The 56,482-nt window shown below is 71.0% G+C and carries 48 protein-coding genes and 1 other RNA gene; 23 read left to right on the top strand and 26 right to left on the bottom strand.

Annotated elements, in window-relative coordinates; genetic code table 11:
• Positions 1 to 67 precede the first annotated feature (67 nt).
• The 7 genes from BT98_RS0112985 to BT98_RS0112955 all read right to left on the bottom strand — a co-directional run bounded on the left by BT98_RS0112985 (position 68) and on the right by BT98_RS0112955 (position 9,472).
• Complete coding sequence (locus tag BT98_RS0112985; protein ID WP_019460197.1) at positions 68 to 1,582, bottom strand: MBOAT family O-acyltransferase; 1,515 nt, start codon at positions 1,580 to 1,582, stop codon at positions 68 to 70.
• Positions 1,583 to 1,588: 6 nt separating this feature from the next.
• Positions 1,589 to 2,626, bottom strand: coding sequence for a hypothetical protein (locus tag BT98_RS0112980; protein ID WP_019460198.1), 1,038 nt, complete (start codon positions 2,624 to 2,626; stop codon positions 1,589 to 1,591).
• A gap of 314 nt (positions 2,627 to 2,940) precedes the next feature.
• On the bottom strand, positions 2,941 to 3,930 hold the full coding sequence (locus BT98_RS28425) for a LysR family transcriptional regulator (RefSeq protein ID WP_019460199.1): 990 nt from the start codon (positions 3,928 to 3,930) through the stop codon (positions 2,941 to 2,943).
• A 149-nt stretch (positions 3,931 to 4,079) separates the two neighbouring features.
• Positions 4,080 to 5,780 (bottom strand): glucans biosynthesis glucosyltransferase MdoH, encoded by a 1,701-nt coding sequence (mdoH, locus tag BT98_RS0112970; protein WP_019460200.1) that lies wholly within the window; start codon positions 5,778 to 5,780, stop codon positions 4,080 to 4,082.
• A 455-nt stretch (positions 5,781 to 6,235) separates the two neighbouring features.
• Positions 6,236 to 6,985, bottom strand: coding sequence for a helix-turn-helix domain-containing protein (locus tag BT98_RS26155; RefSeq protein WP_019462297.1), 750 nt, complete (start codon positions 6,983 to 6,985; stop codon positions 6,236 to 6,238).
• A 250-nt stretch (positions 6,986 to 7,235) separates the two neighbouring features.
• Positions 7,236 to 8,189 carry a hypothetical protein gene (locus tag BT98_RS0112960; RefSeq protein WP_019462296.1) on the bottom strand — a complete coding sequence of 318 codons (954 nt, stop codon included), beginning with the start codon at positions 8,187 to 8,189 and terminating at the stop codon, positions 7,236 to 7,238.
• Positions 8,186 to 9,472: a hypothetical protein gene (locus tag BT98_RS0112955; RefSeq protein ID WP_147292452.1), complete on the bottom strand. Its 1,287-nt coding sequence runs from the start codon at positions 9,470 to 9,472 to the stop codon at positions 8,186 to 8,188. Before BT98_RS0112955 ends, BT98_RS0112960 begins: the two co-directional genes overlap by 4 nt.
• 146 nt (positions 9,473 to 9,618) lie before the next feature.
• Between BT98_RS0112955 and BT98_RS0112950 the strand changes: the two genes are divergently transcribed.
• Genes BT98_RS0112950 through BT98_RS0112940 form a run of 3 tightly spaced genes read left to right on the top strand, consistent with a single transcriptional unit; the run spans position 9,619 to position 12,615 of the window.
• Positions 9,619 to 10,602, top strand: coding sequence for a Bug family tripartite tricarboxylate transporter substrate binding protein (locus BT98_RS0112950; RefSeq protein WP_226945987.1), 984 nt, complete (start codon positions 9,619 to 9,621; stop codon positions 10,600 to 10,602).
• Positions 10,599 to 11,078: a tripartite tricarboxylate transporter TctB family protein gene (locus BT98_RS0112945; protein WP_019462293.1), complete on the top strand. Its 480-nt coding sequence runs from the start codon at positions 10,599 to 10,601 to the stop codon at positions 11,076 to 11,078. The genes BT98_RS0112950 and BT98_RS0112945 overlap by 4 nt, the downstream gene beginning before the upstream one ends.
• A gap of 4 nt (positions 11,079 to 11,082) precedes the next feature.
• Positions 11,083 to 12,615, top strand: a complete 1,533-nt coding sequence (locus tag BT98_RS0112940) for a tripartite tricarboxylate transporter permease (RefSeq protein ID WP_019462292.1) — start codon at positions 11,083 to 11,085, stop codon at positions 12,613 to 12,615.
• A gap of 99 nt (positions 12,616 to 12,714) precedes the next feature.
• Here the strand turns inward: BT98_RS0112940 and BT98_RS0112935 are convergent, their stop codons facing one another.
• From BT98_RS0112935 to BT98_RS0112925, 3 genes are all read right to left on the bottom strand, one after another.
• A complete protein-coding gene (locus BT98_RS0112935; RefSeq protein WP_019462291.1) occupies positions 12,715 to 14,001 on the bottom strand; it encodes an MFS transporter in 1,287 nt (428 codons plus the stop codon).
• 61 nt (positions 14,002 to 14,062) lie between these two features.
• Positions 14,063 to 14,428 carry a MarR family winged helix-turn-helix transcriptional regulator gene (locus BT98_RS0112930; RefSeq protein WP_019462290.1) on the bottom strand — a complete coding sequence of 122 codons (366 nt, stop codon included), beginning with the start codon at positions 14,426 to 14,428 and terminating at the stop codon, positions 14,063 to 14,065.
• A gap of 99 nt (positions 14,429 to 14,527) precedes the next feature.
• Complete coding sequence (locus BT98_RS0112925; RefSeq protein WP_019462289.1) at positions 14,528 to 15,232, bottom strand: GntR family transcriptional regulator; 705 nt, start codon at positions 15,230 to 15,232, stop codon at positions 14,528 to 14,530.
• A gap of 163 nt (positions 15,233 to 15,395) precedes the next feature.
• On the opposite strand from BT98_RS0112925, the gene BT98_RS0112920 reads away from it, so the two are divergent.
• The 6 genes from BT98_RS0112920 to BT98_RS0112895 all read left to right on the top strand — a co-directional run bounded on the left by BT98_RS0112920 (position 15,396) and on the right by BT98_RS0112895 (position 22,180).
• A complete protein-coding gene (locus BT98_RS0112920) occupies positions 15,396 to 16,418 on the top strand; it encodes a 4-hydroxythreonine-4-phosphate dehydrogenase PdxA (protein WP_099781861.1) in 1,023 nt (340 codons plus the stop codon).
• A 64-nt stretch (positions 16,419 to 16,482) separates the two neighbouring features.
• Positions 16,483 to 17,493: a Bug family tripartite tricarboxylate transporter substrate binding protein gene (locus BT98_RS0112915; protein WP_019462287.1), complete on the top strand. Its 1,011-nt coding sequence runs from the start codon at positions 16,483 to 16,485 to the stop codon at positions 17,491 to 17,493.
• A gap of 31 nt (positions 17,494 to 17,524) precedes the next feature.
• Positions 17,525 to 18,007 carry a tripartite tricarboxylate transporter TctB family protein gene (locus BT98_RS0112910; protein WP_019462286.1) on the top strand — a complete coding sequence of 161 codons (483 nt, stop codon included), beginning with the start codon at positions 17,525 to 17,527 and terminating at the stop codon, positions 18,005 to 18,007.
• A gap of 12 nt (positions 18,008 to 18,019) precedes the next feature.
• On the top strand, positions 18,020 to 19,552 hold the full coding sequence (locus BT98_RS0112905) for a tripartite tricarboxylate transporter permease (RefSeq protein WP_019462285.1): 1,533 nt from the start codon (positions 18,020 to 18,022) through the stop codon (positions 19,550 to 19,552).
• Between the two features lie 352 nt (positions 19,553 to 19,904).
• Positions 19,905 to 20,804, top strand: a complete 900-nt coding sequence (locus tag BT98_RS0112900) for an NAD(P)-dependent oxidoreductase (RefSeq protein ID WP_019462284.1) — start codon at positions 19,905 to 19,907, stop codon at positions 20,802 to 20,804.
• Positions 20,801 to 22,180 (top strand): NAD(P)H-dependent oxidoreductase, encoded by a 1,380-nt coding sequence (locus BT98_RS0112895; RefSeq protein ID WP_019462283.1) that lies wholly within the window; start codon positions 20,801 to 20,803, stop codon positions 22,178 to 22,180. Before BT98_RS0112900 ends, BT98_RS0112895 begins: the two co-directional genes overlap by 4 nt.
• A gap of 48 nt (positions 22,181 to 22,228) precedes the next feature.
• Here BT98_RS0112895 and BT98_RS0112890 read toward each other — a convergent pair whose 3' ends face one another.
• Positions 22,229 to 23,686, bottom strand: coding sequence for an alpha/beta hydrolase (locus BT98_RS0112890; protein WP_027297236.1), 1,458 nt, complete (start codon positions 23,684 to 23,686; stop codon positions 22,229 to 22,231).
• Between the two features lie 174 nt (positions 23,687 to 23,860).
• Here BT98_RS0112890 and BT98_RS0112885 point away from each other — a divergent pair, with 174 nt between their 5' ends.
• Entirely contained in the window at positions 23,861 to 24,919 is a 1,059-nt protein-coding gene (locus tag BT98_RS0112885) for an AI-2E family transporter (protein ID WP_019462281.1), read from the top strand.
• A 22-nt stretch (positions 24,920 to 24,941) separates the two neighbouring features.
• Positions 24,942 to 25,640: an alpha/beta fold hydrolase gene (locus BT98_RS0112880; protein ID WP_019462280.1), complete on the top strand. Its 699-nt coding sequence runs from the start codon at positions 24,942 to 24,944 to the stop codon at positions 25,638 to 25,640.
• Positions 25,641 to 25,836: 196 nt separating this feature from the next.
• Here BT98_RS0112880 and BT98_RS0112875 read toward each other — a convergent pair whose 3' ends face one another.
• Together BT98_RS0112875 and BT98_RS0112870 are read right to left on the bottom strand one after the other, a co-directional pair.
• Entirely contained in the window at positions 25,837 to 27,483 is a 1,647-nt protein-coding gene (locus BT98_RS0112875; RefSeq protein WP_019462279.1) for a stimulus-sensing domain-containing protein, read from the bottom strand.
• Between the two features lie 110 nt (positions 27,484 to 27,593).
• Complete coding sequence (locus BT98_RS0112870; protein WP_019462278.1) at positions 27,594 to 28,295, bottom strand: response regulator transcription factor; 702 nt, start codon at positions 28,293 to 28,295, stop codon at positions 27,594 to 27,596.
• A gap of 57 nt (positions 28,296 to 28,352) precedes the next feature.
• Between BT98_RS0112870 and BT98_RS24285 the strand changes: the two genes are divergently transcribed.
• The 5 genes from BT98_RS24285 (at position 28,353) to BT98_RS0112840 (ending at position 34,706) form a co-directional block, all read left to right on the top strand.
• Complete coding sequence (locus BT98_RS24285; protein ID WP_323670518.1) at positions 28,353 to 29,078, top strand: HugZ family pyridoxamine 5'-phosphate oxidase; 726 nt, start codon at positions 28,353 to 28,355, stop codon at positions 29,076 to 29,078.
• Between the two features lie 194 nt (positions 29,079 to 29,272).
• On the top strand, positions 29,273 to 30,871 hold the full coding sequence (gene pckA / locus BT98_RS0112860) for a phosphoenolpyruvate carboxykinase (ATP) (protein ID WP_019462276.1): 1,599 nt from the start codon (positions 29,273 to 29,275) through the stop codon (positions 30,869 to 30,871).
• 591 nt (positions 30,872 to 31,462) lie between these two features.
• On the top strand, positions 31,463 to 31,831 hold the full coding sequence (locus BT98_RS0112855; RefSeq protein WP_027297235.1) for a hypothetical protein: 369 nt from the start codon (positions 31,463 to 31,465) through the stop codon (positions 31,829 to 31,831).
• A 423-nt stretch (positions 31,832 to 32,254) separates the two neighbouring features.
• Entirely contained in the window at positions 32,255 to 33,166 is a 912-nt protein-coding gene (locus BT98_RS0112845) for a LysR family transcriptional regulator (RefSeq protein ID WP_027297234.1), read from the top strand.
• Between the two features lie 76 nt (positions 33,167 to 33,242).
• Positions 33,243 to 34,706 carry a DUF4403 family protein gene (locus BT98_RS0112840; RefSeq protein ID WP_081798588.1) on the top strand — a complete coding sequence of 488 codons (1,464 nt, stop codon included), beginning with the start codon at positions 33,243 to 33,245 and terminating at the stop codon, positions 34,704 to 34,706.
• Positions 34,707 to 35,081: 375 nt separating this feature from the next.
• Here BT98_RS0112840 and recR read toward each other — a convergent pair whose 3' ends face one another.
• Together recR and BT98_RS0112830 are read right to left on the bottom strand one after the other, a co-directional pair.
• Positions 35,082 to 35,681, bottom strand: coding sequence for a recombination mediator RecR (gene recR / locus BT98_RS0112835; RefSeq protein WP_019460725.1), 600 nt, complete (start codon positions 35,679 to 35,681; stop codon positions 35,082 to 35,084).
• A 258-nt stretch (positions 35,682 to 35,939) separates the two neighbouring features.
• A complete protein-coding gene (locus BT98_RS0112830; protein WP_019460724.1) occupies positions 35,940 to 36,284 on the bottom strand; it encodes a YbaB/EbfC family nucleoid-associated protein in 345 nt (114 codons plus the stop codon).
• Between the two features lie 215 nt (positions 36,285 to 36,499).
• Here BT98_RS0112830 and BT98_RS0112825 point away from each other — a divergent pair, with 215 nt between their 5' ends.
• Together BT98_RS0112825 and BT98_RS0112820 are read left to right on the top strand one after the other, a co-directional pair.
• A complete protein-coding gene (locus tag BT98_RS0112825; RefSeq protein ID WP_019460723.1) occupies positions 36,500 to 37,678 on the top strand; it encodes an aminotransferase class V-fold PLP-dependent enzyme in 1,179 nt (392 codons plus the stop codon).
• 168 nt (positions 37,679 to 37,846) lie between these two features.
• The gene (locus BT98_RS0112820; RefSeq protein ID WP_019460722.1) at positions 37,847 to 38,320 is read left to right on the top strand and encodes an AraC family ligand binding domain-containing protein; all 474 of its coding nucleotides are present in this window, start codon (positions 37,847 to 37,849) and stop codon (positions 38,318 to 38,320) included.
• 135 nt (positions 38,321 to 38,455) lie between these two features.
• Here the strand turns inward: BT98_RS0112820 and BT98_RS0112810 are convergent, their stop codons facing one another.
• On the bottom strand, positions 38,456 to 39,196 hold the full coding sequence (locus BT98_RS0112810) for an SDR family oxidoreductase (RefSeq protein WP_019460721.1): 741 nt from the start codon (positions 39,194 to 39,196) through the stop codon (positions 38,456 to 38,458).
• Positions 39,197 to 39,296: 100 nt separating this feature from the next.
• On the opposite strand from BT98_RS0112810, the gene BT98_RS0112805 reads away from it, so the two are divergent.
• Together BT98_RS0112805 and BT98_RS0112800 are read left to right on the top strand one after the other, a co-directional pair.
• Positions 39,297 to 40,196 carry a LysR family transcriptional regulator gene (locus tag BT98_RS0112805; RefSeq protein ID WP_019460720.1) on the top strand — a complete coding sequence of 300 codons (900 nt, stop codon included), beginning with the start codon at positions 39,297 to 39,299 and terminating at the stop codon, positions 40,194 to 40,196.
• Between the two features lie 26 nt (positions 40,197 to 40,222).
• Entirely contained in the window at positions 40,223 to 41,128 is a 906-nt protein-coding gene (locus BT98_RS0112800; protein ID WP_019460719.1) for a pirin family protein, read from the top strand.
• 166 nt (positions 41,129 to 41,294) lie between these two features.
• Here the strand turns inward: BT98_RS0112800 and BT98_RS0112795 are convergent, their stop codons facing one another.
• The 10 genes from BT98_RS0112795 to BT98_RS0112755 form a co-directional block, all read right to left on the bottom strand.
• On the bottom strand, positions 41,295 to 43,277 hold the full coding sequence (locus BT98_RS0112795; RefSeq protein ID WP_019460718.1) for a DNA polymerase III subunit gamma/tau: 1,983 nt from the start codon (positions 43,275 to 43,277) through the stop codon (positions 41,295 to 41,297).
• Between the two features lie 78 nt (positions 43,278 to 43,355).
• Positions 43,356 to 43,452: signal recognition particle sRNA small type (ffs, locus tag BT98_RS26625), an RNA gene on the bottom strand.
• A 72-nt stretch (positions 43,453 to 43,524) separates the two neighbouring features.
• The gene (locus BT98_RS0112790) at positions 43,525 to 44,439 is read right to left on the bottom strand and encodes a PfkB family carbohydrate kinase (protein WP_019460717.1); all 915 of its coding nucleotides are present in this window, start codon (positions 44,437 to 44,439) and stop codon (positions 43,525 to 43,527) included.
• Between the two features lie 32 nt (positions 44,440 to 44,471).
• Complete coding sequence (locus BT98_RS0112785) at positions 44,472 to 44,957, bottom strand: L-2-amino-thiazoline-4-carboxylic acid hydrolase (protein WP_019460716.1); 486 nt, start codon at positions 44,955 to 44,957, stop codon at positions 44,472 to 44,474.
• A gap of 85 nt (positions 44,958 to 45,042) precedes the next feature.
• Positions 45,043 to 46,518, bottom strand: coding sequence for an NAD(P)/FAD-dependent oxidoreductase (locus BT98_RS24280; protein ID WP_019460715.1), 1,476 nt, complete (start codon positions 46,516 to 46,518; stop codon positions 45,043 to 45,045).
• Complete coding sequence (locus BT98_RS24275; protein ID WP_019460714.1) at positions 46,515 to 48,155, bottom strand: ABC transporter ATP-binding protein; 1,641 nt, start codon at positions 48,153 to 48,155, stop codon at positions 46,515 to 46,517. Before BT98_RS24275 ends, BT98_RS24280 begins: the two co-directional genes overlap by 4 nt.
• Positions 48,155 to 48,988, bottom strand: coding sequence for an ABC transporter permease (locus BT98_RS0112770; protein ID WP_019460713.1), 834 nt, complete (start codon positions 48,986 to 48,988; stop codon positions 48,155 to 48,157). Before BT98_RS0112770 ends, BT98_RS24275 begins: the two co-directional genes overlap by 1 nt.
• An 8-nt stretch (positions 48,989 to 48,996) precedes the next feature.
• Positions 48,997 to 49,974 carry an ABC transporter permease gene (locus tag BT98_RS0112765; RefSeq protein ID WP_019460712.1) on the bottom strand — a complete coding sequence of 326 codons (978 nt, stop codon included), beginning with the start codon at positions 49,972 to 49,974 and terminating at the stop codon, positions 48,997 to 48,999.
• Positions 49,975 to 49,978: 4 nt separating this feature from the next.
• Positions 49,979 to 51,592, bottom strand: a complete 1,614-nt coding sequence (locus tag BT98_RS0112760) for an ABC transporter substrate-binding protein (RefSeq protein WP_019460711.1) — start codon at positions 51,590 to 51,592, stop codon at positions 49,979 to 49,981.
• Between the two features lie 179 nt (positions 51,593 to 51,771).
• Positions 51,772 to 51,984, bottom strand: a complete 213-nt coding sequence (locus tag BT98_RS0112755; protein ID WP_019460710.1) for a hypothetical protein — start codon at positions 51,982 to 51,984, stop codon at positions 51,772 to 51,774.
• Positions 51,985 to 52,255: 271 nt separating this feature from the next.
• Here BT98_RS0112755 and BT98_RS0112750 point away from each other — a divergent pair, with 271 nt between their 5' ends.
• The 3 genes from BT98_RS0112750 to BT98_RS0112740 all read left to right on the top strand — a co-directional run bounded on the left by BT98_RS0112750 (position 52,256) and on the right by BT98_RS0112740 (position 56,293).
• Positions 52,256 to 53,518 (top strand): DNA recombination protein RmuC, encoded by a 1,263-nt coding sequence (locus tag BT98_RS0112750; RefSeq protein WP_019460709.1) that lies wholly within the window; start codon positions 52,256 to 52,258, stop codon positions 53,516 to 53,518.
• A gap of 34 nt (positions 53,519 to 53,552) precedes the next feature.
• Positions 53,553 to 54,449 (top strand): LysR family transcriptional regulator, encoded by an 897-nt coding sequence (locus tag BT98_RS0112745; protein WP_019460708.1) that lies wholly within the window; start codon positions 53,553 to 53,555, stop codon positions 54,447 to 54,449.
• Between the two features lie 62 nt (positions 54,450 to 54,511).
• A complete protein-coding gene (locus BT98_RS0112740) occupies positions 54,512 to 56,293 on the top strand; it encodes a M14 family metallopeptidase (protein ID WP_026033116.1) in 1,782 nt (593 codons plus the stop codon).
• Positions 56,294 to 56,482 lie beyond the last annotated feature (189 nt).

The raw sequence follows: 56,482 nt of genomic DNA, 5'->3' as shown, positions 1-56,482 counted from the left end.
TCCGGGTGGAGAGGCAGCGCCTCTCCCCCGGGGCTGGCCACGAAGCGCCACGCCGGAACACCACGGATCAGAACTGGAAGTAGACGAACTCCCGCACATTCGCCATCAGCATCATGGCGAGCAGCAGGGCCATCGCCGCCAGCCCGCCGCTGACCGGACCCGGACGGAAGCGCGGCAGGCGGGCCGGGAGGCGCGCCTCGCGCCCATCCGGGGTGCCGTCCACGATCTCCTGCGAGTTCGGTGCCGCCAGCACCAGCACGCTGCCGAGCGCCAGCACCGCCAACCCCCAGGAAAGCGAGATCAGCGCGCCGAGCCCGCCCAGGTGGTCGCGCAGCGCGGCGATCCCACCATGCCGCAGCATCTCCAGCGCCGCCAGCGTTTCCGGCTGCGCCAGCCCCCGCGCCCCCGCCATGCCGGACAGGACCGAGCCCGCCTCGGCCAGCCCGGGCGCGGCGAAGAAGACCCAGGCGAACATCACCGCCAGCAGCGTCAGCGCCCGTGCCGCCAGCGGGGACAGGCGCCGCCCCGTGCCGTTCCAGAGGTGGTTGACGACGAGGTAGCCGCCATGCAGCGCGCCCCACACCAGGAAGGTCCAGCCGGCACCGTGCCACAGCCCGCCGAGCAGCATGGTCAGCACGAGGTTGAGGTGCCGCCGCGCCGGTCCCTGCCGGTTGCCGCCGAGGGGGATGTAGACGTAGTCGCGCAGGAAGCGCGACAGCGTCATGTGCCAGCGCCGCCAGAAATCGCTGATGGAGAGCGCCTTGTAGGGCGAGTTGAAGTTGTGCGGGAAGCGGATGCCGAAGATCCGTGCCAGCCCGATGGCCATGTCGGAATAGGCCGAGAAGTCGAAATACAGGCCGAGCGAGAAGGCCAGCACCGCCATCCAGGCCTCGGCCATGCCCGGCTGCGCCGCCCCGGCGAAGACCGGCGTCGCCAGCGCGCTCACCGGATCGGCCAGCAGCATCTTTTTCACCAGCCCGGTGACGAAGAGCGCGAGTCCCGCCGCCGCGTCCTCGCTGCGGAAGCGGAAGGTCCGGGGCGCGCGGAACTGCGGGATCAGCTCGTGGTGATGCACGATCGGCCCTGCGATGAGATGCGGGAAGAAGGTGACGAAGAGCGCGTAGTCGAGCAGGCCATAGGCTTCGCTGCGGCCGCGGCCGCAATCCACCAGATAGGCGATCTGCACGAAGGTGTAGAAGGAGATGGCGAGTGGCAGCACCACCGCATCCAGAGCGAGGTTCAGCCCCGTCAGAGCGTCCAGGTTCCGCGCCAGGAAGCCCGCATACTTGTACCAGCCGAGCAGCAGCAGGTTGCCGCCGACGCCCAGCGCCACGAGCCACCGCGCCAGCCCGGGCCGGCGGTGCCGCAGCCGCAGGATGATCCGGCCGAGCGCGTGGTTGGCCAGGATCGAGAGCAGCAGCAGACCCAGGAACTCCACGCTCCACCAGCCATAGAAGACCAGCGAGGCCAGCAGCATCCACAGCCGCGCGCCCTGCATCCCGGCGAGGCGCGCGCAAAGGAAGAAGCCCGCCGCCGTGGCCGGCAGGAAGCCCAGGATGAAGACATGCGAGTTGAACAGCATGGCCGGCTACTCCGCCGATCCGCCGGCGAGGCGGCGTTCCGCCAGGCTGCGCGCCAGATGCGCCGTGAAGTCGCGGTGGTTCGGGTAGAGCAGGTGCGCCGCATCGGCGAAGCGCGCATCGGGCCAGGGCAGGGCGCGTCCGTCGATCACGCGCCGGGCATCGCCGCCCAGCGCCGCCGTCACCGCCTGCGTCCAGCTCCGCACCAGCCGGCCCTGCGGATCGTGGAGCCGGCTCCATTCCGGCTTGGCCGGCAGCGTCGCCACCACCAGCGTCACGCCCCTGTCCGCCAGCATCGCATCGAAGCCGCGCAGCGCGGCGAAACAGTCGGGATCGAGCACCGGCGCCGGCTGGTAGGAAGCGGGGCGCACCAGGATGCTGGAGCCCAGCGGGTCGGCTATCGCATCCTTGGGGGAGAGCGAGGTGCCGCGCCAGCGGGCGAGCGCCTCCCGCGCCAGGTAGAGCGGGCGGAAGCCGGTGACATAGGGCAGCCAACCCGGCACCTGGCCGGCGAGATAGGCGCGGGCGAGATCCTCGTCCACGAAGGCGGCGTCCTGCGGGCCGCAGCTCTCGAAGTCGCGCGGCGCCATCACGGAGAGTACGGTGCGCAGCTGCGGCGCGCGTTCCAGCAGCAGTCCGGTGAGGAAGGCCGTCTGGTCCACATGCAGGAAGCAGGGCGCGGCGTTGTAGGCCCGCACCCCCGGCAGCCGCCGCTCCAGCAGTCCCATGTCGAGGTTGCGCCAGGTGACGGAGGAGCCGACCGCGATCAGCGTGCGGTCCTCCAGCGGTGCGTCCCGCAGCAGGGCGAGCTTGCCGTCGATGCAGTCGGTGGCCGCCAGCGGCGGGGGCGGCAGCAGCGCCTGGTGGGCCAGCGCCATGTGCAACCCGGCCAGCGCGCCGATCCCGCCCAGGAAGAGGCCCAGGAAGGCCAGCAGGAAGCGGCGCGCCGGGCGGCCGGCATCACGTTCCGGCCAGGGCGGGTGCGCGCCCCCGCGGACGGGACGGCCAAGGGAAGGGGATGACGGGGCGTAGCTGGTGTCGGCCATGGAAGGCCTCCAGTCGAGCGCCGTGCCAGGGCGGAAAAGCCGAGGCAGACGGGAGCGATGACGGGATGGTGCTTGTTCCCAAGCCCAGAGCGATGACGGCCCCCGCGATGTCTGCCCACGGCCCCGCCTCCAGCCACGCCCGTCCCCTTCCGGAGCGGCGAATCGGCATGGGCGGCAACCTGTCGGTCGCGCGGGGAGGCGTCAGCGGTCTAGGGCGGATTCATCATCGATTCGTCTTCAATTCCAGAAAACGGTTCGGAATTGAGAATACTCTGACCGTATGAAACCGTCTCGCCCAGTCCCTTCCCAGCCTATCACATGTTTGTGATAGAAGCCTGGAAGGTGTGCGCCTCTCGCTCCTCCGGGCCGGCCGTCTCGCCGCCCTTCGCCGCGCCTACCTCCCGCGCCACCGCCAGCAGCAGCCGGCGCAGCCAGGCATGGCCGCCATCCGCCTCGAAGCGCCGATGGAAGATCATCGACAGCCGCGTGTGCTGGATCTCCACCGGCACCGGCCGCAGCACCAGCCCATGCGCCTCCGCCATGCGGTGCGCGAGGCGGGCGGACAGCGTCATCACCATCCCGGTGCGCTTCAGGATCTCTGGCACCGCCGCCAGATGGGCCACCACCGCCCCCAGGCGCCGGGGATGCCCCGCCTTGCGCAGCGGCTCGTCCAGCGCCCCGTCGCGCGATCCGTTGGGCGAGTGCAGCAGGTGCGGGAAGGCGGTGAAGCGCTCCACCGTCAGCTCCCCCTCGCAGAGCGGATGGTCGGGCCGCAGCAGCACGCAGAACTCCTCCGGCAGCAGCCGCAGCCGCGTGTAGAGGCTGGGCGGTTCCGGCAGCACGCCGATGGCCAGGTGCACCGCGCCGGCTTCCAGCAGCGCCTCGGCATTGGTGCGGTCGCCATGGCGGATCGCCAGCAGGCAGCCCGGCGCCTCGCGCGTCATCCGCTCCAGCAGCGGGGGCGCCAGGATCGCCTCGGCATATTCGCTCATCGCCACGGGAAAGACCCGCTCGGACACCGCCGGCTCGAAAGGCGCCTGCGCCGCCAGGGTCTCGCGCAGCTTCTCCAGCGTCTCCGCCACCGGCCCGGCGAGCGACATGGCCAGCGCCGTCGGCTCCACTCCGCCCGGCGCGCGCAGGAACAGCTCGTCGCCCAGCATCGTCCGCAGCCGTGCCAGGGCATTGGACACGGCCGGCTGCGACAGGTTCAGCCGCGCCGCCGCCCGGGTGACGTGCCGCTCCCGTGCCACCGCGTCGAAGACGCGCAGCAGGTTGAGGTCGAGGTTGCAGGGATCCGCTGTCATGGCCGTGACGAGGTTGGGCGCTCGGCGCCGCCAGGGGAAGGGCCCCCGCCGCCGGACAGGCCCCCCGGCCGCCCCTCCTGCCTCACACCCCCGGCGTTGCTCCGCCCCGGGCCGCCGGCCGCGGAGCGGCAGGGAGAAGCCGTTGCCCGTCACCCCAGGCCGCCAGCCCGCTCCTCCGGCGTCGCCGCGATCCCGTGCCGGCGCAGCAGGGCGGAAAAGCGCGGGCCGGCGGTCAGCAGCCCGAAGGGCACGGCGAGGGCGAGGCCCAGCAGGAAGGGCAGCCCCCAGAGCAGGGCGCCCAGGGAATGCAGGCCCAGCGCCAGCAGCAGCAGGACGCCCAGCAGCGTATGCGGCCAGAGCCGCCGCAGCGCTTCCCGCAATCGCAGCCCCCGCGCCTCGCGCCGCTGTACCCCCCAGCCGCCCTGGCGCCCGAAGGGCAGGGCGATCAGCACCAGCGCCTTGTTCAGCAGGCTGACCGGGTCGAGCAGGGTGGTGAACAGGATCTCCGCCCCCGCCCCCCGCAGCACGGCGCCCCGCCCCCCATAGGGCGCCGCCCGGCCCGGCCGGAGCAGCAGCTCGGCATAGCCCATCAGCTTCGGCGCATAGGTGCAGAGCCAGGTCGCCCCCAGCAGCAGGGCCAGCGCCGCCCGGGGCGTGGCCTCGCCGCCGCCGGCCGCCACATTGCCCACCGCCGCCACGGCCAGCAGCACCCAGAGAGGCGCCCCGGCGAAGAGCAGGATCGCCTGCAGCAGCTGCCACCGCCCCATGGCCCGCAAGCCGGGGCGGAGGAGCAGGCGCCAGTACTGCATGTTCCCCTCGCCCCAGCGGCTGTCGCGCGCCAGGAAATCCGGCAGGGTCGGCGGATTGCCTTCCAGGCTGCCTTCCTCCACCGGCAGGCACCGCACCTTCCACCCGGCGGCCTGGAGCTGCACCGCCTCCACCTGATCGTGCGACAGGACGGGCCGTCCGTCGGGCAAGGGCGCCAGCCGGGCATGGGCGCGGAAGGGCGCGATCCGCAGCACGGCATTGTGCCCCCAGTAGGGGCCCTCATCCCCCTGCCACCAGGCCTGCCCCGTGGCCCATGCCCGCATCCCCGCCCGCATCCCGAACTGGAACAGCCGGGGAAAGGCCGATTCCGCCGGACGACCGACGATCAGCGGCTGCACGATGGCCAGCCGCGGATCGGCCTCCATGCAGCCGACCAGCCGCAGCACCGCCGGGGCGGTCATCCCGGAATCCGCGTCCAGGCAAAGAAACAGGTCCAGCCCCCCGGCATGGCGGTCCAGGAACTCCATCACGTTCCCGGCCTTGAAGCCGGTATTCTCCCGCCGCCGCCGGTAATGCGCCCGCCCGGGAAAGCGCAGCGCCAGAGCCGCCACGCCCGCCGCCTCCCGCGCCGCCAGCGCATCGTCGCGCGTGTCGGAGAGCAGCCAGAAGGTGAAGCTCCCGCCCGCCCCGGTGGCCTCCAGCCCGGCCAGCAGCCGTTCCACTGGCGGCAGCACAGCCTCCACCGGCTCGTCCCGCACGCAGCAGAGGATGCCTGTCCTGAGTCCGGGCGGTGCCAGGGGCGTATGGACCGGCGCCACACGGAGCTGCGGCATCACCGCCGCCGCCGGATCGCGCGACCCCAGCAGCAAGGCGCCCCCGATCGCCCCGTTCACCGCGCTGAGCGCCGCCCAGGGGAGCAGCCCGAGGAAGGCGGCGAAGCCCAGGATCTCCCACCCCGTCCAGCCGCCTGGCGCCATCGTCCGCCAGGCCAGCCAGGCCAGCAGCAGCCCGGTCAGGGCGCAGAACAGCCCGAAGCAGAGGCGCCGGAATCGGGGGGAGGGTCGCAGCGTTTCGGTCGGCACGCCCCCTCCTGGCGCAGCCGTTTCTCCCTGGCCAGCCGGCATCGCGGAGGTCATCCCGGCCGGGCGCGTTATTCAGGCGGTGCGTTGCGTCCAGTCCCCGGGGGAGAGGCTCTGCCTCTCCCGCCGGACCCCCTCTCCGCCGGGGACCGAAGCCGGTCCCCGGGCTTGCGTTGGCTCTGCGTGGTGGCCGTCAGCCTGCGGCTCGATCCCTGGGAGCAGGTGGCGACGCGGGTCTCCCGAAAAGGAGAAGAGATCGTGTCCGCGCTGGTGACATCGGCAGTTCGCCGGAGAGCGATGCTCTCCGGCGCGATCCGGCATCAGCGGGCGCCAACGAACGGGAGGTCCAGGACCCTTAGGGTCCTGGCGGATAGGGGGTCCGGGGGAAAGGCAGCGCCTTTCACCCGGGAAGGCGCAACGCCCGCACCCATGACGAGCAACCGGCGAAGATCGCCGTTTCAGGCGGCGCGGGGCTGGGCCGGGGCGAGGCCGCGCAGCAGGTCCCGGTCGCCGATCAGGGCCGCGAGGCTCCGCATCTCGGTCAGGATGGCCGGCAGCAGCCTCTGGCCCTCGGGATAGGACAGGTCGGGCACCAGCAGGCTGATGGCGATAGCTTCCTCCCGCGCCGGGTCGAGCACGGCGAAGGCCAGGCTTTCCATCCGCTCCTCCGGCCTCGGCAGGCGCACGAAGCTTTCCCGCCGTGCCGCCTCCAGGGTCCGGGCCACCGCCTCCGCCCCGGGTTGCGGCGGCACCTGGGCCAGCAGGGCTGGCAGGGCGGCCCCGGGCAGCCGTGCCAGCAGCGCCAGCCCGGCCGCGTCATCCCAGGCAGCGGCGCGTCCGGGCGCCGGGGGCACCGGCAGGCCGTCCTTCATCCGCAGCAGCCGCACCACCTCCGCCCCGTCCAGCAGGCTGACCTCGCCGCTCATCCGCCCGAGCCGCGACAGGCGCAGCAGCACCGCCTGCGCCTCCCGCCACTGGATGGAGCCGTTCCGCAGGACCTGCCCCAGTTCGAGATGCAGCAGCCCTGGGCGGTAGCGGCGGGAACCGGGCACGGCATCGATGAAGCCGGCCTCCCGCATCGCGCGCAGCACGCGGGAGGCATTGCTCTTCGGTAGGTGCAGCAGGTCCGCCACCTCGGAGGTGGTCAGTTCCGGATGGGCCGGCGAGAAGCAGCGCAGCACCGCGGCGGCGGTGTTCAGCATCGACATGGCGGTTCAGACCTCAGCGCGCCGGGCCCCGGAGGCCGGGCAGGCCCGGGACGGGGTGGCGCGATCGAACGGGGGGCCGGGGCGCGGAAGCCAGGGCGACGGAACCGGTCCGCCGGCGCGGGCGGCACGGCGGAAGGGCAGGGGCCGAGGCCGGACGGCCAGGGCGACGGAATGCTGAAACAGAAGACGAACGGCGAAACTTACCTTCATGAGTGAATGTCAGGAGGTTACAGCGCCTCCTATCCGGCGGCTACCCCCCGTCCAGCAGCCCGTCCAGCAGATCCCGCAGCAGCCCGGCCCCCTGTTCCAGCCCGTCCAGCTTCAGCGGCCGGCCCGCGGCGGCCCCCAGGGCCGGGGAACCCTGCGCGGCACCGGGCAGGGTGCCAGGGGAGGTCCCGGCGACGGGCGGAGAGGCGGGGCCGCTCCGGTCCTGTGCCAGTTCCCGGGCCGAGAGCCTGCCATCCCCGTCATAATCCAGGCTGCCCACCATCACGCGGGCGGCAGCCAGGCCGCCCAGCAACGGCCCGCCCACGGAGATCAGGTCGTCATCCCCCGCCGTGCCCGCCCGCACGGCGATCATCCAGCCCAGGCCACGCGCGATGCGGGCGATCTCCGCCGGGCCGAGCAGCCGGTCGCCCGACACGTCCGCCGCCGCGACCACCGCCTCCGCGCAGGCCAGGGCGGTGGCGCCGGGCACGCAGCCCGCCTCCATCCGTTCCACCGCCCCCAGCACGGCGGCCCCTTCGCCATGCCGCAGCATCCAGGCCAGGGGCGGCGGCTCGCAGCGGCGCCAGGCGGTCACCGGGACATCGCCGGGCAGGTTCGCGTCCAGCGTCTTGGCATCGGGCTCCGCCGTTTCCAGCCCGGCATCGCGGGCGCGCAGCAGCAGGCGCGGGGCTTCCACCCCCTCGGAGGTGCCGAGCAGCCAGCCGGGGATGTCGCGCAGCGCGGTGAAGCGGTCGAGCCGCGAGGGTTCCTTGCCGATCCGGGCGGCGGAGCGGGCGGTCAGCGCCAGCATCGCCTCCGGCGCCTCGCAGGAACCGGCGAACCAGTTGCCGCGCAGCGTCACGGGGATGGCGTGGGGCGCCTGGGCGGCGGCGGGCATGGCGGCCAGCAGCAGCACGGGCAAAGCCAGGGCCGCCATCCAGCCGGAAGGAACGGGACCGGACCGCAGGGTGCCGGATCGCAGGGGAGGGGACTTCATCGCAGGGCGAGTTCCTGGCCGGAGCACAGATCGATGGCATCGCGGCGGATCTCGGTCCCGTCCCGCAGCACGGCCAGCAGGCGCGCGGCGCAGGCGCCGGGCTCCGGCGGCGCCAGGTCCAGCGTCTCGCCCACCCCCAGCACGTTGCGGCCCAGGCGGTCCGGCCCCCGTTCGGGTTCTCCGGCCGCATCCTCCTTCCGGGGCGCATCGACGTAGAGCTGCACCACCGGCACCCGCGCGGCGTTGCGCAGGCGCAGGCTGCCCGGGCGCGGCGGCGGCGGTTCCGCCAGCCCGGCATCCAGCCGCGCGGCCACGGTCCAGCCGGGGCGGAAGACGATCAGCGTCTCGGCGCAGAGATCCACCTCCCGCCGCTCCTCCGCCGCGCCATTGGGGAAGACGATGCGCATGTCGGCGGTGCAGTCCACCGCGATGTCCAGCCGCCGCCGGCCGCCGCGCTCCAGCGGCGTTTCCAGCCGGTCGGGGCCCCATTCGTCCTTGTCGGTGCCGGAGATGTAGAGTTCCGCCACCGGCGCGTCGTGCCGGTTCAGGAAGCTCAGCGGGATCTCCGGCGGGTGCGGCACGCCGCTGCCGTCGAAGACCAGGTTCCGCACCGAGCACGCATCCACCCCGCGCTTCTCCTCCGCCTCGTCATCCTCATAGACGGCCCGCAGGTCCACGCGGCAGTCGGGCACGCGCAGCGTCAGGCGGAAGGTTTCCCCATCCCCTACGGGCTCCTCGCCCAGCCGGTCCACGCCCCAATTCTGGGTGCCACTCTGGGAGCCACTCTGGGTGCCATTCTGGTCGCGCTGCCGCCCGGCGGGCAGGGCATAGAGCTCCCGCAGCGCCTGGCCGGAACGGTTCTCGATCAGCAGCGACCGCTTCGGCACCGCGGGATCGCCGAAGACCAGCCGCGGGTTGCGGCACAGGTCCTGCCGCGCCCGCTTCTCCTCCGAGTCGTCGGCGAAGACCGCCGTCACGTCGAAGACGCATTCCCGCCCCCGGCCGAGGCGCAGCCGCGTGCTGGCGTCCGGGCCGAGCATCTCGTTGCCCAGCCGGTCCGCCCCGCGCTCCGCGGCGCCCTCCGGCCGCAGGTACAGTTCCCGCAGCGGCATGTCGGTGGCGTTCTGCACCACCGCCTCGCGCTCCGCCGCGCGGGCCGGAGCCTGTGGCTGGCGCGGCGGCGTCGCGGCCCATGCCCCCGGACCGGCGGGCAGGAAGGCTGCGATGCCGGCCAGCAGGGAGAGGGCCAGAAGGCCCACCGCCCCCGGTACGCATGCCCGCATCCACAATCCCCCGAATCCAGAGACCCAAGATTCACAACCACCCCTCCGGGCGCAAGCCACGCGGCATGAACCCTTCCCGTGAATTGCCCTTTCCGGCCCGCTTGTTAAGCTGACGTCACAACACGACAACAATGGGAAACGTCACCGTGCTCCGTCGCAGCCTCCTGCTTTCCTCCCTGCTGGCGCCCTCCGCCGGCGCCGCGCTGCTTGTCGGCCTGCCCCGCCCCGCCCAGGCGGCGCCGATGTTCCGCAGCCTGCACATGTTCGTCCCCGCCAATCCCGGCGGCGGCTGGGACGGCCTGGGCCGCGCCATCGAGCAGGTGGCGCGCGAGGGCGGGCTGGTGGAAACCTTCCAGTTCGAGAATGTCGGGGGCGCCGGCGGCATGGTCGGCCTGCCCCGTTTCATCTCGCAGCGGCGCAACAAGCCGGACAGCCTGCTGGTCGGCGGCAGCATCATGGTCGGCGCCGCGATCAGCAACAAATCGCCCTACAGCCTCAAGGACGTGGCCCCGGTCGCCCGGCTGACGGCCGAGGCCGCCGCCATCGTGGTGCCTGCCGACAGCGCCTACAAGGATGTCGGCCAGTTCGCCGCGGCGCTGAAGGCCGACCCGCGCGCCGTGCCGGTGGCGGGCGGCAGCGCCGGCGGCACCGACCACATCGTGCTGGGCCAGCTCATCAAGGCCATGGGCCGCTCGGCCAAGGACGCGAACTTCGTCGCCTTCGCCGGCGGCGGCCCGGCCATGGCCGCCATCCTGGGCGGGCAGGTGAAGGCCGGCATCTCCGGCTGGGCCGAGTTCTCCGAGCAGGTGAAGGCCGGCCGCCTGCGCGCGCTCGCCACCTCCGGCGAGAAGCGCACCGACCCGAACGTGCCCACGCTGAAGGAAAGCGGGCTCGACGTGGTGGCCACCAACTGGCGCGGCGTCTTCGGCCCGCCTGGGCTGAAGCCCGACGGGCACGAGGCGCTGATCCGCTTCGTCACCGCCCTGCACGGCCTGCCCGCCTGGAAGCAGCTGCTGGAAACGCGCGGCTGGGACGACGACTTCCTGGCCGGCAAGGAATTCGAGACCTTCCTGGCGGAGGACACGAAGACCACCGAATCCGTCCTCAAGGATCTCGGGCTCGCGGCATGAGGCACACCGCCCGGTCCGACCTCCTGGTCGGGCTCGGGGTGGCGGGGCTGGGCCTGCTGACGGCCTGGCAGGCCCTCGTCATCCCGCCCACCCCCGTCTATGCGGAGGTCAGCGCCGCGCTGGTCCCCTGGCTGGTGGCGGCGCTGCTGCTCGCCCTGGGCACCGGCCTCTGCGCCTCGGCCCTGCGCGGCGGCTGGAGCCATGGGCTGGAGGACATGCAGGACCCGCCGCCGGTCAACTGGCGGTCGCTGGGCCTGCTGGCGGCGGGGCTGGTCGTGCAGGTCGCGCTGATAGACTGGCTCGGCTTCGTCATCGCCTCCACCATCCTCTACGTCCTGGTCTGCGCCGCCTTCGGCTCGCGCCATCCGCTGCGTGACCTGCTGATCGGCGCCGTGGTCACGCTGCTCGCCTACCTGGCCTTCAGCCGGCTGCTCGGCGTCAATATCGGTGCGGGCGTGCTGGAAGGGATCCTCTGACCCCATGGACACGCTCTCGGGCCTCTCGCTCGGCTTCGGCAACGCGCTGTCGCCGGCCAATCTCGGCTGGGCGCTGCTCGGCTGTTTCCTCGGCACCGCCGTCGGCGTGCTGCCGGGCATCGGGCCGGCGCTCACCATCGCGCTGCTGCTGCCGATCACCTTCAAGGTCTCGGCCACCGGCGCCTTCATCCTGTTCTGCGGCGTCTTCTACGGCGCCATGTATGGCGGCTCCACCACCTCGATCCTGCTGAACACGCCGGGCGAGAGCGGCTCCATCATCACCGCGCTGGAAGGCGCCAAGATGGCCCGCAACGGCCGCGCCGGCCCGGCGCTGGTGACGGCGGCGGTGGGCTCCTTCATCGCCGGCACGGTGGGCACGCTGGGCATCTCCTTTCTCGGCCCGATCCTGGTGGAACTGGCGCTGAAGCTCGGCCCGGCAGAGTATTTCTGCTTGATGGTGCTCTGCTTCGTCACCGTCTCCGCCGTGCTCGGCGGCTCGGCGCTGCGCGGCCTTGTCTCGCTCGCCTTCGGCCTGATGCTGGGCCTCGTCGGCGTCGATCTGCAGACCGGGCAGCCGCGCATGACCTTCGGCATGATCGACCTGCTCGACGGCATCGACGTGGTGCTCGTCGCCGTGGCCCTCTTCGCGGTGGGGGAGACGCTCTACCTCGCCTGGCGGCATGTGGAAGGAAAGCAGGTGGTCCGCCCCGTCGGCCGCCTCTGGATGAGCCGCACCGACTGGCGGCGCTCCTTCTGGCCCTGGATACGCGGCTCGGCGCTAGGCTTTCCCTTCGGCGTCATGCCCGCGGGCGGCACCGAGATGCCGACCATGCTGAGCTATTACGCCGAGCGCCGGATGGTGAAGCCGGAATACGAGAAGGAGTTCGGCACCACCGGCGCCATCGAGGGCGTGGCCGGGCCGGAGGCCGCCAACAATGCCGCCGCCGCCGGCATCCTCGTGCCCATGCTCACCCTCGGCCTGCCGACCTCGGCCACGGCCGCCATCATGCTCAACGCCTTCCAGTCCTACGGCATCCAGCCCGGGCCGCTGCTCTTCACCTCGCAGCCCGAGCTGGTCTGGACGCTGATCGCCTCGCTCTACATCGCCAATGTCATGCTGGTGGTGCTGAACCTGCCGCTCGTCGGACTCTGGGCGCGCATCCTGACCATCCCGACGCCGCAGCTCTATGCGGGCATCCTGGTCTTCGCCACGATCGGTACCTATGGCATCAGCAACAGCGTCACCGACCTGATCCTGCTCTATGTGATCGGGACGATCGGCATGTTCATGCGCCGCTTCGACTTCCCCACCGCGCCCGTGGTGATCGGCATGATCCTGGGGCCCATGGCGGAACAGGCGATGCGCCAGGCGCTGACCATCAGCCAGGGCGACTGGACGGTCTTCCTCACCCGTCCGATCTCGCTGGCGCTACTGGTCATCGCCGCCTTCGCCCTGCTTGGGCCGCGTCTCTACGGCACCTGGGCGCGGCGCCGTGGGCTGCTGGGCAACAACAGCAGCGACGGCATCGACGCCTGACGGGGGCGGGCCGGAGGCTGCCGGCCCGTCACGGCGCCAGGCCTGCCTCCGCGCCGACCGGAGGCAACCACAGGCGCCGTGCCGCCGGGGGTGGCGCCCTTACTCCGCCGCTTGCAGACTGGGCCGGCGGTAGAGCGTGGTGACCAGCAGGGCGGCCACCAGGCAGAAGCTGCCGGCGACATAGAGGGCAGGCAGGTAGGTCGAGAACTCGGTCCGGCTGAACCCGGCACCGAAGGCGGCGGTGGCGGCGCCGAGCTGATGCCCCGTAAAGACCCAGCCGAAGACCAGCCCCGCCTTTTCTGGTCCGAAGCGGTTGGCAGCGAGGCGCACGGTCGGCGGTACGGTCGCCACCCAGTCCAGCCCGTAGACCACCGCGAAGACGGAAAGGGCATAGACGTTGAACTCGGTGAAGGGGAGGTAGAGCAGCGACAGCCCGCGGAAGGCGTAGTAGGAGGCCAGCAGCCAGCGGTTGTCATAGCGGTCGGACAGCCAGCCGGACAGGATCGTGCCGGCGAAGTCGAAGATGCCGATCACCGCCAGCATGCTCGCCGCCCCAACCGCCGCCACGCCGTAATCGCCGCAGAGCGCGATCCAGTGCGTCTGGATCAGCCCGTTGGTGCTGAGGCCGCAGACGTAGAAGGTCAGGAACAGCACCCAGAAGGTATAGCTGCCCGCCGCCTCGCGCAGCACGCGGATGGGAGAGAGGAGCAGGTTGCCCAGCCCCTGCTCGCGCGGCGGCGCGGCCTGCTGCACGGCGGTGCCATAGGGCGTAAGGCCGAGATCCGCGGGCCGGTCGCACATCAGCAGCAGCACCACAACCATGGCGAAGGCCAGCGTGCCGAGCACGAAGACCAGTGCGGTGCGCCAGCCATAGGCCGTGCTGAGGCTGGCCAGGATGGGCAGGAAGACGAGCTGCCCGGTGGCGTTGCTGGCGGTGAGCAGCCCGACCACGAAGCCGCGCCGTTCCGAGAACCAGCGCGTGGCCACGGTGGCGCCCAGCACGATCGCCGTCATCCCCGTGCCGATGCCGACGATGACGCCCCAGAGCAGCACGAGCTGCCACAGCTCCCGCATCACCAGCGAACCGAGCAGCCCGGCGGAAATCAGCGCCAGGGCGCAGAGGATGACGCTGCGCACACCGAAGCGGTTCATGAAGGCGGCGGCGAAGGGCCCCATCAGCCCGAACAGGGCGAGGCGCAGCGCGAAGGCGGTGGAGATATCGGCGTTCTGCCAGCCGAATTCCTGCTGCAAGGGCTCGATCATCACCCCGGCCGAGCCCATGGCCCCGGCGGTGGCAAGCATGGTCAGGAAGGTCGCCCCCGCGACCACCCAGCCGTAATGGATGCCCTTCTGCCGCAGGCCCGTGGCCAAGGCGGTGGAGATCATGATGGCGTTTCCCCTGTGGGTGCCCGGCCGGGCGGGCTGGTTGGATGCGGAAGGCGAAGGGTCAGAGGTCATGCAGCAGGGCGCGCAGGTTGCGGGCGCCCTCCTCGCCGAGCAGCGCCTCGACCTCCGCCTGTGCCTTGTTCCACAGCGGCGCGCCGTCGCTCAGCACCTGCTGCGCCGCCTCGGTCAGCGCCAGCGCGGTCTCGCGCTGGTCCCGTCCGGCCACGCTGCGGATCAGCCCGTCGCGTTCCAGCAGCTTGGCATTGCGCCCGACCGTGGAGCGGTCCAGCAGGCTGAGCCGCGCCAACTCGGTGAGCGAGACGGGCTGGAAATGCCCGATCCGCCGCAGCAGGCTGTACTGCGCCACGTTGACGCCTGCCGGGGCCAGGGCCTCGTCATAGATCGACGAGACCTTCCGGGCCGCCACGCGAAGCGCTACGCAGTAACATTCCGTCATCATCGATGCGGGTATATGCCCGCATTTCTTGCGCGTCCAGGGCTTTCCGCGAGCCGCTGGGGGAGGGGCTCAGATCTGGTCCCGGACCCGTTCCAGCGTCTTGTCCAGATGCAGTTGCAGCACCCGTGCCAGCGCCGCGCCGTCGCGCTTCCGCAGGGCCGCGACCATCTGCTCGTGCTCGGCCACGGCGCCGGCCCATTTCTCCGGCCCGGCATTGCCGATGAAGCGGATATGCTTCATCCGCGCCTGGATCGCCTCATGCGCCCAGATGAGCGTGGCATTGCCGGACAGCGCCACGATGGCGGTGTGGATCGCCTGGTTCAGCTTGAAATAGGCCATGCGGTCCCGGGCGGCATAGCGGTCCATCATCGCCTCGTGCAGCGCCACGACGCGCGCGACCCCATCCTCGGGGGCCTCGGAGCAGGCGAGTTCCCCCGCCAGCCCTTCCAGGTTTCGCAGCACTGTCAGGCTGTCGGTCACGTCCTTCAGCGTCACCCTGCGCACCACGGCGCCCCGGGCCGGCACCAGCTCCACCAGCCCTTCGCCGGCCAGCATACGCACGGCCTCCCGCAACGGGGTGCGGGAAACGCCGAGCTTGGCACAGAGCGCGACCTCGTTGATGCGGGTGCCGGGGGCGATGGTGCCCTGGGTGATCAGGTCGCGCAGGCGGGCGGCCACCTCCTCCTGGAGAGGACGGCGCACGATCGGCCCGTCCCCGCCGCCTGCCGGCAGGTTCTCCGGTCCCTCTGCGTCCATCAGGGCGGATACGACCATCGGCTTCGATCCTGATCCATGCTCATCCATGCGCGAGCCCCTCCGGATATGCCTTGACGGGATCGGTCCGTCCACATTAGGTCTAGATTACTGTATGCAGTGTGAAGCATACTCTATGTGACGGCTGGCACGAAGCCAAAGCAAGAAAGCGGGAGAGGGCGGCATGGAAGCGCAATTGCTGGCGAGGCCGAGGATCGCCCTGGCCATGGGCGACGCCGCAGGCGTCTCCTCCGAACTGGCCGCCAAGGTCCTGGCCGATCCCGCAGTGCGCGAGGCCGCCGAGATCACCGTGATCGGCGATGCCCGCATGCTGGCCCGCGGCGCCGAGTTCGCCGGCGTCAACCCGGATGTCGATGTGGTGCGCGATGGCGAGTCGATGCCGCGCCGCGTCCCCGGCCGGCCAGTGCTGATCGATCTCGGCCATGGCGACCCGGACGGCATCAGGCTGGGCGAGATCTCCGAGGCCGGCGGCCGCTTCGCCACCGAGAATTTCCGCCGCGCCCTGCGCATGGCCGCCGCCGGCGAGGCCGATGCGGTCTGCTTCACCCCCTTCAACAAGGCGGCGATGCGGCTGGTCACGCCGGGCTACGAGGACGAGATCGGCTTCTCCGCCGAGACCATCGGATTCCATGGCGTGGCCAAGGAGTTCAACGTCCTGGAAGGGCTGTGGAACGCCCGCGTCACCTCGCATGTGCCGCTGAAGGACGTGGCCGGGCTGCTGACGAAGGAGACCATCCTCGACAACCTGCGCCTGACCGACGAGGCGCTGCGTGCCTCCGGCGTCGCCCGCCCGCGCATCGCCGTGGCGGGGCTGAACCCGCATGCCGGCGACAACGGCAATTTCGGGCGCGAGGAGATCGAGGTGATCGCCCCGGCGGTGGAGGCGGGCAAGCGCGAGCAGATCGCCTGCGACGGGCCTTTCCCGGCGGACACGGTCTTCGTGCGCGCCAGGCGCGGCGATTTCGACGCGGTGCTGACCATGTTCCACGACCAGGGCCAGATCGCGATGAAGCTGATCGGCTTCGATGCGGGCGTGACGCTGATGGGCGGCTTTCCCTTCCCGATCTGCACCGCCGCCCATGGCACGGCCTATGACATCGCGGGCAAGGGCATCGCCCATCCCGGCGCCATGCGCAACGCGCTGCTGCTGGCCTCCCGCATGGCGGCGAGCCGCATCGCCGCCTGATCGGCCCCAACCACGGCGCGAAGGCCCGGAACGGGTGCGCGCCTTTCAACCGGAGGAAACAAGAATGCGCGTTCTCCCGACGCTGACGCTCGCCTTCTCGCTGGGCGCCGCCTCCTTGGCGGCGACGGCGCCACGCCCGGCCCTGGCGGCCTGGGAACCGAACCGCCCCGTCGAGTTCGTCGTCACCTCCGGTGCCGGCGGCGGCACCGACCTCTTCGCCCGCACCATCCAGGCGGCGATCCAGAAGCATGAGCTGCTGAACGTGCCCGTCGTCGTCACCAACAAGGGTGGTGGCTCCGGCGCGGAGGGCTTCGTCTATGGCCGCGGCTCCCAGGGCGACCCGCTGAAGGTGATCTTCGGCACCAACAACGAATGGCTGCTGCCCTATGTCGCCCGCGTGGCCTGGAAGCCGGAGCAGCTCGTGCCGGTGGCCGCCATGGCTTTCGACGAGTTCATGCTCTGGGTGAAGGCCGACGCGCCCTACAAGACGGCCGCCGACTACATCGCCGCGGCGCGCGAGAAGCCGGGCGCCATGAAGATGGGCGGCAGCCAGACCAAGGACACCGACCAGATCCTCACGCTGAAGATCCAGAAGGCGACCGGCGTGCGCTTCACCTACATCCCCTTCCGCGGCGGCGGAGAGGCGGGCGTGCAGCTCGCCGGCGGGCATGTGGATTCCGACGTCAACAACCCGTCCGAAAGCGTCGGCGGCTGGCGCGGCGACCAGGTCCGGCCGCTCTGCGTCTTCCGCAAGGAGCCGCTGCCGGCCACGGGGAAGGTGACCGGGACGCAGTCCTGGGCCGATATCCCGACCTGCGCCAGCCAGGGCATCGCGGTGGACGAATACCGCATGCCGCGCACCGTCTTCCTGCCGCCCGAGGTGTCGAAGGAGGCCCAGGAGTTCTGGACCGACGTGATGCGCAAGGTCACCGAGACGCCGGAGTGGAAGGACTACATCGCCCGCACGGTGCAGAGCGCCGTCTTCATGACACCCGACCAGATGAAGCCCCTCATGGAGGAGGAGCAGAAGTCCGGCAAGGAGATGTTCGCCGCCGAGAAGTGGCTGGTGAACTGAGGTCAGGGACGCTGGACAGGGAGCGACGGCCATGCTGACGCGTTACCGGATGGAAATGGCCACGGCGGCCGTCGTCTTCCTGCTCGGCGCCATCGCCGTGACCGGCGCCATGGAGCTCGACTACGGCTGGGCGGAGGACGGGCCGCAGGCCGGCTACTTCCCCTTCCGCATCGGCCTGATCGTCATGGCCGCCGCCGTCGCGATCGCGGTGCAGGGCTGGTACAACCGGACCGCCCTGACGCGGGAGGTCTTCGTGGACCGCGCGGGCGGCCGCCGCGTGCTGCGCTTCGGCCTCTCGATCCTGGCGCTGGTGGTGCTGTCGCTCACCCTCGGCATGTATGTCGCCATGGCCGCCTACCTGTTCGTCATGATGCGTTGGCAGGGGCGGCATTCCTGGCTCGCCAGCATCGCCGTGCCGCTGCTCTACACCGCCGCGACCTGGCTGGTCTTCGAGCGCTGGTTCCTCGTGCCGCTCCTCAAGGGGCCGGTCGAGGTCTGGCTCGGCCTGGCCTGAGGAGACCGGACGATGTTCGACAATCTCGACGCGCTGATGCACGGCTTCGGCGTCGTGCTCACCTTCCATCACGTCGCCATCATCATGGGCGGCGTGCTGCTGGGCATCCTGGTCGGCGTGCTGCCGGGGCTGGGCGCGCCGAACGGCGTGACGCTGCTGCTGCCGCTGACCTTCTCGATGGACCCGGTCTCGGCCATCATCCTGCTCACCAGCCTCTACTGGGGCGCGCTCTTCGGCGGCTCCACCACCTCGATCCTGTTCAACATCCCGGGCGAGCCCTCCTCCGTCGCCACGACCTTCGACGGTTATCCCATGGCCCGAAACGGGCGCGCCACCGAGGCGCTGACCTATGCCTTCCTGTCCGCCGGCTTCGGCGCGCTGGTAGGCGTGGTGGTGATCACGCTGCTCTCGGGCTTCGTCACCTCCTTCGCGCTGCGCTTCGGGCCGCCGGAATACTTCGCGGTCTATCTGCTGGCCTTTGCCTCCTTCATCGCCTTCGGCGGCGGCGCGCCGCTCAAGACGCTGGTCTCCATCTGCCTGGGCTTCGGCTTCGGCATGGTGGGCATGGACACGGTCTCGGGCTCCATGCGCCTGAACTTCGATATTCCGGCGCTGATCAAGGGCATCTCCTTCCTTGTCGTGGTGATCGGCCTTTTCGGAATCGGCGAGCTGCTGCTGACGCTGGAGGAAGGGCTGGAGTTCAAGAGCGTCCGCGCCAAGCTCAACCCGGTGGAGATCCTGCGCGCCGCCACGCGAATGCCGCGGTACTTCCTCGCCATGTTGCGCGGCAGCGCCATCGGCGTCTGGATGGGCATCACCCCGGGTGGCCCGACCGCGGCCTCCTTCATGTCCTATGGCATCGCCCGCAAGGTCTCCCGCCGCCGCGGCAACTTCGGCAAGGGCGAGCCGGAGGGCGTGATCGCGCCGGAAACGGCCGACCATTCCGCCGGCACCGCCGCCATGCTGCCGATGCTGGCGCTGGGCATCCCCGGCTCCGCCACCTCGGCGGTGATGCTGGGCGGGCTGATGATCTGGGGCCTCAACCCCGGCCCGATGCTCTTTGTCGAGCAGAAGGACTTCGTCTGGGGCATGATCGCCTCGATGTACCTGGGCAATGTCATCGGCGTGGTGCTGGTGCTGGCCACGGTGCCCTTCTTCGCGGCGCTGCTCTCGGTGCCCTTCACCATCATCGGCCCGATCATCGTCACGGTCTGCCTCGCCGGCGCCTATACCGTCGCCAGTTCCGCCTTCGACCTCTGGATCATGCTGGCCTTCGGCGTGGCGGGCTACGTCATGAAGAAGCTGGACTATCCGATCGCCCCGCTCGTCCTGGCCATGGTGATCGGCGACAAGGCAGAGGACGCCTTCCGTCAGTCCATGCTGCTCTCCCAGGGCTCGCTCGGCATCCTGTGGTCCAACCCGCTGGTGGGCACCATCTCCACCATCGCCATCCTGTTCCTGCTCTGGCCCCTCGCGGCGGCCTTCCTGGGCTGGCGCCGTGCCGGCAAGTCCGCCCTGGCCGCCAGGTCGGGAAGCCAGGCGTGATCGCTGGTGTCCGGCCCCGGGAGGAGGCCCTGCCTCCCCCGGACCCCCTCCGCTGGGGACATGGTATGTCCCCAGACCCCGCCTTGCGTTGGCACGGGTTGGAGGCGTTGCCCGGGAGAGCGTGCCGAAGCGCATGTGGACGAGCGGGCCTCATGGAGGACGTCAGGACTTCCACGTTCGTGGCATCCGCAGTCTCCGAAGGGTTCAGCCCTTCGGCGCGATCCGGCCGCGGCGAGCGCCAACGAATGGAAGGTCCAGGAAACCCAGTTTCCTGGCGGATAGGGGGTCCGGGGGAAAGGCGGAGCCTTCCCCCCGGGACAGTGCAACGCCCGAACGGAAAGCAGAGCGCCGCATGAAGATCGCATTCCTGGGCCTGGGGCTGATGGGCGGCCCGATGGCGCGCCGCGTGCTGGCGGCGGGGCACGAGGTGACGGTGTGGAACCGCTCCCCCGACAAGGCCGCCCCCTTTGCCGAGGCAGGCGCGCATGTGGCGGCCAGCGCTGCCGAGGCGGTGCGCGAGGCCGAGGCCGAGGCCGTGATCCTGATGCTGGAGAACGGCCCGGTGGTGGAGCGCGTGCTCTTCGGCGGCGGCGTGGCGGAGGCCGTGCCGCCTGGCGCGGTGGTGGTGGACATGTCCTCCATCAAACCCGCTGAGGCGCAGGACCATGCCGCGCGGCTGGCGGAACGGGGCGTGCATCACGTGGACGCGCCGGTTTCCGGCGGCACCACGGCGGCGGAGGCCGGAACGCTCGCCATCATGGCGGGCGGGGAGGCGGAGCCCTTCGCCCGCGTCGAGCCGGCGCTGTGCGCCATGGGAAGGCCGGTGCTGGTCGGTCCGCCCGGGGCGGGGCAGCTCGCCAAGCTGGCCAACCAGGTGATCGTCGGTGTCACCATCGGCGCGGTGGCCGAGGCGCTGATGCTGGCCGTGCGCGGCGGCGCCGATCCGGCCAAGGTGCGCGAGGCACTGCGCGGCGGCTTCGCCGAGAGCCGCGTCCTGGAACTGCATGCGCAGCGCATGATCGAGCGCGACTTCGCCACGCGCGGGCGCTGCGTCACGCATCTGAAGGACCTGGACAACGCCCTCGACGCGGCGGAACGGCTGGGGCTGGACAGCGTGCCCTATGCGGCGCTCACCGCCGACCTCTATCGCGGGCTGATCGAAAGTCGGGGCGACCCGGACCACTCCGCCCTGCTGCTGGAGCTGGAGCGTCGCAACCCGCGCGCCGTGGCCCGGCAGGAGGTGGAGGCGTGAACCACGAGATCCTTTTCCGCGACCTCGGCGACCGCCATTTCCGCTTCGCGCTGACGGGCGCCAAGGGCGGCTTCAGCCGCACCCTGCTGGCGCAGATCCGCGCCATCCCGCGCCTGCAGCCGGCGGTGCTCTGCGACCTCGATCCGGACGGCGTGCTGGCACTGCTGGCGGAGCTCGGCTTCCCCGCCGGTGCCGCCCGGATCTGCGATACGCCGGACAGCGCGCGCGAGGCCGCCGCCGCCGGCCATGTCGTGGTGCTGCGCGACCAGTCCCTGCTGGGCGCCGTGCCGCACGACATCCTGGTGGAGGCCACCGGCCAGCCCGAGGCCGGCGCCCGCATGGCGCTGGAGGCGATCCGCCGCGGCGCGCATGTCGCCATGGTGAGCAAGGAGGTGGATTCCGTCGTCGGACCGCATCTCAACCAGCTCGCCGTCGAGCGGGGCCTCGTCTACACCACGGCGGATGGCGACCAGCCGAGCAACCTGATCGGCCTCGTCACCTGGGCGCGGCTGCTGGGCTTCGAGGTCGTCGCCGCCGGCAAGTCCAGCGAATACGACTTCGTCCTCGATCACGCCACCAGCGTCGTGACCTGCGCCGAACTGCAAGGCGAGGCGCCCGCCCTGGCGGATCTGTGGATACTGGACGAGGATGTGGCGGAAACGCTGGCGCGCCGTTCCGCCGCGCTCGCCGGGCTGCCGCAGAGCGCCACGCCCGACTATTGCGAGATGAACGTGGTGGCCAATTCCACCGGCCTGCTGCCCTCGCGCCCGGAGCTCAGCTACCCGCTCTGCCGCATCACCGAGCTCGCGGATGTCTTCATCCCGCGCGAGGAAGGCGGCATCCTCGGCCGCACCGGCGTTGTGGACGTGTTCAACTGCCTGCGCCGGCCGGAGGAGGTGAGCTTCGGTGGCGGCGTCTTCGTCGTGGTCCGGGCGGGCGACCGGCCGGTCTGGGAGATGCTGCGCGGCAAGGGCCATCTGGTCAGCCGCAACGCGCGCTATGCCTGCCTCTTCCTGCCCTATCACTGGATGGGGCTGGAAACGCCCGTCTCGCTGCTTTCCGCGGCGGGGCATGGCCGCGCCTCCGGCAGCGACACGCAGCGTGTCCATGCGGTGATGGTGGCGCGCACCGAACGCGACTTCCGTGCCGGCGAGGTGCTGGAGATGGGCGGCCACCACCACATCATGACGGACTGCACGCCGCTCCTCCTGCCCGCCGCCGAGGCGGAAGGGCTGGCGCCCTTCTATCTCGCCGCCAACAAGCCGCTTCTCGTGGATGTGCCGCGCGGCACCCTGGTCCGCGAGGCGATGGTGGATCTGGCGGGTTCGCTGCTCCAGTCCCTGCGGCGCGAGGTCATGGTGCCGGCAGCGGGCTGAGCGCCGGAAGGCCGGCGCAGCGGGGAACGCGGCCCCGGCCAGTCGCTCTCAGTGCGGCGCGCCGAGCCCTTGACCGATCCGCTCCAGCATCTCGTCGAAGAAGGGGTTGGAGGACATGCGGATCAGCGCATCCAGGCTGACCGCCAGCACACCGCGTTCCCCCTTTGGCGCGATCGTCCCGAAATGCACCCCGAAATCCTCGTCGGCCGGATCGGGAAACTGGCCATAGAGTGAATCGCCCTGCGGGAAGGGCAAGGCGACGTGGGAAAGGGAATAGACGTCGCGCGGATAGGTCTCGCGCAGCGGCACCACCCGCGTCTCCGTGCTCCCCGGCCCGGTCACCCGCGCCACCATGGCGTCCTGTCCCGGCGCGGCATTGGTGACAACCACGGTGCGGTAGCGGCGTGGTCCAGGCGGCAGCAGGCGCTCCAGCGCCGTTTCCGAATTTGGGCTGAGCAGGATGCCTAGCTTGCTGTTGCGGTTGAGGTCGAACAGCACGAGCTCGCTGCCATTGGCCGGCAGCAGGGCATAGAGCGCATCCAGCACGGCGGGCGTGCTGACCGTGGTGTCGAGCACCGACTGGAAAGTCAGCACCGGCGGCAGCCCTTCCAGCCGCCCTTCGCGCGCGCGCTGACTGACCTGCTCCTGCAACGCCCGCGTCAGCCGCCAGGACTGGCGCGCGCCGTTGACCGGAAAGGAGTTGTACTTGAACGGGTTGAACTCCGGCACGATGCCGAGCCAGCTCGCCTTGGCGAAGCGTGGCAGCAGGGCCGGCAATCCCGCCAGCCCGGCGAAACGGGCGAATTCGGTGATGCCCACCATGGGGGAGATCAGCACCAGCCGCGCCGGCCGAGCCAGCTTCGGATCGTCCAGCGCCTCCATGGCGTACTTCATCGCCAGCGCGCCGCCATTGGAGAAGCCCACGATCTCGATCGGCCCCTGCGGCACGCGCCGCCGCGCCTCCCGCACCGCGAGGCGCGTGGCCGCCATCCAGTCCTCCCAGGTCACGTCGGTCAGCGCCGCCGGCACGGTGCCATGCCCCGGCAGGCGCAGGCCGATGGCGACATAGCCGTGGGCGCGGTAGAAGCGCCCGACATGGCGCAGGCTGTAGGGCGCGTCGGTCAGCCCGTGCAGCAGCACCACCGCGCCACGCGGCGGTCCGCCCGGCTCCAGCACGTAGGAATGGTTCCAGTCCTGTCGGAAGTGCGGCGGATAGATGGGGCTGCCCTCGAAATAGCGGTTGAGCGACGTGCGCTCCTCCGGCTCCAGCTTCTGCATCACCTCCTGCCGCACGGAGTCGAAGACGCGCCGCTCCGCCGCCAGATAGCCGGCCCAGTCGGTCTTCCCGATCTCTCCGGCCCGCAGCTCGCTGGGCACGTAGAGATGCCAGGTCCGCAGCGGCGGGCCGCTCTGGACCTGCCAGACGCGCAGCGCGAAGGCCGCCAGAAGGGCCCCGAGGAGGATGTACAGGCTCCTGCGGAGAAGCCTGATCGGAAATGCCGGCACCGGCGCGCCTCCATGCCTCGGGTCGCCGCTGACCAGCCAACCCGAATCGGTACGCTGCCGGCCGTCGCCGGCCATGCTGCAACCCGCCGCCGCCGCCGGGCAAGCGTGCCGGGGGCGTATTGACAATCCGCCCGGTGCCTTCCCAATGGCAGGGTTGCAGGTAGAGGAATCCGCATGGAGACCGGGCAGGGCTTCCTCTCGCGCACCATGAGCGACCCTGTGCTCCGCGTGACGACGGGCCTTTGCGCTGCGGTCCTGGTCTTCGCCTCGCTCCGCGAGGCCGCCTCGGTCTTCGTGCCCGCGACCTTCGCGCTCTTCATCATCGCCGTGGTCTGGCCCTTGCAGCGCCTGCTGCAACGGCGCCTGCCGCAGGTGCTGGCCCTGGTGATCACGCTGGTCGTGGCCCTGGTCGCGGTGATGCTGCTCGCCATGCTGGTGGCCTGGGGATTCTCGCGCATAGGGCAATGGGTCATCGCCAACGCGACGCGCTTCCAGACCCTCTACTTCCGCCAAGCGGAATGGCTGGAAGGGCATGGCGTTCCCGTGGCCGGGCTGATGGCGGAGAATTTCGACATGCGCTGGGTCGTCTGGCTCGCCCAGGCCGCGACCGGGCAGCTCCAGGGCTTCCTGAGCTTCGTCACCGTCACGCTGGTCTTCACCATCCTGGGCATGCTGGAGGTGGAGGTCCTGCACCGCAAGCTCGCCGCCATGGGCCGGCGGGGGGAAGGGCGCCGCCTGCTCGACGCCTGCGCGCGGGTGGCCTCGAAGCTGCAGACCTACATGCTGGTGCGTAGCGTGATGAGCGCGCTGACCGGCGTGACCATCTGGGCCTTCGCCCTGCTCGCCGGGCTGGACCTGCCGGTGGAATGGGGCCTCATCGCCTTTGCGCTGAACTACATCCCTTTCCTCGGCCCGCTGGTGGCGACGGTCTTCCCGACCTTCTTCGCCGCCCTGCAGTTCGACTCCTGGGAAATGCCGCTGACCGTCTTCCTCGGCCTGAACACCATCCAGTTCCTGTCCGGCAGCTACGTCGAGCCCCGCCTGGCCGGAAGGGCGGTCTCCGTCTCGCCCTTCATCGTGCTCTTCGCCGTCTTCTTCTGGTCCTTCCTCTGGGGCATCGCCGGCGCCTTCATCGGGATTCCCGTGACCATCGCGGCACTGATCCTTTGCGACGCCTATGACGGCTCCCGCTGGATCGCGAACCTGCTGTCCGGCCGCGACACGGCTGGCTGAAGCACCCGCCGGCCACACGCCCGTGACGCCCATCCCGCAAGATCCATCGACCACGATTCCGGAGCGGGTCCTGCTGCTGCACGGCATCGCCCGCCGCGCCTCCTCCATGTCCGTGATGGAGCGGGTGCTGCGCGCCGCCGGCTACGAGACGCTGAACCTCGACTACGACGCGCGCCACAAGCCGCTGGACGCCCTGGCGGAGGACCTGCACGAGGAGGCCGGAGCCTTCCTGCAACGCCCCGGCGGCCGGCTGCATGTGGTGGCCCATTCCATGGGCGGGCTGCTGGCGCGTGCCTACATCACCCGCCACCGCCCCCTGGCGCTGGGCCGCATGGTGATGCTGGGCCCGCCCAACGCGGGCAGCGAACTGGCCGACCTGCTGTGCGGGCAGGCCCTCTACCGCCGCGTCTTCGGCCCCGCCGGGGCGCAGCTCGTCACCGCGCCGGAGGCTACGCTCGCGGCGCTGCTCGGCCCGGTGGATTACGAGCTGGGCGTCATCGCCGGCGACCGTGCGCTGAACCTCCTGGCCTCCTGGTTCGTCCTGCCCGGGCCGAACGACGGCAGCGTCTGCGTCGCCCGCACCCGGGTGGAAGGAATGGCCGACCACATCGTGCTGCACGTCACCCACACGCTGATGATGCGCCACCCGGAAGTGATCCGGCAGAGCCTCCACTTCCTGCGCCACGGCCGGTTCGACCACCCCGCGACGGCCGCCGGCTGATGCCAGGGCCGGTCTCCCGGCCGTTCCCGCGTTGCGCTCCATGGCTGGCCGGAGAGCATGGCTCTCCGGCGCGATCCGGCATCAGCAAGCGCCAACTCATCGGGTCCAGGGCACGCAGTGTCCTGGCGGATAGGGGGGCCGGGGGAAAGGCGGAGCCTTTCCCCCGGGGAAGGCGCAACGCCGGCCCCGACCGCTCTCAGGCCTTCGGCAGGCGCACCACGAAGCGGGCGCCGGCGATGCCGCCATCCTCGCCGCGGCGGTTCTCGGCGGTGATGCGGCCGTTCAGGCCTTCCACGATCTGGCGGCAGATGGACAGGCCCAGGCCGGAATGCTGGCCGAACTGCTCGCCCTTGGGCCGCTCGCTGTAGAAGCGGTCGAAGATGTTCTCCAGCTTCGCCTCGGGGATGCCGGGGCCTTCGTCCTCCACGGCGAATTCCACCACGTTGCCTGTGGTGCGCGCCTTCACCCAGACGGTGCCGCGGGGCGGGGAGAAGGAGACCGCATTGCCGAGGAGGTTGCGGAAGACCTGTACCAGCCGCCCCTCGACGCCGCGCACCACCAGTCCCTTCGCTGGCGCCTCCAGCACCATGACCGGCGCGTCCTCGCCCAGCGGGCTGTTCTCGCGCGTCGCGGCGTGCAGCTCGGTCAGCGCGGAAAGGATGGGCGCGATGTCCACCGGCTCCGTCGCCGTGCGGGAAAGCTCCGCATCGACGCGGGAGGCATCGGAGATGTCGCCGATCAGCCGGTCCATCCGCACCGCGTCCTCGGCGATGATGGCCAGCAGCCGCGTGCGGTGCTCCGGGTTCTCGATCCGCCTGAGCGTCTCGATGGCCGAGCGCACCGAGGTGAGCGGGTTGCGCAGCTCATGCGCCACATCGGCAGCGAAGCGCTCGTTGCTGTCCACCCGCGCCCAGAGCGCGGTGGCGGCTTCCTGGAAGGAACGGGCCAGCGTGCCGATCTCGTCGCCCCGTTCCAGCAGCCGCTGCGGCACGGAGCCGGCGCGGCCCTTGCCCTGGCGCATGGCCCGGGCGGCGGAGGCAAGCGCCAGGATCGGCGAGGCCAGGGTCCGGTTCAGGTAGAGCGACAGCGCGACCGTCAGCACCAGCGCCATGGAGAAGAGTGCCAGCACCGAGCCGCGGATCTCGATCAGGCGCTGGTCCACCTCCCGCGCCTCGCGGGTCAGCAGCACGATGCCGACCGGCTGGTTGGCGCGCCGCGCCGGCTCCGCCACGGACACCAGCAGCCGCCCGTCGGCGGTGCGGCGGACATAGGGGTCCACGCCGCCCTCCAGCGCCAGGCGCAGCTCCTCCCGCCGGTCCGGGCCGCCGGCGGTGTTGTTGAATTCCGGCTGCCAGTCGAAGGAAGGCGCATCGGGGCCGACATCCACCACCACGTCGTCCGGTGCGCGCGGCACGCCCCAGCGCAGCAGCGTGGTAATCAGCCGGTCGGCGAAGCCGCCCACCGGGCCAGGCGGGTTGGGCGGGGGCAGCGGCTCGGTGACGATGTTGCCGTTGGCGCTTTCCCGCACCCGGCTGTCGGCCACGAGCAGGCCGTTGTTGTCGAAGAGCTTGGCCTGGGTGGCCGGGCTCGGCTCGGTCAGGCGGCGCAGCAGCGGCCGGGCGATGTCGGGCACCAGCACCGGATGGTCGTCCTGGATGCGGACGGCGGCCTCGGCCACGCCATTGGCATAGATCCGTGCCTGGGTCCGCAGCGCCAGCACCTCCCCGGCCAATAGCCCGTTCTGGTACTGGTCGAGGTAGAGCAGCGAGGTCGCCAGCAGGAAGGGCGGCAGCGCGTTGAGCAGCAGGATGCGCCGCAGCAGCGGCGACACGTTGCGGCGCATGCCCAGCCAGCCGCGCGGCCGCTCATCACGGGCGGAGGCCGCGACGGCGTCGTGGGCGGGACCGCCCGATGGGGAAGCCGCGGAGCCGAGGCTAGCGCTGCCGTCTGGCATCACGCCTCCTTGTATCGGTAGCCGATGCCGTAGAGCGTCTCGATCTGGGAGAATTCCGGATCGACCACGCGGAACTTCTTGCGGACCCGCTTCACATGGCTGTCGATCGTACGGTCGTCCACATAGATGTTCTCGCCATAGGCGGCGTCGATCAGCTGGTCGCGGTTCTTCACCATGCCCGGTCGGGTGGCGAGCGCCTTGACCAGCAGGAACTCCGTGACGGTGAGCTGCACCTGCTGGCCTTTCCAGAGGCAGGTGTGCTTGGTCTCGTCCAGCACCAGGTCGCCGCGCGACAGAACGCCGGTGGCCGCCACGCCCGAACCCTCGGCGCGGGAGGCCTCGTTGCGCCGCAGCAGGGTGCGGATGCGCTCCAGCAGCAGGCGCTGGGAGAAGGGCTTGGTGATGTAGTCGTCCGCCCCCAGGCGGAGGCCCATCAGCTCGTCCAGCTCGTCATCCTTGGAGGTCAGGAAGATCACCGGCAGGCTGGTGCGCTGCCGCAGCCGCTGCAGCAGCTCCATCCCGTCCATGCGCGGCATCTTGATATCCAGCACGGCGAGGTCGGGCGGCCGGGCGAGCAGGCTCTGCAAGGCGCTTTCCCCGTCCGTATAGGTCCGCACCTGATAGCCCTCCTGTTCCAGGGTCATGGAGACCGAGGTGAGGATGTTGCGGTCGTCATCCACGAGGGCGATGGTCTGAGGCATGGTATCAGGGCGTCCAGGCGTTTCGTGATCGTCGGTTCTGGATACTGGAGGTAGATTGTGGCGCAACCGGGGAGCGGCAACGAGGACGGTTTCGCGGCTGGTGCGAGGGCGAGGGCCCTGATGCGGGGCGCGGCCGCCGCCACCCTGGCCACCCAGGCCGGCGGACAGCCCTTCGCCAGCCTTGTCACCCCCGCCGTGGCGCCGGATGGCTCGGTCCTGCTCTTCCTCTCGACCCTGTCCGAGCACACCCGCCATCTCCTGGCCGAGCCGCGCTGCGCCCTGCTCTTCACCGGCCCCGCGCCGGAGATCAACCCGCAGACCGCTCCCCGCGTGACGGTGACCGGCTTGGCCATCCCCGTGCCGGAGGGCGAGGCGGACGCGCTCAAGTCGCGCTGGCTGCTGCGGCATCCCTATGCGGCGCTCTACGCGGGATTCGGCGATTTCGACCTTTGGCGGGTACGGCCCGGCGGCGCGCTGCTGGTCGCGGGCTTCGCCCAGGCGCGCCGCCTGCGCAGCGGCGAGATCGCGCCGGAGCCAAGCGCTGTGGCGGCCGTTGCGGGGGCCGAGGCGGAGCTCCTGGCGGGGCTCAATGCCGGCCATGCCGCGACCCTTGCCGCTGCCGGCACCCGCCTTTCCGGGGGCAGGGAAGGGGCCTGGAGGCTTCTGGGCCTGGATGTGGACGGGGCCGATCTGGGCTTCGAGGAAGCGGTGGTCAGGCTCCCCCTGCCTATCCCCGCCGCCTCGCCCGAGGCGCTGCGAGAGGGGCTGGTCGCGCTGTTGTGAGGACAAGGCGGAGTAGGGAAACTCATCCGGGCTGAGTCAGGATAAGACGACAGAATAAATATTATTGAGACGATATAACTTTTTTTATCAGAAATCTGCGCTTTCCAGCACATGCCGGGATGGCATGGGCAGCCTGAATCTTCTATATGGCTGCGGACTAAGCCACCGTTTTCCTTCTAGGAGGTCATGCCGGAATGTCAGTCACGCCCCTCACGTCACTCAAGGGTACCGGCGTCTCGGCCGACACGGTTCACGCGAATCTGACGGCCGCAGGCCTCTATGCCCATGCCTTGCGGCGCGGCGAGGGCCGGCTCTCCGCGGACGGCGCCTTCATGGCCGTCACCGGCCAGCACACCGGCCGCTCGGTGCAGGACAAGTTCGTGGCCGACGACCCCGAGGTCTCTAAGGAGATCTGGTGGGGCAAGGTCAACCAGAAGCTCGACCCGGTGAAGTTCGAGGGCTTCACCGCCGACGTGCGTGCCTGGCTCGGCCAGCGCGAGGAGCTCTTCACCGAGGATCTCTATGCCGGTGCTGACCCGGCGCACCGGATCAGGGTGCGGCTGGTGACCACCAATGCCTGGCACGCGCTCTTCGCCCGCAACATGTTCATCCGCCCGCCGGCGGAGGAGCTTGAGGGCTTCGAGCCGGACTACGTGATCCTGCACGCGCCGGAGATGGAGGCGAAGCCGGAGCATGGCGGTCGCGCCAACTCCACCACGCTGATCGCGCTCTCCTTCGCGAAGAAGCTGATCTGCATCGCGGGCACCTCCTATGCCGGCGAGATCAAGAAGAGCATCTTCACCGTCATGAACTGGCTCCTGCCGGCCGAGGGCGTGTTGCCGATGCACTGCTCCGCCAATGTCGGCAAGGACGGCGACACGGCGCTGTTCTTCGGCCTGTCCGGCACCGGCAAGACCACGCTCTCCTCCGACCCCGAGCGCAAGCTGATCGGCGACGACGAGCACGGCTGGTCGGACAAGGGCGTCTTCAACTTCGAGGGCGGCTGCTACGCCAAGGTCATCAAGCTGAGCCAGGAGGCCGAGCCGCAGATCTGGAACGCCTCCCACCGCTTCGGCACGGTGCTGGAGAACGTGGTGGGCGACGAGCGCGGCAACCTCGACCTCGAAGACAATTCGCTGACCGAGAACACCCGCGCCTGCTACCCGATCGAGTTCATCCCCAATACCCAGCCGAACGGCATGGGCGCGGTGCCGAAGAACGTGGTGATGCTGACGGCCGACGCCTTCGGCGTGCTGCCGCCGATCAGCAAGCTCTCCTCGGCCCAGGCCATGTACCACTTCCTTTCCGGCTACACCGCGCGCGTCGCCGGCACGGAGAAGGGGCTGGGCAAGGAGCCGCAGGCGACCTTCTCCACCTGCTTCGGCGCCCCCTTCCTGCCGCGCTTCCCCGAGGTGTACGGCAAGATGCTCTCCGCGCTGATCGAGAAGTACGGCGCCGATTGCTGGCTGGTGAACACCGGCTGGTCGGGCGGCGCCTATGGCACCGGCAGCCGCATGAGCATCAAGCACACCCGCGCCCTGCTGCGCGCGGCGCTGGACGGCTCGCTGGCCCAGGCCGAGTTCGAGACGGAACCCTTCTTCGGGCTCTCCATCCCGAAGAACGTGCCGGGCGTGCCGGCCGAGGTGCTGAACCCGCGCGCGGCCTGGGCGGACAAGGCCGCCTATGACCGCACCGCCGCCGACCTGCAGTCGCGTTTCGAGAAGAATTTCGAGTCCTTCTCCGGCTCGGTCGGCGAGGATGTGAAGGCCGCCGCCATCAAGGCCGCCGCCTGACGAGGCTGGCAGCGGCCCTCCCTGGCCGTTCCACTTCGCGGATAACCCCCGGGGGAGAGGCGCCGCCTCTCCCGCCGGACCCCCTCTCCGCCGGGGACCGAAGCCGGTCCCCGGACCCCAGGCCTGAGTTGGCTCCGCGTGGTGACCGCCAGCCTGCGGCCTGATCCCGGGAAGCAGGTGGCAACGCGGGGCTCCCGGAAAGAAGAAAAGGCACCCTGTCCGTGTGGGTGGCACCGGCAGTCCGCCGGAGAGCGATGCTCTCCGGCGCGATCCGGCCGGCAGCGAAGAGGCAACGGACGGGAGGTCCAGGAACCTCAGGTTCCTGGCGGATAAGGGGGACGGGGGGGAAAGGCGGAGCCTTGTCCCCCGGAATGCGCAACGCCAAACCGAACTGTGGCCCGGCCGCCGTATGGTGACGGCCAGAGACACTCGCAGAGGTAACCAGCCTGGACCGGCAACAAGCAGGACGGATTCATCATTTGAACTGATCGGTACAATCAGTTTTTTGCCCATTCAATCGATAATCGGTGAGGCGCATATGGTCCTCACCGGCAGGCAATCAGGCCCGTCCGGCTCCAAGAGGCCAAGACGATGTCCCGCATTTCTTCCCGTATCGCCGCTGCCACCCTCGCCCTGTCGCTGGGCGCCTTCGCCGCCCCCTTCGCCGGGGCCGCCGAGGTGACGGATTTCTCCAATGCCGGCTCCTCCAGCATCCAGGGTGCGCCCGCCTATGAGGCGACCACCTACGCCTTGGCCGGTTCCACCCCTCGCAACACCAGCAATGCCGGCTCCTCGGCCGTCGGCCTTGGCTCGCCCCTGGCGGCGCAGCAGGTGATGCTCAGCCAGAACGGCATCGGCGCCTCGCCCACCGACTTCTCGGGCTCCGGCTCCAGCGCGGTGGGTGGTGGCTATGGCACCCAGGCCCGCGGCTTCCACCGCACCCTGGTGGCCTCGCGCTGACCGTCCCGCCGTTCCGGCAAGGATCACGAACCATGGAAACCGAAGGCGATACGAACGGTTCCGCCGCCCCGCTGTGGATCTCCCTTCTGCTGGACTGGCTTTCGGGCCATCCGCGGCAGCCTCCCCGGCTCGGCTGAGGCCCAGCCCCCCTTTCCCCCCCAACATGAAGAAGGGCGTCCCATCCGGGGCGCCCTTCCTCATGTCGGCCCATCCGGATGCCCCGCCGGGCCGGTGCGCGCATCCAGTCCCGCTCCCGCCCATCCCCAGGGCCTCCTGTCTCGAACCATTGTGAAGGCGGGGGACGGCGCCAGCACGGGCCAGGGGTCCTATGATCCCGCCCTTCACGATCCCGCCGGGGCGGCGTCGGCGCGGAGGCGCGTGACGATGCCGGCCGCACCGGCGCAGCGGAGACCGCAAACGGCCATGAACAAGCTGCAGGCCATGGAGGTCTTCGCCAAGGTCGCGGAAACCGGCAGCTTCACCCGGGCCGCCGAGGCCATGGACCTGTCGCGCTCCGCCACCAGCGACCATGTCGCGGAACTGGAGCGACACCTGGGCGTGCGACTGCTGAACCGCACCACGCGCCGTGTCAGCCTGACCTCCGAGGGGCAGGTCTTCCTGGAACGGGCCCGGCAGGTGCTCGACCTGATCGGCCTGGCGGAGGAGGAGGCCAGCGTCGGAGCCCTGACCCCGCGCGGCCGCCTGCGGGTGAACGCGCCGGTCTCCTTCGGCCAGCACTACCTCGCCCCTCTCGTCAGCACCTTCCTCGCCCGCTATCCGGAGATCGAACTGGAACTGGTGCTGACGGACCGCGTCGTGGATCTGGTAGAGGAAGGCTACGACCTCGTGCTGCGGGTCGGGCGCCTGCCCGATTCCAGCCTGATCTCGCGCCGCATCACCACCTCGCGGATGGTCCTCTGCGCCTCGTCCGCCTATCTGGAACAGCACGGCACGCCCCGCCACCCGGCCGACCTGGCGCGGCATGCCTGCCTGCACCTGATCGGCACGGCCTGGCAGACCTGGAGCTTCGAGGGACCGGACGGCGCGGTGTCCGTGCCGGTGACCAGCCGCTTCACCGTCAACAACGTGGATGTGCTGATGCAGGCGACGCTGGATGGTGCCGGCCTTTGCCTGCTACCGCTGAACCTGGCGCAGGCGGCGATCCGGGACGGGCGGCTGGTGGAGGTGATGGCGGAATTCCGGGGACGGGAACTCGTCCTCCATGCCGTGCAGCCGCCGGGCCATCTGCCGGTCCCCAAGACCCGCGCCCTGATCGACTTCCTGACGGAGCATTTCGGCCCGCGCGCCCAGCGGAACGAGGCCCGGGAGAAGTGATGCGAAGCCTCCCCGAAGCGCCGCCCCGGCCGCGTCCGCCGCGCTGACCGTGGCGGGGGACAGAACGGCAGGCGCCGTGCGGCGGCGATGGCTGGTGCGGGTGCTGGCGGCGGCGCTGCTCCTCCTCGTCTTCGCGGGCGGGATCGTCTGGCTGCGGGACCGGGATCTGCTGCTGGCCAGCGAGCCGGAGCGCCGCGCCGCCCAACTGGACCTGCCGGCACAGGAGAGCGCCGTCGCCCTGCAACTGCGCCTGCCCTTCGACCTGCTGCGCCAGGCCGCCGATCGCGCCGTGCCGGCCGAGTTCCGCCAGGCGAGCGCGGCGGATGCCGGCACGCGCTACGACCTGGTGATCCGGCGCGAGGGGCGCTTCACCCTTTCGGAGGCCGGGGGACGGCTGCGGGTCCAGGTGCCGCTCTCGGTGTCCGGCTCCGTGGGGCTCGGCGGCGGCCTGGCGGAGTTCCTGTCGCTCGACGAGAAGAAGATCGACGCCGCCGCCATGGTGCAGGCGGATCTGGGCCTGACCCTCGACCGCGGCTGGTGTCCCGCGGTGGACATGGCGGTGGACTACCGCTGGACCCGCAGTCCGCGGCTGGAGATCCTCGGCGGCGTCTGGATCGGCATCGAGGAACGCGTCCGGGCGCAGATCGAGGCGGCGCTGCACGGCTTGCCGGAACAGCTTGCCAGGCTGGTGCCCTGCGGCACCATCCGGCGGCAGGCGCTGGAACTCTGGCAGCCGCGCGATATCCGGGTGCAGCTTCCCGCCGCCCCGCCGCTCTGGATCGGCATCCAGCCGCAATCGGTGGGCCTGTCGGAACTGGTCGTGGAGCCCGGGCGCCTGCGGGTGGTGCTGGGCCTGCGCGCCCGCACCAGCATCGCCTCGCGCAAGCCGGATGCGGCGCCGCCGGGCTTCCTGCCGCCGCTCGACGCCCTGCCGGAACGCTGGAACGAACGCGACGGGCGGCTGCGCCTTTCGGTGCCGGTGCGCGCCGGCTATGACATGATCCGCGACTGGCTGATGCGGGAATTCGGCCATCGCGACATCCCCGTCGAGACGCCGCTGGGCACGGCGCACCTGCGGGTGCAGGAGATCTTCCTCTATCCCAGCGCCCCCGCCATCGCCCTGGCGGTGCGCTTCAGCGCGGACCTGCCAGGCCTCTGGCCCGACACAACGGGACGGGTGGTCTTCTCGGCGCGCCCGGTGCTGAGCCGGGGCGGCACGCGGATCGGGCTGGAGGACCTGCGCTTCGCCCGCAGCCTGGACAGCACGGTCTGGTCGCTGGCCACGCTGATCTTCGAGCGGCAACTGCGCGAACGAATCAGCGAGATCGCCGTCTATGACCTGAAGGACGTGACGGACGGTGCCATGGCCGAACTGCGCCGCCGCCTCTCGGACCCTGCCTTCACCGGCGGGCTGCGCGTGACCCTGACGAAGCCCAGCCTGCGCCTGGAACAGGTGGTGCCGGAAAACGACGCCCTGACCGTCCTGGGCACCGCCGAAGCCGGCGTGGAGGCCGAGGTGACAGACCTGCCGGTGCCATGACCGCCGGGGTCGTGTTTCACGTTTGACGCCGCGTTGTCCCGGGTGAAAGGCGCTGCCTTTCCCCCGGACCCCCTATCCGCCAGGACCCTGCGGGCCCTGGACCCGATGAGTTGGTGCTCGCTGACGCCGGATCGCGCCGGAGAGCTTGGCTCTCCGGCGGACTGCCGGTGCCACAGGCGCGGACACGGTGTCTTTCTTTTCGGGTGCCCCGCCTTTCCACCTGCTCCCAGGGATCAGGTCGCAGGGTAACGGTTACCACCAGAGCCAACGCGAGCCCGGGGTCCGGGGACCGGCTTCGGTCCCCGGCGGAGAGGGGGTCCGGGGTGAGAGGCGGCGCCTCTCCCCCGGCGGCCAGCCACAGGGCGCGGCGCCCGATCAGACTGGCCGGCGGGCGCGCAGGGCGGCGGCGAGGGTGCCATCGTCGAGCACGTCCAGGGCGCCCCCCATGGGAACGCCCTGGGCGAGGCGCGTGACCTGCACCGGCAGGTCATGCAGCCGGTCGTGCAGGTAATGGCCGGTGGTGGCGCCTTCCACCGTGGCGGGGAGGGCGAGGATCACCTCGCGGATGCCCTCCTCCGCCACGCGACGCACCAGGGGCTGGATGCGCAGATCCTCCGGCCCCACCCCGCCGAGCGGCGACAGCACGCCGCCCAGCACGTGGTAGAGGCCGCGATGCGCCCCGGCCCGTTCCAGTGCCCAGAGATCGGCCACGCCCTCCACCACGCAGACCAGCCCACGCTCGCGGTGCGGGTCGCGGCAGACATGGCAGGGGGATGCGGTATCGAGATTGCCGCAGACCTCGCAGGGCCGCACCGCCTCGGCGGCGATCCGCAGCCCGTCGGCGAGGGGCAGCATCAGCCGTTGCGGGTCCTGCAGCATCTTCAGCACGGCCCGCCGTGCCGAGCGCCGGCCATAGCCGGGCAGGCGCGACAGCAGGCCGACAAGCTGTTCGACGGGGTCGTTGGGATGGTTCATTCCATGCTCCGCGCCGCACCTTCCGCACCGCCGCGGGGCGCGAACCGGGCTTGGCCGCTACCCGGAACATATAGGGATCGGCAGGCGTTTCCGCGAGGGTGCCGCCGTGCTGTCCCCGCCCCGCGCCGGGTCGGCGGGAGGTCTGCCAACGGCACTACCGGCCGGATGCCGGCGCCATGGGGCGGCTTCCGGGTCGTTCCCCGGGGCCGCCGCCCCGGGGGGGATCGCGCCTACGAGGTCCCGGCGGCCGGGCACGGTTCAGAACGGCAGCTTGAAGCCGCCCGGCAGGCCGCCGCCCATGCCGGGGATGTTCAGCCCGGCGGTGGCCTTCTGCATCTCCTCGGCCATCATCGCCTCCACCTTCGCCTTGGCATCGGCATGGGCGGCGATCAGCAGGTCCTCCAGCACCTCGCGCTCCTCCGCCGACATCAGGGAGGGGTCGATGGCCACGCTCTTGAGGTCGCCCTTGCCGGAAAGCGAGACCTTCACCATGCCCGCGCCCGACTGGCCCTCGACCACCTGGGCCTCCAGCTTGGCCTGCATCTCTTGCATCTTCGACTGCATCTGCTGGGCCTGCTTGAGCATGTTGGTCAGGTTCTTCATGCACGGATGTCCTGGCTGAAGGTTGTCGGGACGCGCCGGAAGCCGCCGCGCCGAGGAGTATCTCCCCCGGTATCTAGGGCAGGGGTGGCCCTGCGTCACCGGCCCGCCCGGTTTCCGGTCCCTTATTCCGGGCGGCGATCCGCATCATGGTCCGGCGCCCTTGGCAGTCCCGGCCACGGGGATGAAGCTGACCGCCGGATTCCGGAGGGGGCGGCATGATCGACATCGAGAGGGTCCGGGCGGAAACGCCGGCCACCGCCCGGCGGGCCTATCTGCACAATGCCGGGGCCGCCCTGATGCCCGCGCCGGTGGTCGAGGCGGTCAAGGCGCATCTGGACCTGGAGGCGGAGATCGGCGGCTATGCCGCCGCGGCGCAGGAGGCTGAAAGGCTGGAAGGGGTCTACCGCTCCGTGGCGCGGCTGCTGAACGCGGCGCCCGGGGAGATCGCCCTCACCGAGAATGCCACCGTGGCCTGGCAGATGGCCTTCTACAGCCTGCCCCTCGGCCCGGGGGACCGCATCCTGACCGCCGAGGCGGAGTATGCGGCGAACTACGTTGCCTTCCTGCAGGTGGCGCGCCGTACCGGCGCGGTGGTGGAGGTAGTGCCGAGCGACACGGCGGGGGAGCTCGACCTCGCGGCGCTGGAACGGATGATCGACGGCCGTACGAAGCTGATCGCCGTCACCTGGGTGCCGACCAATGGCGGGCTGACCAACCCGGCCGCCGCCATCGGGCGGATCGCCCGGACGCATGGCATCCCCTATCTTCTGGATGCCTGCCAGGCGGTAGGGCAGATGCCGGTGGATGTGCGGGCCCTCGGCTGCGACATGCTCTCCGCCACCGGCCGGAAATTCCTGCGCGGGCCGCGCGGCACCGGCTTCCTCTATGTGCGGCAGGAACTGCTGGAGCGGCTGGAGCCGGTGGTGATCGACCATTTCGCCGCGCCCTGGGTCAGCCGAGGCGAGTACCGGTTGCGCGGGGACGCCCGCCGCTTCGAGACCTGGGAAAACAACTACGCCGCCCGCGCCGGGCTGGGGGTGGCGGTGGATTACGCGCTGGAACTGGGGCTGGAGGCAATCGGGACGCGCTGCCACGCTCTGGCCACCCGGCTGCGGGAGGGGCTGCGCGTGATCCCCGGCGCCACGCTCCGCGACCTGGGGCGGAACCCCTCGGCCATCGTCAGCTTCACGCTGGAAGGGCATGAGGCGCGTGCGGTGGTGGCCAGCGCCGGGGCGGCGGGGATCACCATCGGGGCCTCGGACCCCGCCAGCACGCGCATCGATGCCGAGCGGCGCGGTCTGCCCGGCCTGATCCGGGCCTCCCCGCACTACTACAACACCGAGGCGGAGATCGACCGGCTGCTGGCGCATTGCCGCGGGCTGGCGCGGGGCTGAGGCCGCCCCCGAAACGCGCGCTTCCGCGGCCCGGCATCGCGCGCCGGACAGGGCCCGGCCCGCCGTGATCGCCGGGGATGGGTGCCCGGCCCTGGCTTGCCGCGCGGCACCCGGCCGCGCCATGCTGCTCCCCGGGGGTGCGGAACGATCCCTGGAGGAAACAAGACAATGCGCCTTGCCGTGCTCTGCGGCGGCCTCGCCATGGGTTTCATGGGCGGGCTGCTTTCGGGTCCCATCCTGTCCCGGCTCACTCCGCCCGCCGGCGCGCAGACGGCGGCGCCGGAGCTGGTGCCGCGCATCGTCAGCCTGACCGGGCTGACCGAGGACGAGATCGGCCCGCTGGTCAACGGCACCGACCTGCGCTCCCGCACCCTGGTCGCCACGGAGCAGGGCACGGTGGCGGTGCAGAGCGGCAACGTGTTCAAGCATTTCCATGCGGACGCCAACGAGATCCAGCTGGTCCTGGCCGGCAGCGGCTCCTTCGGGCTGGGCGACCGGCAGGTCCAGGTGAAGCCGGGGGACCTCGTCATCATCCCCAAGGGCACGGTCCATGCCGGGTCCCAGGCCAGCGAGGGGCGCTTCCGGGTCCTGGCGATCAAGCTGCCGCCGCAGCGGCCGGACGACACCCACCGCGTGCCGTAGCGGCCCGACGGGGCGCCGTCACAGGTGCGCGCACATTTCGCCATCGGGGTGGATGGCAGCTTCGACATCGAGGTGGCGAGCCTCAGCCTGCAGGCCACGATCTGACCTTCGCGAAGGCCCGCCCGGCGCGGTGGGCTATCGCATCGCCAGCCCGCCATCGACGGCGTACTGGCCGCCGGTGACGAAACCGGCCTCCTCCGACAGCAGGAAGAGGGCCACGGCCGCCGCTTCCTCGTCACGGCCCATGCGGGAAAGAGCCAGCCGTCCCAGCACCCCCGCCTCGAAGTCCCGCCGGAAGGAATCCGCCATGAAGTCACGGAAATTCGTGTCGATGGGCCCTGGCACGAGCGTGTTGACGCGGATGCCGCGCGGGCCGAGCGCCGTGGCCCAGCAGCGGGCCAGGGACAGCATGGCGCCCTTGCTCGCGGCATAGATGCTGGCCATGGCCGAACCCTCATAGGCCGCGGTGGAGCCGGTGAGCAGCACGGCGCCGCCCGGTCGCAGCAGGCTGGACAAACAGGCCATCTGCAGCACCGGGCCACGCAGGTTCGCCTGCATCATGGCATCGAAAAATTCGGCATCGACCGCCTCGATTGCGCAGACGGCGGCATAACCCGCGTTGAGCCACGCCCCGTCGAGGCCGCCACCCGAAGCGACCGCCTCGGCGAGTTCCCGTGCCGCGCCGGGATCGGCCGCGTCGTTCCGCAGTACCAGCGCGGCCTCCGGCAGGGCCTGGCGCAGCGCCGCCAGGCGATCCGGGTCTCGCCCCGTCGCGATGACCTGGCCGCCTTCCGCGGCGATGCGTAGCGCCCCGGCCCGGCCGATGCCGCTGGTCGCGCCCGTGACCAGGATGCGCTTTCCGGAAAACCGGCTCATGGCGGAACCTCCTCCTGCTTCGCTGCCCGGAAGCTAGGCATCGGCGGACACCGGGATAATCCGCTATGTTCCGAGCGTAGTCTGTGGTGGATCGGGCATAATGCGGGGCAGCGACTTCACCGAGCTGAAGGCCTTCGCCACCGTCGTCGAGCATGGCAGCTTCGCCCGGGCGGCCGCGCATCTCGGCATCACCCCCTCCACCCTCAGTGCCATCCTCCGCAAGCTGGAGGAGCGGCTCGGCACGCGCCTGCTCCACCGCACGACGCGCAGCCTCGCCCCCAGCGAAGCGGGCGAGCGCCTGCTCCGCCGCCTGCGCCCGGCGCTGGAGGCGCTGGAGGCGGCAGAGCAGGACGCGCGGGGAAACGCGGCGGAGCCCGCCGGCCTGCTGCGCCTCAACGCCTCCCGCATCTCCGCCGTGCACTATCTGGCGCCACTGCTGGGTGGTTTCCTGACGGCCCATCCGGCGATCCGCGTCGAGATCACCATCGAGGACCGGCTGGTGGATATCGTGGCGGGCCGTTTCGACGCCGGCATCCGCCTGGGCGAGAAACTGCACCGGGACATGGTCGCGGTGAAGCTCGGCGGCGAACTGGTGATGAAGGTGGTGGCAGCGCCCGGCTATCTCGCACGCCATGGGCGGCCCGGGCACCCGCGCGACCTGGCCCGCCATGCCTGCCTCGCCTACCGCAATCCGAGCGACGGCAGCCCCTATCGCTGGGAGTTCGAGCGCGGTGCGGAACGCCTGGAGGTCGCGGTGGAGGGGCCGCTCATCGTGGACGAGCCCGCCATGCTGCCGGAGATCGCCTGCGCCGGGGCGGGAATCGCCTATCAGTTCGCGCACCAGGTCGATGCGATGATCGCCGCGGGGCGGCTGGTGCAGCTCCTGCCGGAATGGACGCCGCCCTTTCCCGGATTCTATGTCTATTATCCGAGCGCCCGCCAGATGGCCCCGCCGCTGCGCACTTTCCTCGACCATCTCTCCCGCACGCGGATAGGCTGACGGCAACCCTGGTGGAGAAAAGACTCATGTCTGAAACCCCGGTCGAGATGGTGATTGAGCAGCGCCGGCGCGACCTGGGCGGCGGGATCGAGGTCGGGCGTATCCTGCCCTTCGCGAAGCGCCGCATGGTCGGCCCCTTCGTCTTCTTCGACCATATGGGGCCGGTCGACCTCGCCCCTGGCATCGACCGCTCGCTCGACGTGCGGCCACACCCGCATATCGGCCTTTCCACCGTGACCTATCTCTTCTCGGGCGAGATCATGCACCGCGACAGCATCGGCTCGAAGCAGCCGATCCGCCCGAACGAGGTGAACTGGATGACGGCGGGGCGCGGCATCACGCACAGCGAGCGCTTCGAGAAGGCGCGCGCCGAGGGCGACCGCCTGCACGGCATCCAGGCCTGGGTCGCGCTGCCCACCGGCGCCGAGGAGGCCGACCCCGCCTTCTCCCACCATGCCGGCGCCGACCTGCCGCAATGGAGCGAGGGCGGCGTGCACGGCCAGGTGATCGCCGGCAGCGCCTATGGCCTGACCGCCGTGGCGCGCACGCATTCGCCGCTCTTCTACGTGCATCTCGGGCTGGAGGCCGGGGCGCGGGCGGAGATCCCGGCGGGCTTCGCCGAACGCGCGCTCTACGTGGCCACGGGCGCGGTGGAGATGGGCGGCGTGCAGTATGGGCCGGGACGGATGCTGGTGCTGGGCCAGGGACAATCCTCGCTCCGCGCCATCGGCGAGGCGACCGTGATGATCCTGGGCGGCGAGCCGGTCGGGCCGCGCTTCCTCTACTGGAACTTCGTCTCCTCCTCGAAGGAGCGGCTGGCCCAGGCGGCGGCGGATTGGCGCGCCGGGCGCATGAAGCTGCCCGATGCGGACGACCGGGAGTTCATCCCTCTGCCCGAGGGACCGATGCCCTCAGCGCCCGCCATGTCCTGAGGCGCCGGGCCGCGCCGGAGAGCATGGCTCTCCGGCGCGGTCCGGCGCCAGGGAGTGCCAACTCACCGGGTCCAGGGCGCGAAGCGTCCTGGCGGATAGGGGGTCCGGGGCGAAAGGCGGAGCCTTTCCCCCGGGGGACGGCACAACGCCGGACCCGCCGTCCGGATCAGTCGAGATCGTCCATCCCGGCGGGCTCGGCATCCGGCGGGGCGAATTCGCGGTCGTCGCCTTCCTCCATCCCGGCGGTGCCGAAGGCCGCTTCCTCGGCGGCGGCGGGGGGCAAGCCGTATTCATCCAGGGTGTTGTCCCGCACATCGGCGATCTCCGCGCCCGGGAAGGCGGCCAGCACGGCCTGCACCAGCGGGTGGCTCTCGGCCAGTTCGCGGGCCTGTGCGGCGACGGCCTTGCCCTGCTCGGCCAGGGTCGGCTCGCCCCCGGCATTGGAGAGCACCACGGTCCAGCGCCGGCCCGTCACCTCGCTCAGCAGGGCGGTGAGCTGGGCGGCGAGGTCGCGCGGGGCCTGCGGCAGCGGGTTCAGTTCCAACCGGCCACGCCCGAAGGAGACGAGGCGGACGCTGTGCACCAGATGGGCATGCAGCATCGGCTTGCGGCCCGAGGCCAGGGCCACGACCTCGCGGAAGGAACCGGGCTGCGGCGCGGGCGCCGCCTCGGCATAGGCCACTGCCCCGCCGCCACCGGCGGCCATCACGGAGCCTCCGCCCCCGGCCACCATCGAACCGCCGCCATGGGTGGGCATCGCCGGACCGCCGCCAGCCATGCGGGCACCACTGTTTCCGCCACCCCCCATCCCGCTCCCTTGCGGAGCCGGGACGCTGCCGCCTTCCTGGAGGCGGCGCAGGATCTCGCCCGGCGTCGGCATCTCCGCCACGTGGGCGAGGCGGATCAGCACCATCTCCGCCGCCGCGCGGCGGTCGGGGGCGAGGGCGATCTCCTCCAGCCCCTTCAGCAGCATCTGCCAGGCGCGGCCCAGCACGGGAATGGAGAGCCGGTCCGCCAGGGCGGCGCCGCGGCCCCGAAGCTCCTCCGGCAAAGTGGGATCGTTGCGCAGCGCGGGCACGGAGCGCAGGCGGGTGATCTGGTGCACCAGCTCGGCGAGGTCGGAAAGCAGCACGCCCGGGTCGGCGCCGACCTCATGTGCCCGGTCCATGGTGGACAGCATGGCGGCGACGTCGCCGCGCATGGTGGCCTCCATCACGTCCAGCACCAGGGCGCGGTCGGCCAGCCCCAGCATGTCGCGCACCGCCTGGGCGGTGACGCTGCCGCCGTCCTCGGACAAGGCGATGGCCTGGTCCAACAGCGAGAGCCCGTCGCGGGCCGAGCCGTCGGCGGCACGGGCGATCATGGCCAGCGCCTCGGGCTCCAGCCGTGCGCCTTCCTTCTCCGCGATGCGGGAGAAGAGGCCAGTCAGCTCCGCCTGCGACATGCGGCGCAGGTGGAAGGTCTGGCAGCGCGACAGGATCGTGGCCGGAACCTTGCGCAGCTCCGTGGTGGCGAAGATGAAGCGTACCCCAGGCGGCGGCTCCTCCAGCGTCTTCAGCAGCGCGTTGAAGGCCGGCCCGGAGAGCATGTGCACCTCGTCCAGGATGAAGACCTTGCAGCGGCCCTGGACGGGGCGGAATCGCACCTGCTCCCGCAGTTCCCGCACATTGTCCACGCCGTTGTTGGAGGCCGCGTCCAGCTCCATCACGTCCGGGTGCCGGTCGGCCAGGATGGCGCGGCAATCGGGGCAGACGCCGCAGGGCTCCACGGTCGGGCCGCCCTGGCCATCCGGCCCGGTGCAGTTCAGCGCGCGGGCGATGATGCGGGCGGTGGTGGTCTTTCCCACGCCCCGGATGCCGGTGAGCATGAAGGCATGGGCGATGCGGTTCTGCGCGAAGGCGTTGCGCAGGGTACGGACCATGGCGTCCTGGCCGACCAGGTCCGCGAAGCTGGTGGGCCGGTACTTCCGGGCCAGCACGCGATAGGGCTGGGCTGGTGCCTCCGCGGGGGTCCCCACGAGCGCCTGGGCGGAGGCCGGCGGGGGCAGGGGGCCGGGCGCCGGGGAGGACGGGGCATCCCCGAAGAGGCCGGGGCCCTCGGCGGGCGGCTCGGGGATCTCGTTCTCGGTCGAGGGAAGGTCGCTGGGCATCCGGTCCCGGGGAAAGGGCGTCGTGGACGACAGGTGGGGCGACTACGGAACCGGCGGGGGAAGGCGGTCCTGCTCGGGGTGGAAGACCGACACACGACCCGGGCGGAAACTCGTTGCGGCTGCTTCCTTCCGGACCTGACCGGGTTGGCGAGGCGCCCGTCCGCGGCCGGCCTTCCGAGGCGACATATGGCGGTTCCGGGGGTGGATGGCAACCGGGGGCCGGCCGGGCCAGCCCCGGGGGGACGGGTCAACCGAGGCGGGACAGCACCTCCGCCAGTGTGGGCGCGCCCAGGCGTCCGCCGGGGCGCTCGCATTTGATCGCCGCGGCGGCATGGGCGAAGCGCACCCGCTCCCCGGTGCCGAGGCCGCGCACCAGCCCATGGACATAGGCCCCGTGCCAGATGTCGCCCGCGTTCAGCGTGTCCACCGCCCGGATCGGCTCCGCCGGGAAAGGCTGGAGCGAATCCGGGGCCGCGCGTTCCCAGACCAGGGCGCCCTGCGCGCCGAGCGTGACGCCGACGACCTCCGCCCCGGGCAGTTCCGCGACGAGGCCGCGCAGCGCCTCGGCGGGCGGGCGGTCGCTGGACAGGGCATCGAGTGCGACTTCGGACAGGAGCACATGGTCGGCCAGTGGCATCAGGCGGCGCAGGAGTTCCGGCGGCGCGAGGTCCGCGTCCAGCACCGTGGGCACGCCGATGGCCCGGGCGTGGCGCATCGCCACCTCCCCGGCATCGGGCCAGCGCACATCCACCAGCACGGCCCCGGCCCCTTCCAGCCGTTCCAGCGGCAGGGCCACTGGCGCGGCATAGAGGCACGGGTCGAAATAGGGCACCACCAGCCGCTCGCCCGCCGGGTCCACCAGGATGGCCGAGACCGGCGTGCGGGCCCCCTCCCGTTGGAGCAGGTGCCCGACATCGATGCCGTCCGCCGCCAGGTTGTCGAGGCAGGCCTGTCCGTTGGCATCCCGCCCCACCAGGGACCAGAGCTCCACCGGATGGCCGAGCCGGGCGATCGCGGCCGCCGCGCTGACCGCCATGCCGGAGGCGATCTGCTGCATCCCGCGCGGCAGGAGCTTCACGCCGCGGCCGGGGATCTCATCGACGAGGAAGCTCGTCTCCCACAGCACGCCGCCGATGCAGATGACGCGTCCGTCGCCGGCCACCTTCGTTTCCCCGCCGTTTCCCGCCGCCCCTGTCAGGCGGCGTCTTCCTCGTAGTGGTAGCGGAAGTCGCAATGCGAGGCGCCGCCCATGATGGTCTGCGTCCGCTCCATCTTCAGCTTCGGGTCATAGCCCTCGCAGAAGGCGCCGTCGCGCTGGCAGGAGAGCAGGTGCCCGATCTCGCCCAGGCCCATCGCCCTGTACATCTCGGCATAGCGGCAGCGGGTGACGTTGAAGGCGAAATGCGTCGCGTCGCGGCCCACCGTCTCGATCTCCAGCGCCCCGCCGGCGGTCCAGTGGCGCTGGATGTCCACGAAGCTCTGCAGGCTGGTGCCGCCGGGGGTGGAGGCCGCGAATCCGGCGGCCTGGGCGATGGCGGAACGGCGGACGGATTCGGCGATCAGCTCCTGCGCCGCCTCCCGCCCCAGCTTCGCCTTCAGCGTCTCGTAGACCTCCTTCAGCAGCTCCGCCTCGATGCGGCGGCGCTCGATGATCGGGGTGACGGCTTGGTCCTCTGGCATCGGAAACTCCTCGGAGCACGTTCCGCCGGGCGGTGCGTGCCCGCTTGTTGTCTGCGCCGCGGATGCACGCTCCGCGGCGGTCCGCTCAGCCGCGGCGGAGACGTTGCTCCGGCGGCACGAAATAGGGCGTCGGGGCCAGTTCCGGCTCCTCGAACGCGACCACGGCATCGTAGTGCCGCCCGACCTCCTCGGCGAAGAGCGCCTGCCCGATCTCCCGCGCCAGGGTTGTGCAGCCGGTGCCCACGGCCGGGATGTCGCCGGACAGGATGCCGTGGCTCGACGCGGCGGCCGGCCCCAGCAGCCGCAACCGCGCCAGGGCACCGGCGAGCAGCGAGGCGGGGTCGCGCGGCGTCAGCTCGAAGCCCTCGCCAAGATAGGGCGCACGGGCCAGCTCCGGATAGCGCGCGGCCTCTTCCGGCGCGACGCGGTCGCCCCAGAGCTGCATCGCGTCGCGGAAGGCGGCGAGTTCCGGCATGCGCGCCGGATCGACCGTGAAGCCGGTGCCGAAGATCACCGCGTCGAAGCGCTGCGGCCCTTCCGCCGTGGTCACGGTCACGCCCTCCGCATCCGCCGCCACGTCGCGCCAGCGTGCGTTGAAGACGAGCCGGAACCCCGGATGCCGCTCGCAGCGGAGCACGGATTCATGCGGCGGCGGCGAGGCCTCGCCGGCGGTGTAGGTCAGGAAGCGCCAGCGCGTCGCATCGTCCAGCCGCCCGAAGCCGCGCAGGAAGCCGGAAAAGACCATGCCGCGCGTCTTGTTCACCTGCGGCAGGAAGGCGCGGCGGGCGAACATGGTCACCGTGGCGACGCCGGCCTCCAGCGCCGTGCCGGCATTGTCGAAGGCCGAGGCATTGGCGCCCAGCACGGCGATCCGCCTGCCCCGGAAGCGGCCGAAATCGACGACGGGGTCCACCGAGTGGAAGACCCGTCCGGTGGCCCGTGCCGCCGCGTCCAGCCCACGGGGGAGGGAAGGGAAGGGGGGAATGTTCGGCCCGCCCACGCCCTCCCGCCCGCCGGCCAGCACGACCTGCCGGCAGAGCAGGCTTTCCTCCCCCTGCGGGCCGCGCAGTCCGGCGCGGAGCAGTCCTTCCGCCACCGGCTCCAGCGCAACGAGGGCGGTCTCGTTCTCGACCGGGATCGCCGCCGCGTCGCGCACCCAGAGGAGATAGGCGAGCCAGTCCAGCCGGTGGATCTTGTACAGCCTCTCCCAGCCCTCGGCGCCGTGCTGCGCCTCCCACCAGGCGCGGAAGGTGAGGGAAGGGATGCCCAGGTCCGGCCCGGTCAGGTGCTTGGGCGAGCGCAGGGTCGGCATGCGGGCATAGGTGCCCCAGGGGCCTTCCTCGCCGCGCCGGGCACGGTCGATGACCCGGATGTTGCGGATGCCGTCGCGGATCAGCGCGAAGCCCGCGGTCTGCCCGAACATGCCGCCCCCCACCACCAGCACGTCCAGCACGGGGGCGCCGTCGGCCGCCGGGATGCCGAGCGGCCAGTTGGCCGGCGGGTGGTTCAGCCGGACGAGGTCGCGCCGGACCTCCGCCTCCAGCGCCGCGAGGCCGCTCATGCGATTTCCTCCGGGACCGGGGCAAGGTCGCCCGGCGGCGTCCAGCCGCGCCCCGGCACCGAGGCCAGGAGCGACTTCGTGTAGTCGTGCTGCGGATCGCCGAAGACCTGCACCGCCGTGCCCTCCTCCACCACGCGGCCCCGGTGCATCACCGCGATGCGGTCGCAGATCTGTGCCGCGACGCGCAGGTCGTGAGTGATGAACAGCACCGAAAGGCCCAACCTCCGCCGCAGATCGGCCAGCAGGCGCAGCACCTGCGCCTGCACCGAGACGTCGAGGGCCGAGACCGCCTCGTCCGCCACCAGCACCTCCGGGCGCAGGGCCAAGGCCCGGGCCAGGCCGATGCGCTGGCGCTGCCCGCCGGAGAATTCATGCGGGAAGCGGTCCATGGCATCGGGGCGCAGCCCGACCAGCTCGAACAGGTCGCGGGCATGGGCCATGGCCTCCGCGCGCGGCGTGCCATGCACCATCGGCCCCTGCGCCACCAGCTCCCCCACCCGGCGGCGCGGGTTCAGCGAGGCGAAGGGGTCCTGGAACACCATCTGGATGCGCTTCGTTTCCGCCCGCATCTCGCGCGCCGAAAGCTTCGCGAGATCGGTGCCGCCCAGCCGGATGCTGCCCTCGTCCGGGTCCAGCAGCCGCACCACGCAGCGCGCCAGGGTGGACTTGCCGGAGCCGCTCTCCCCCACGATGCCCAGCGTGCCGCCCTTGGGCAGGCTGACGCTGACATCGTCCAGCGCCTTCACGATGCGCCGGCTGCGGCGGAACAGCCCGGCCTTGCCATAGGTCTTGCTCACCCCCCGCACCATCAGCGCCGGCCCGGCGCGCAGCGGGGGTCCCTCCGGCGCGGCGGGACGCAGCGGCGGCACGGCGGCGATCAGGGCGCGGGTATAGGGGTGCTCCGGCCGGTTCAGGATGTCCCCGGCCTCGCCCTGCTCCACCACCACGCCGTGCCGCATCACCGCGATCCTGTCGGCGATCTCCGCCACCACGCCGAAGTCGTGGGTGATGAACAGCACCGCCGTGCCGTGCTTCGCCTGCAGGTCGCGGATCAGCGAGAGGATCTGCGCCTGGGTGGTGACGTCGAGCGCCGTGGTCGGCTCGTCGGCGATCAGCACCTCCGGCTCCAGCGCCAGGGCCATGGCGATCATGGCGCGCTGCCGCTGCCCGCCCGACAGCTCGTGCGGATAGGCCCGCAGCGCCCGGCGCGGATCGGGAATCCGCACCTCCTCCAGCAAGGCGAGCACCCGGCGCTCGATCTCCGTGCCATCGAGGTCCGTATGGATGCGGAAGCTCTCGCCGATCTGGTCGCCGATGCTGCGCAGCGGGTTCAGCGCCGTCATCGGCTCCTGGAAGATCATGGCGATGCGCGCCCCGCGCAGGCGCCGCATCTCCGCCTCGGACTTCGCCAGCAGGTCCTCGCCCGCCAGCAGGACCTGCCCCTGGGTGACGCGCACCCCTTCCGGCAGCAGGCGCATCGCCGCGCTGGCGGTCATGGACTTGCCGGAGCCGCTTTCCCCCACGACGCAGAGGATCTTCCCCTTCTCCAGCCGCAGCGAGACATCCTGCAGCGCATAGGGCCGGTCGGCGCCGGGCGGCAGGGCGACGGAAAGGCCGCGGATTTCCAGGCAGTCCATCAGCTCCGCCCCTTCAGCCGGGGGTTCAGCGCATCGTTCAGCCCCTGTCCCACCAGGGAGACGGCCAGCACCGCCACCAGGATCGCCACGCCCGGAATGGCCGAGACATACCACTGCGCCCGCAGCACGCCCTTGCCCGCGCCGATCAGGTTGCCCCAGGAGGCGATATTCGGATCGGACAGGTTGAGGAAGGCCAGCGCGCTTTCCAGCAGGATCGCCGTCGCCATCACCACCCCGGCATAGACGATCACCGGCGGCAGGGCATTGGGCAGGATCTCGCGGAAGATGATGCGGAGGTTGCCCATGCCCAGCACGCGGCAGGCCTGGACGAATTCCCGCTGCCGCAGGCTCAGGAACTCCGCCCGGGTCAGCCGCGCCGTGGCGGGCCAGGAGACGAGGCCGATCGCCAGCGTCACCGTCACGATGTCGGAGCCGAAGACCGCCACCAGCACCAGCAGCAGCAGGAAGTTCGGCAGGGTCTGGAAGGCCTCGGTCACGCGCATCAGCGCATCGTCCACCCAGCCGCCGTAATAGCCGGACAGCGCCCCGACCACGATGCCGATGGCGATCGAGATCAGCGTCGCGACGATGCCGATCAGCAGCGAGACGCGGGCGCCATAGAGGATCTGCGCCGCGATGTCGCGGCCCGAGGGATCGGTGCCCAGCGGGAAGCGCGGATTGGCGCCGGGCCATTGCAGCGGCCGCCCGGCCAGGCGCAGCGGGTCGTCCGGATAGAGCAGCGGCGCGGCGAGGGCGGCCAGCACCACCAGGGCCAGCAGCAGCAGGCCGATCACCGCCGGCGGGCTGCGGAGATAGCGTCGGAAAGCGTTCATGGCCTCGTTCAGCGGTCGGCGGCGATGCGCGGGTCGAGCTTCGCGTAGAGCAGGTCCACGCAGAAATTCACCACGATCACCAGCAGGGCGGAGGTGAAGACGATGCCGAGCAGCATGTTCAGGTCCCGCTGCACCACCGCGTCATAGGCGAGGCGCCCGAGGCCGGGCAGGGCGAAGACGCTTTCCACCACCACCGAGCCGCCGAGCATGGTCCCCGCCTGCAGCCCCACCAGCGTCACCATCGGCAGCAGCGCGTTGCGCAGCGCATGTCGCACCACCACCCCGGTCTCGCCCAGGCCCTTGGCGCGGGCGGTGCGGATGAAGTCCTGCGTCATCACCTCCAGCATCGCGGCGCGCATGATCCGCAGATAGGTGGCGAGAAAGATCAGGGCCAGCGTCGCGGTGGGCAGGACGAGATGCCAGGCGATGTCCGCCACCCGTGCCAGCCCCGCATGGCCCGCCCCGATCTCCTCGAACCCCCCGGCCGGCAGCCAGCCGAGATTGACCGCGAAGAGCACGATGCCCATCAGCCCGAACCAGAAGGAGGGCGTGGCGTAGAAGACCAGCCCCAGCGTGGAGATCAGCGTGTCCGGCCAGCGGTTCACCCGCCGCGCCGCCAGCACCCCCAGCGCCGTGCCGGCGGCGAAGGAGAAGCAGAGCGCCGAGCCCATCAGCAGCAGCGTGACCGGCAGCCGCTCGCCGATCACCTGCACCACCGGCTGCCCGTAGATGGCGGAGAAGCCCAGGTCGAAACTCAGCAGCCGCAGCAGGTAGCGGCCGAGCTGCACCGCCACCGGGGCGTCGAGCCCATAGAACTGGCGGAGCTGTTCCATCTGCACCGGGTCGCCGCCGCCCATCTGCGCCATCAGCGCATCGACCGTGTCGCCGGGGGCGAGCTGGAGCAGCAGGAAGAGGCCGACCAGGATGATCAGCAGGGTCGGCAGGCTGGCCAGCAGCCGCCGCCCTGCGAGCGCCAGGACCCGCACCGGATCAGCCGGCGGCGAGCCAGGTGTCGTGCCAGTCGCCTGAGCCCCAGCGCGGGTAGTTCATGCCGTTCCGCACCCGCTTGCTGGCGGCGGTCTGGAACTCACGCTCGGTGATCATCCAGATCGGCAGCGCCTCGTTGATCTCCTTCGTCCACTCGGCATAGAGCGCCTTGCGCTTCGCCGGGTCGAGTTCCGCCGCCGCCTGGTCGGTGAGCTCGTCGATCTTCTCGGACTTCCAGCCCCACTGGTTGGTCCAGGGCGCGCCCTTGGGGCTGCCGGACCGGTACCAGACGGTGGTGGAGACCGCCGGGTCGCCGCGGTACTGGTGCCAGCCCGTGGCCATGTCGAAGTTCCAGTCGCGATAGACGGCCGCCAGTGCCCCGGCGATGTCGAGGTTCACGATCTCCACCCGGATGCCCACCGGTTGCAGCGACTGCTGGATATAGGTGGCGAGCAGCGGCACGTCCTCGCCGTTCTGGATCGGCACGAGGCGCAGGGTGAAGCGCACCCCGCCGGCGCCGCGCCTGTAGCCCGCCTCGTCCAGCAGCGCCTCGGCCTTCTTCCTGTCGAAGGCATAGGGGAATTTCACGTCCGCCGGATAGAAGGAGGTGGAGGAGGAGGGGATGGGGCCATTGGCGGGGTGGCCCTGGCCGTAGAGGAAGTTCTCGATGAAGAAGGGCACGTCGATCGCATGGGCGATGGCCCGGCGCACCCGGACGTCCGACAGCTCCTTCCGCCGGTGGTTGAATTCCAGCGTGTTGTTGAAGGCATTCGCCTCCGTGCCCCGCGTGGTCACGGTGAAACGGTCGTCCTTCGCCAGCCGGTCGAGATCGGCCATCGGCAGGCCGTTATAGGCCGAGACCTGGATCTGCCCCGATTCCAGCGCCGCCGAGGCCGCCGAGCGGTCGTTGATGAAGCGCCAGACGATCCGGTCGAGATAGGGGAAGCCCTGGCGCCAGTAGTCCGGGTTGCGCTCGGCGATCACGTACTGGCCGCGCTCGTACTGCACGAACCGGAAGGGGCCGGTGCCGACCGGGGCGGTGTTGGCCGGGTTCTCCAGCACGTTGGTGCCGGCGAAGAGATGCTTCGGCACCACGTAGCCGAGGTCGCAGAGCGCGCGCAGCAGCAGATCCAGCGGCATGGGCTGGGAATAGCGGAAGACGGCGGTGCGCTCGTCCGGCGTGTCCACCGCGGTCAGGTATTGCTGCAACTGGGTGGAGTAGTTGAGCTGGGTCTTCCACAGCTCCATCGCGTTGTACTGCACGTCGGCCGAGGTGAAGGGCTTGCCGTCATGCCACTTCACGCCCTCGCGCAGCCGGAAGGTGATGGTCTTGCCGTCCGGCGCCGCCTCCCAGCCCGTGGCGAGCACGCCGACGGGCTTGCCCCCGGCATCGAGGTCCACCAGGGATTCGATCATCTTGCTGGTGATGATATAGACGCCGGTGGAGGCGCGCAGGGCCGGGTTCAGGATGCGCTGCTCGCCCGCCAGATGCGCCGTGAGCACCCCGCCCCGGGTGACGTCGCCCGCCGCGCCCTGGGCCAGGGCGCGACGCCCGAGGAGCGTGCCGGCGGCGAGGGCAGGGGCCAGCAACAGGGCATCGCGCCGGGTCGGCTTCATGGTCGCACCTTCCGATAACAGAATCGTAAGGGCCACGATAATCCGTTTTGCCGTGCCGTAAATCACGACAAACCGGCGTTTTTCCAAAAATTATACGGTCCTGCCGCATGACGGGGACGCAGACCGGAATGAGGGGACCCGGAACGCGCCTCCGCCCGCGGCAGGTCCCTTGCGGGAGTTCAGGGCGCGGGGGACGCGGCCGGGCGTCCGGTCGCCTCCCAGGGCAGGACGGCAGGCGGGCCTTCGTTCAGCGCGATGCGGACGGGCAGCCAGGCGGCGCCGTGGTCCACCTGACCCTCCATTACCAGGAGGACGGCCAGATAGGCCACCAGCAGCGTGCCGGTGACGGCCAGCGCCCCGAGAAGTTCGGGGAAAAGGCTTTTCCTTCGCATGGGGCATCCTCATGAGGGGGGATCACAAGGGACAGGATCAATCCGGGCCTATTACTGAAGCGTTTCATGACAGCCGCAACATAAATCCTCACGCGCAGGAGATCCGAAAGCGCTTCTTCCTCCGGTTGCACCTCCGCGCGCCGGCGGAACGGCGGCGGCCGGTTTTGCCCTTGGGTGTGCGGCGCGCGGCGTCCATAAGGGAAAAGGGGAACGAAACGCGTCCTTCTCCACCGAATCCGCCGCGGCGGCACCGAGCTTTGGGAGTTCCGGATTGGAAAACTGGCTGATCCTCCTGGTCCTGCTGCCCGGCTTGGCGGCGTTGCTCCTGCTGCTCTTCCGCCGACCCGCCGCCCTTCAGGCGGAAACCCTGATGCCCCTGGTGGAACGGCTGGGCGCGATCCAGTCCGGCGTCGGCGAGCAGCTGGCGCAACAGGCGCGTGAGGTGGAGGCGGCGCTGTCGGCCCAGAACCAGCGGCTGGCGGAGGCCCAGGCCCTGGCGGCGGAGCGGGCGAGGCTGCAGGAGGTGGCGCTGGCCGAGCGGATGGCCCAGGCGACGCGGGCCATGACCGAGAGCCTGATCGAGCAGGGGCGGCGGGTGAACGAGACGGTGGCGGCGCAGAACGAGCGCCTGAACGCCGCGCTCACCGGGCAGAGCGAGCGGGTGGCGCGGCAGCTCACCGAGCAGTTCGCCGCCACGCAGGAGACCGCGAAGGCCATCGGCGAAAGGCTGGCGGTGATCGACGCGGCGCGCGGCAATATCGAGGCGCTGGGCGCGCAGGTGACGACGCTGTCGGGCATCCTTTCCAACAAGCAGTCGCGCGGCGCCTTCGGCGAGGTTCAGCTGCGCCGGCTGGTCGAGGACCGGCTGCCGGCGGACGGCTATTCCTGGCAGCATACGCTGAGCAACCGGCACCGCGCCGACTGCCTGATCCACCTGCCGCACCCACCCGGCCCGGTGGTGGTGGACAGCAAGTTCCCGCTGGAGGGCTGGCTGACGCAGCGCGATTCCGAGGGGCGGGAGCGCGACCTCGCGGCCAAGGCCTTCGCCAGCGACATGCGCAAGCATGTCGGCGACATCGCCACCAAGTACCTGATCCCCGGCGAAACGGCGGAAGGGGCACTGCTTTTCGTGCCCTCCGAGGCGATCTATGCGGAGCTGCACGCCACCCAGGCGCCGCTGGTCGAGGAAGCGGCGCGGATGGGGGTCTATATCGTCTCGCCCTCCACCCTCTGGGCCGTGCTCGGCACGATGCGGGCGCTGATGCAGGACGTGCGCATCCGGGCCGAGGCCCGGCGCATCCAGGACGAGGTGAAGCGCATGGCCACCGAGGTCGGCCGCCTCGACACGCGGGTGGCCAAGCTCAAGAAGCATTTCTCCGACATGCAGGACGATGTGCGGATGATCGACATCACCACGGAGAAGATCGTCCGCGCCTCCGAGCGCATGGCGGCGGTGGAGCTGGAGGAGGCGGCCGGCGCACCGCCCGCCGTGTCGCTGGCCGAGGCCTCCCCGGCCTCCCTGCCACGGGCCTGAGCGCACCCCGTGCCCGCCTTGCCGGAGTAGGTCCATGCTCGATCCCTTGACCCTGGACCAGCTCCGCGTGCTGGTGGCGGTGGCGGATACGGGCAGCTTCTCGGCCGCCGCGCGCCGGCTGCAGCGCGTGCAGTCGGCGGTCAGCCAGTCCATCCAGACGCTGGAAAGCACGCTGCGCCTGACCCTCTTCGACCGGACCGGGAAGAAGCCCCACCCGACCGAGGCGGGGCGGGTGATGATCGCCGATGCGCGGCGGCTGCTCGACAGCGCGGCGGCACTGCGGGAACGGGCAGCCAGCATCGCCACGGGGCTGGAGGCGGAGCTGACCGTGGCGGTGGACCAGCTCCTGCCGCTGGACGCCATCATGTCGGCGCTGCGCGCGCTGAGGCTGGAGTTCCCGCAGCTCCAGGTCCGGCTGCTGACGGAAGGGGTCGGCGCGCCGGAACGCTATCTCCGGGACGGGCGGGCGCATCTGGCCGTCTATGCCACCGTCGTTACCGGGGTCACGGATCTGGAGCGCGAGTTCCTGACCGACGTGGCCATGGTGCCGGTGGTGAGCAGCGCCCATCCCCTGGCCGCGATGGAGGGGCCCCTGTCGCGCGACGTGCTGTCGGAGCACGTGCAGCTCGTCCTGACCGATGTTTCGGAGCAGACCGGCTGGTCGGTCGGCGTGGTCAGCCACCACGTCTGGCGCTTCGCCGACATGCACACCCGGCTGGAATTCCTGCTGGGCGGCTTCGGCTGGTGCAACATGCCACTGCATCTGGTGAAGCCGCATTTGAGCGGCGGCGCGCTCAAGCGCCTGCATCCCAAGGAGCGGGACGGGTTCAGCGTGGCCCTTTCCGTGGTGCACCGGCGCCAGAGCCCGCCGGGCCAGGCGGGACGCTGGCTGATCGAGCATCTGCGGGAGCATCTCGGCAAGGGCGGCTGACGCCGGGCGCGGGGAGGGGGGACGGATCGCAGTCCGCGCCATCCCATGCCAGGATGGCCGCCATGGCCATCCTCGCCGAGACCACGATCCCGCGCAGCCTGGATCTCCTGGCCGTGCGCTGCCTCGGCGCCGGGCCGGGCCGGCGGGTGGAGGCCTGGCTCTTCGAGGACGAGGCCGTGCGGCGGGGCGTGGAGGAAAGGCTGCGCGCGGCGGGCATCGAGGCCAGGCTGCGCAGCGCCTACAAGCCGCTGCTGCACTTCTTCCTGGAGGAAGCGTCGCTGGAAGGGGTCACGGCGGTCCGCATCCGCTACCCCGTCCATGCCGCGGCAAACCCGCTTCGCTTCCGGATGGAGGCCTATCCCCTGGCCGGGCTGCTGGGTGGCCGGATGCTGCGCTTCGAGCCCGGAGGGGACGACCTGCATTACGAGGTCGGCCTGTTGCGGGAGGGCGGCGGCGAGGAGCGCCATCGGGTCTTCGCGCCGAACCGGCTCCGGCGGGACCTGCTGGGCCGGGAAAGCCTCTCGCCCTGCGGCTGGTGGTGCCGCCGGGACGCCGGACCGGACGGGCAGGTGGTGGAGGACGAAGCCTTCGAGACGGAATACGAGGCGGCCTTCCGGCTCGCGATGGAGAGCCTGGACCGGCACGAATGGGGCGAGTCGGGGCCGTGTTTCGGTGTGCTGGAGATGCGGGTGGAAACAGGCGGCATCGAGCGGCCCCTGTCCTATGGCGGGGAATGCCTCAGCACGCGGGAGGCCCTGCATGAGGATCTCTATTTCTCGGCCCTGGAGTTCTGCGGGGCGCGCGCCGGGCTGGCGCCCGGGGACCGGCGTTTGCAGCCTGGCCAGATCGTGCCGGACATCCGGCCCGGGGAAGGACAGACCCGTCTGCGGGTCGCCATCCAGCCCAGGGAAATGGCGGAGAAGGGGGACAAGGGATCGGGCCGCGGGGCCGCCGAAGGGGAAGGCGAGCTGGAATCGGCCGCCCGGCCCCTGCCGCTGAAGCGGATCGCGCAGGAACTGGAGGCCCTGCCCGGGGAGCGCTTCGAGGCCCTGTCGGTGCAGGGCAGACCGGTGCGGGGGGTGCATGTGCCCGGCGAGACCGGGATCGGCCTGGTGGTGACGGCGGGGCAGCATGCCAACGAGACCTCCGGCGTGGTTGGGGCGCTGCGGGCCGCGCGGGTCCTGGCCGGGATCGGAAGGCTGGGGTTTGCCCTGATTCCGCTGGAAAATCCGGACGGCTATGCGCTGCACGAGCGGTTCCGGCGGGTACACCCGCATCACATGCATCACGCGGCGCGCTATACGGCGCTGGGAGACGATCTGGAGGTGCGGGACGGCCCGCCCTGGCATGAGAAGGCGGTCCGGCTGGAGGCCTTCCACCGGATCGGCGCCAGGTTGCACGTGAATCTCCACGGCTATCCTGCTCATGAATGGACGCGGCCCCTCTCGGGCTATCTGCCGCGCGGCTTCGAGTCCTGGAGCATCCCCCGGGGGTTCTTCCTTATTCTCCGCCATGGGCCGGGGCTGGACGGGATGGCCGGGGCGCTGATGCGCCACGTGGCGGAGCGTGTCGCGACCGTCCCGGGGCTGGCAGCCTTCAACCGGCGGCAGGCGATCCTCTACGAGGCGCATCTGGGGGAGGCGCCACAGCCGAGCCATGCCGGGATCCCCTACAGCATCGCGCCACGGCCCCGGCCAGGACCGCCCCTGGCGCTGATCACGGAGTTCCCGGACGAGACGGTCGAGGGGGAGGATTTCCGTCTGGCTCATGCGGTGCAGCGGGAGGCGGTGCTGGCGGCGGCGGAATGGCTGGAGGGCGGGTGGAACAGGGTTCCCGTCGCCTAGGCTGCGCCCTGCCAGCCGGGCGCCAGCGCCTTTGTCATGCGGCTGATCGAAAAACATCACGAAGCTGTCGAAAAGGCTTTGACAGCTTTCTTTATGGCCCGTATAAGCCCGTTCACCGGCGGCGAGGTGCTGTGAAGTGCTTCTGACGCGGGTTTCCTGCCGACAGGTTGGATGTTCACTGGAGGGGAT

It is taken from the genome of Roseomonas mucosa ATCC BAA-692, assembly GCF_000622225.1.
Taxonomy (GTDB): Bacteria; Pseudomonadota; Alphaproteobacteria; order Acetobacterales; family Acetobacteraceae; genus Roseomonas; species Roseomonas mucosa.
Note: the sequence above shows the minus strand (reverse complement) of the source record. Positions and strands in the feature narration are given on the sequence as shown.

Excerpts from the sequence above, each read along its gene's own strand:
- BT98_RS0112985 (WP_019460197.1), bottom strand. The coding sequence starts at position 1,582 with ATGCTGTTCAACTCGCATGTCTTCATCCTGGGCTTCCTGCCGGCCACG.
- BT98_RS0112980 (WP_019460198.1), bottom strand. The coding sequence starts at position 2,626 with ATGGCCGACACCAGCTACGCCCCGTCATCCCCTTCCCTTGGCCGTCCC.
- BT98_RS28425 (WP_019460199.1), bottom strand. The coding sequence starts at position 3,930 with ATGACAGCGGATCCCTGCAACCTCGACCTCAACCTGCTGCGCGTCTTC.
- BT98_RS26155 (WP_019462297.1), bottom strand. The coding sequence starts at position 6,985 with ATGTCGATGCTGAACACCGCCGCCGCGGTGCTGCGCTGCTTCTCGCCG.
- BT98_RS0112960 (WP_019462296.1), bottom strand. The coding sequence starts at position 8,189 with ATGAAGTCCCCTCCCCTGCGATCCGGCACCCTGCGGTCCGGTCCCGTT.
- BT98_RS0112955 (WP_147292452.1), bottom strand. The coding sequence starts at position 9,472 with ATGCGGGCATGCGTACCGGGGGCGGTGGGCCTTCTGGCCCTCTCCCTG.
- BT98_RS0112945 (WP_019462293.1), top strand. The coding sequence starts at position 10,599 with ATGAGGCACACCGCCCGGTCCGACCTCCTGGTCGGGCTCGGGGTGGCG.
- BT98_RS0112940 (WP_019462292.1), top strand. The coding sequence starts at position 11,083 with ATGGACACGCTCTCGGGCCTCTCGCTCGGCTTCGGCAACGCGCTGTCG.
- BT98_RS0112935 (WP_019462291.1), bottom strand. The coding sequence starts at position 14,001 with ATGATCTCCACCGCCTTGGCCACGGGCCTGCGGCAGAAGGGCATCCAT.
- BT98_RS0112925 (WP_019462289.1), bottom strand. The coding sequence starts at position 15,232 with ATGGTCGTATCCGCCCTGATGGACGCAGAGGGACCGGAGAACCTGCCG.
- BT98_RS0112920 (WP_099781861.1), top strand. The coding sequence starts at position 15,396 with ATGGAAGCGCAATTGCTGGCGAGGCCGAGGATCGCCCTGGCCATGGGC.
- BT98_RS0112915 (WP_019462287.1), top strand. The coding sequence starts at position 16,483 with ATGCGCGTTCTCCCGACGCTGACGCTCGCCTTCTCGCTGGGCGCCGCC.
- BT98_RS0112910 (WP_019462286.1), top strand. The coding sequence starts at position 17,525 with ATGCTGACGCGTTACCGGATGGAAATGGCCACGGCGGCCGTCGTCTTC.
- BT98_RS0112905 (WP_019462285.1), top strand. The coding sequence starts at position 18,020 with ATGTTCGACAATCTCGACGCGCTGATGCACGGCTTCGGCGTCGTGCTC.
- BT98_RS0112900 (WP_019462284.1), top strand. The coding sequence starts at position 19,905 with ATGAAGATCGCATTCCTGGGCCTGGGGCTGATGGGCGGCCCGATGGCG.
- BT98_RS0112885 (WP_019462281.1), top strand. The coding sequence starts at position 23,861 with ATGGAGACCGGGCAGGGCTTCCTCTCGCGCACCATGAGCGACCCTGTG.
- BT98_RS0112875 (WP_019462279.1), bottom strand. The coding sequence starts at position 27,483 with ATGCGCCGCAACGTGTCGCCGCTGCTGCGGCGCATCCTGCTGCTCAAC.
- BT98_RS0112870 (WP_019462278.1), bottom strand. The coding sequence starts at position 28,295 with ATGCCTCAGACCATCGCCCTCGTGGATGACGACCGCAACATCCTCACC.
- pckA (WP_019462276.1), top strand. The coding sequence starts at position 29,273 with ATGTCAGTCACGCCCCTCACGTCACTCAAGGGTACCGGCGTCTCGGCC.
- BT98_RS0112855 (WP_027297235.1), top strand. The coding sequence starts at position 31,463 with ATGTCCCGCATTTCTTCCCGTATCGCCGCTGCCACCCTCGCCCTGTCG.
- BT98_RS0112845 (WP_027297234.1), top strand. The coding sequence starts at position 32,255 with ATGAACAAGCTGCAGGCCATGGAGGTCTTCGCCAAGGTCGCGGAAACC.
- recR (WP_019460725.1), bottom strand. The coding sequence starts at position 35,681 with ATGAACCATCCCAACGACCCCGTCGAACAGCTTGTCGGCCTGCTGTCG.
- BT98_RS0112830 (WP_019460724.1), bottom strand. The coding sequence starts at position 36,284 with ATGAAGAACCTGACCAACATGCTCAAGCAGGCCCAGCAGATGCAGTCG.
- BT98_RS0112825 (WP_019460723.1), top strand. The coding sequence starts at position 36,500 with ATGATCGACATCGAGAGGGTCCGGGCGGAAACGCCGGCCACCGCCCGG.
- BT98_RS0112820 (WP_019460722.1), top strand. The coding sequence starts at position 37,847 with ATGCGCCTTGCCGTGCTCTGCGGCGGCCTCGCCATGGGTTTCATGGGC.
- BT98_RS0112810 (WP_019460721.1), bottom strand. The coding sequence starts at position 39,196 with ATGAGCCGGTTTTCCGGAAAGCGCATCCTGGTCACGGGCGCGACCAGC.
- BT98_RS0112805 (WP_019460720.1), top strand. The coding sequence starts at position 39,297 with ATGCGGGGCAGCGACTTCACCGAGCTGAAGGCCTTCGCCACCGTCGTC.
- BT98_RS0112800 (WP_019460719.1), top strand. The coding sequence starts at position 40,223 with ATGTCTGAAACCCCGGTCGAGATGGTGATTGAGCAGCGCCGGCGCGAC.
- BT98_RS0112795 (WP_019460718.1), bottom strand. The coding sequence starts at position 43,277 with ATGCCCAGCGACCTTCCCTCGACCGAGAACGAGATCCCCGAGCCGCCC.
- BT98_RS0112785 (WP_019460716.1), bottom strand. The coding sequence starts at position 44,957 with ATGCCAGAGGACCAAGCCGTCACCCCGATCATCGAGCGCCGCCGCATC.
- BT98_RS24280 (WP_019460715.1), bottom strand. The coding sequence starts at position 46,518 with ATGAGCGGCCTCGCGGCGCTGGAGGCGGAGGTCCGGCGCGACCTCGTC.
- BT98_RS24275 (WP_019460714.1), bottom strand. The coding sequence starts at position 48,155 with ATGGACTGCCTGGAAATCCGCGGCCTTTCCGTCGCCCTGCCGCCCGGC.
- BT98_RS0112770 (WP_019460713.1), bottom strand. The coding sequence starts at position 48,988 with ATGAACGCTTTCCGACGCTATCTCCGCAGCCCGCCGGCGGTGATCGGC.
- BT98_RS0112760 (WP_019460711.1), bottom strand. The coding sequence starts at position 51,592 with ATGAAGCCGACCCGGCGCGATGCCCTGTTGCTGGCCCCTGCCCTCGCC.
- BT98_RS0112755 (WP_019460710.1), bottom strand. The coding sequence starts at position 51,984 with ATGCGAAGGAAAAGCCTTTTCCCCGAACTTCTCGGGGCGCTGGCCGTC.
- BT98_RS0112745 (WP_019460708.1), top strand. The coding sequence starts at position 53,553 with ATGCTCGATCCCTTGACCCTGGACCAGCTCCGCGTGCTGGTGGCGGTG.
- BT98_RS0112740 (WP_026033116.1), top strand. The coding sequence starts at position 54,512 with ATGGCCATCCTCGCCGAGACCACGATCCCGCGCAGCCTGGATCTCCTG.